General features: G+C 67.6%; 58 protein-coding genes and 3 pseudogenes (1 of these 61 cut by a window edge). 26 read left to right on the top strand and 35 right to left on the bottom strand.

From position 1 onward, the window contains the following. Positions 1–192, bottom strand: the start of a protein-coding gene (locus tag ACFXGJ_RS05845; protein ID WP_378617394.1) for a DUF1707 domain-containing protein. It extends 672 nt beyond the left edge of the window; only the first 192 of its 864 coding nucleotides appear in the window; its start codon is at positions 190–192; its stop codon lies beyond the left edge, outside the window. Between the two features lie 148 nt (positions 193–340). On the opposite strand from ACFXGJ_RS05845, the gene ACFXGJ_RS05840 reads away from it, so the two are divergent. From ACFXGJ_RS05840 to ACFXGJ_RS05830, 3 genes are all read left to right on the top strand, one after another. Further along, a complete protein-coding gene (locus ACFXGJ_RS05840) occupies positions 341–766 on the top strand; it encodes a DUF5318 domain-containing protein (protein WP_378617392.1) in 426 nt (141 codons plus the stop codon). Positions 767–1,329: 563 nt separating this feature from the next. Then, on the top strand, positions 1,330–3,486 hold the full coding sequence (locus ACFXGJ_RS05835) for a transglycosylase domain-containing protein (protein WP_378617390.1): 2,157 nt from the start codon (positions 1,330–1,332) through the stop codon (positions 3,484–3,486). A gap of 33 nt (positions 3,487–3,519) precedes the next feature. Beyond that, a complete protein-coding gene (locus ACFXGJ_RS05830) occupies positions 3,520–5,148 on the top strand; it encodes a glycosyltransferase family 87 protein (RefSeq protein WP_378617388.1) in 1,629 nt (542 codons plus the stop codon). Positions 5,149–5,207: 59 nt separating this feature from the next. Here ACFXGJ_RS05830 and ACFXGJ_RS05825 read toward each other — a convergent pair whose 3' ends face one another. After that, positions 5,208–6,575 carry a hypothetical protein gene (locus tag ACFXGJ_RS05825; RefSeq protein ID WP_378617386.1) on the bottom strand — a complete coding sequence of 456 codons (1,368 nt, stop codon included), beginning with the start codon at positions 6,573–6,575 and terminating at the stop codon, positions 5,208–5,210. A gap of 187 nt (positions 6,576–6,762) precedes the next feature. On the opposite strand from ACFXGJ_RS05825, the gene rpsF reads away from it, so the two are divergent. The 6 genes from rpsF to ACFXGJ_RS05795 all read left to right on the top strand — a co-directional run bounded on the left by rpsF (position 6,763) and on the right by ACFXGJ_RS05795 (position 11,420). After that, on the top strand, positions 6,763–7,050 hold the full coding sequence (gene rpsF / locus ACFXGJ_RS05820) for a 30S ribosomal protein S6 (protein ID WP_378425905.1): 288 nt from the start codon (positions 6,763–6,765) through the stop codon (positions 7,048–7,050). Positions 7,051–7,115: 65 nt separating this feature from the next. After that, positions 7,116–7,643 (top strand): single-stranded DNA-binding protein, encoded by a 528-nt coding sequence (locus ACFXGJ_RS05815; protein WP_378617384.1) that lies wholly within the window; start codon positions 7,116–7,118, stop codon positions 7,641–7,643. 60 nt (positions 7,644–7,703) lie between these two features. Continuing rightward, complete coding sequence (gene rpsR / locus ACFXGJ_RS05810; protein WP_114720111.1) at positions 7,704–7,946, top strand: 30S ribosomal protein S18; 243 nt, start codon at positions 7,704–7,706, stop codon at positions 7,944–7,946. Positions 7,947–7,959: 13 nt separating this feature from the next. After that, positions 7,960–8,415 (top strand): 50S ribosomal protein L9, encoded by a 456-nt coding sequence (gene rplI / locus ACFXGJ_RS05805; RefSeq protein ID WP_378617382.1) that lies wholly within the window; start codon positions 7,960–7,962, stop codon positions 8,413–8,415. 559 nt (positions 8,416–8,974) lie between these two features. Continuing rightward, entirely contained in the window at positions 8,975–10,363 is a 1,389-nt protein-coding gene (dnaB, locus tag ACFXGJ_RS05800) for a replicative DNA helicase (RefSeq protein WP_378617380.1), read from the top strand. A 301-nt stretch (positions 10,364–10,664) separates the two neighbouring features. Further along, positions 10,665–11,420, top strand: a complete 756-nt coding sequence (locus ACFXGJ_RS05795) for a hypothetical protein (RefSeq protein ID WP_378617378.1) — start codon at positions 10,665–10,667, stop codon at positions 11,418–11,420. A gap of 7 nt (positions 11,421–11,427) precedes the next feature. On the opposite strand, the gene ACFXGJ_RS05790 is transcribed toward ACFXGJ_RS05795, so the two are convergent. After that, complete coding sequence (locus ACFXGJ_RS05790; RefSeq protein WP_378617376.1) at positions 11,428–11,577, bottom strand: hypothetical protein; 150 nt, start codon at positions 11,575–11,577, stop codon at positions 11,428–11,430. 52 nt (positions 11,578–11,629) lie between these two features. Between ACFXGJ_RS05790 and ACFXGJ_RS05785 the strand changes: the two genes are divergently transcribed. Together ACFXGJ_RS05785 and ACFXGJ_RS05780 are read left to right on the top strand one after the other, a co-directional pair. Next, complete coding sequence (locus ACFXGJ_RS05785; RefSeq protein ID WP_378617374.1) at positions 11,630–12,088, top strand: alpha/beta fold hydrolase; 459 nt, start codon at positions 11,630–11,632, stop codon at positions 12,086–12,088. Between the two features lie 390 nt (positions 12,089–12,478). Continuing rightward, on the top strand, positions 12,479–12,796 hold the full coding sequence (locus tag ACFXGJ_RS05780; RefSeq protein ID WP_378617372.1) for a hypothetical protein: 318 nt from the start codon (positions 12,479–12,481) through the stop codon (positions 12,794–12,796). Positions 12,797–13,036: 240 nt separating this feature from the next. On the opposite strand, the gene ACFXGJ_RS05775 is transcribed toward ACFXGJ_RS05780, so the two are convergent. Both ACFXGJ_RS05775 and ACFXGJ_RS05770 read right to left on the bottom strand, forming a co-directional pair. Then, a complete protein-coding gene (locus tag ACFXGJ_RS05775; RefSeq protein WP_378617370.1) occupies positions 13,037–13,783 on the bottom strand; it encodes a pentapeptide repeat-containing protein in 747 nt (248 codons plus the stop codon). Positions 13,784–14,294: 511 nt separating this feature from the next. After that, complete coding sequence (locus ACFXGJ_RS05770) at positions 14,295–14,528, bottom strand: PLD nuclease N-terminal domain-containing protein (RefSeq protein WP_378617368.1); 234 nt, start codon at positions 14,526–14,528, stop codon at positions 14,295–14,297. A gap of 538 nt (positions 14,529–15,066) precedes the next feature. On the opposite strand from ACFXGJ_RS05770, the gene ACFXGJ_RS05765 reads away from it, so the two are divergent. After that, positions 15,067–15,576, top strand: a complete 510-nt coding sequence (locus ACFXGJ_RS05765) for a hypothetical protein (RefSeq protein ID WP_378617366.1) — start codon at positions 15,067–15,069, stop codon at positions 15,574–15,576. A 184-nt stretch (positions 15,577–15,760) separates the two neighbouring features. Here the strand turns inward: ACFXGJ_RS05765 and ACFXGJ_RS05760 are convergent, their stop codons facing one another. The 10 genes from ACFXGJ_RS05760 to ACFXGJ_RS05715 form a co-directional block, all read right to left on the bottom strand. Beyond that, a complete protein-coding gene (locus ACFXGJ_RS05760) occupies positions 15,761–15,922 on the bottom strand; it encodes a zinc finger domain-containing protein (protein WP_378617406.1) in 162 nt (53 codons plus the stop codon). A gap of 203 nt (positions 15,923–16,125) precedes the next feature. Further along, the gene (locus ACFXGJ_RS05755; RefSeq protein ID WP_378617364.1) at positions 16,126–16,707 is read right to left on the bottom strand and encodes an ATP/GTP-binding protein; all 582 of its coding nucleotides are present in this window, start codon (positions 16,705–16,707) and stop codon (positions 16,126–16,128) included. Between the two features lie 6 nt (positions 16,708–16,713). Further along, positions 16,714–17,103, bottom strand: a complete 390-nt coding sequence (locus ACFXGJ_RS05750) for a DUF742 domain-containing protein (protein ID WP_378617362.1) — start codon at positions 17,101–17,103, stop codon at positions 16,714–16,716. A gap of 6 nt (positions 17,104–17,109) precedes the next feature. After that, positions 17,110–17,523: a roadblock/LC7 domain-containing protein gene (locus tag ACFXGJ_RS05745; protein WP_378617405.1), complete on the bottom strand. Its 414-nt coding sequence runs from the start codon at positions 17,521–17,523 to the stop codon at positions 17,110–17,112. A 2-nt stretch (positions 17,524–17,525) separates the two neighbouring features. Beyond that, positions 17,526–19,985: a nitrate- and nitrite sensing domain-containing protein gene (locus ACFXGJ_RS05740; protein WP_378617360.1), complete on the bottom strand. Its 2,460-nt coding sequence runs from the start codon at positions 19,983–19,985 to the stop codon at positions 17,526–17,528. Positions 19,986–20,721: 736 nt separating this feature from the next. Continuing rightward, positions 20,722–21,597 carry a hypothetical protein gene (locus ACFXGJ_RS05735; RefSeq protein WP_378617358.1) on the bottom strand — a complete coding sequence of 292 codons (876 nt, stop codon included), beginning with the start codon at positions 21,595–21,597 and terminating at the stop codon, positions 20,722–20,724. Beyond that, entirely contained in the window at positions 21,590–22,786 is a 1,197-nt protein-coding gene (locus ACFXGJ_RS05730) for a hypothetical protein (protein WP_378617356.1), read from the bottom strand. Before ACFXGJ_RS05730 ends, ACFXGJ_RS05735 begins: the two co-directional genes overlap by 8 nt. Beyond that, positions 22,783–23,298, bottom strand: coding sequence for a YcxB family protein (locus ACFXGJ_RS05725; RefSeq protein ID WP_378617354.1), 516 nt, complete (start codon positions 23,296–23,298; stop codon positions 22,783–22,785). Before ACFXGJ_RS05725 ends, ACFXGJ_RS05730 begins: the two co-directional genes overlap by 4 nt. A 6-nt stretch (positions 23,299–23,304) precedes the next feature. After that, on the bottom strand, positions 23,305–23,796 hold the full coding sequence (locus ACFXGJ_RS05720) for a hypothetical protein (RefSeq protein WP_378617352.1): 492 nt from the start codon (positions 23,794–23,796) through the stop codon (positions 23,305–23,307). A gap of 55 nt (positions 23,797–23,851) precedes the next feature. Then, entirely contained in the window at positions 23,852–24,421 is a 570-nt protein-coding gene (locus ACFXGJ_RS05715) for a DUF4274 domain-containing protein (RefSeq protein ID WP_378617350.1), read from the bottom strand. Positions 24,422–25,074: 653 nt separating this feature from the next. Here ACFXGJ_RS05715 and ACFXGJ_RS05710 point away from each other — a divergent pair. From ACFXGJ_RS05710 to ACFXGJ_RS05700, 3 genes are all read left to right on the top strand, one after another. Further along, entirely contained in the window at positions 25,075–25,653 is a 579-nt protein-coding gene (locus ACFXGJ_RS05710; protein WP_378617348.1) for a TetR/AcrR family transcriptional regulator, read from the top strand. Further along, on the top strand, positions 25,650–27,050 hold the full coding sequence (locus ACFXGJ_RS05705) for an MFS transporter (RefSeq protein ID WP_378617346.1): 1,401 nt from the start codon (positions 25,650–25,652) through the stop codon (positions 27,048–27,050). The genes ACFXGJ_RS05710 and ACFXGJ_RS05705 overlap by 4 nt, the downstream gene beginning before the upstream one ends. Before the next feature lie 310 nt (positions 27,051–27,360). Continuing rightward, on the top strand, positions 27,361–27,615 hold the full coding sequence (locus ACFXGJ_RS05700) for a hypothetical protein (protein ID WP_378617344.1): 255 nt from the start codon (positions 27,361–27,363) through the stop codon (positions 27,613–27,615). A 275-nt stretch (positions 27,616–27,890) separates the two neighbouring features. Here ACFXGJ_RS05700 and ACFXGJ_RS05695 read toward each other — a convergent pair whose 3' ends face one another. The 3 genes from ACFXGJ_RS05695 to ACFXGJ_RS05685 all read right to left on the bottom strand — a co-directional run bounded on the left by ACFXGJ_RS05695 (position 27,891) and on the right by ACFXGJ_RS05685 (position 28,903). Further along, complete coding sequence (locus tag ACFXGJ_RS05695) at positions 27,891–28,031, bottom strand: hypothetical protein (protein WP_378617342.1); 141 nt, start codon at positions 28,029–28,031, stop codon at positions 27,891–27,893. Positions 28,032–28,405: 374 nt separating this feature from the next. Beyond that, on the bottom strand, positions 28,406–28,699 hold the full coding sequence (locus tag ACFXGJ_RS05690; RefSeq protein WP_378617340.1) for a hypothetical protein: 294 nt from the start codon (positions 28,697–28,699) through the stop codon (positions 28,406–28,408). 51 nt (positions 28,700–28,750) lie between these two features. Continuing rightward, a complete protein-coding gene (locus tag ACFXGJ_RS05685; protein ID WP_378617338.1) occupies positions 28,751–28,903 on the bottom strand; it encodes a hypothetical protein in 153 nt (50 codons plus the stop codon). 807 nt (positions 28,904–29,710) lie between these two features. Here ACFXGJ_RS05685 and ACFXGJ_RS05680 point away from each other — a divergent pair. After that, on the top strand, positions 29,711–30,682 hold the full coding sequence (locus ACFXGJ_RS05680; RefSeq protein ID WP_378617404.1) for a ScbA/BarX family gamma-butyrolactone biosynthesis protein: 972 nt from the start codon (positions 29,711–29,713) through the stop codon (positions 30,680–30,682). Here ACFXGJ_RS05680 and ACFXGJ_RS05675 read toward each other — a convergent pair. Then, complete coding sequence (locus ACFXGJ_RS05675; protein WP_378617336.1) at positions 30,652–31,293, bottom strand: ScbR family autoregulator-binding transcription factor; 642 nt, start codon at positions 31,291–31,293, stop codon at positions 30,652–30,654. The genes ACFXGJ_RS05680 and ACFXGJ_RS05675 overlap by 31 nt on opposite strands. 83 nt (positions 31,294–31,376) lie before the next feature. Here ACFXGJ_RS05675 and ACFXGJ_RS05670 point away from each other — a divergent pair, with 83 nt between their 5' ends. Both ACFXGJ_RS05670 and ACFXGJ_RS05665 read left to right on the top strand, forming a co-directional pair. Continuing rightward, the gene (locus ACFXGJ_RS05670) at positions 31,377–32,321 is read left to right on the top strand and encodes an NAD-dependent epimerase/dehydratase family protein (RefSeq protein WP_378617333.1); all 945 of its coding nucleotides are present in this window, start codon (positions 31,377–31,379) and stop codon (positions 32,319–32,321) included. 343 nt (positions 32,322–32,664) lie between these two features. Next, on the top strand, positions 32,665–34,143 hold the full coding sequence (locus ACFXGJ_RS05665; protein WP_378617331.1) for a glyceraldehyde-3-phosphate dehydrogenase: 1,479 nt from the start codon (positions 32,665–32,667) through the stop codon (positions 34,141–34,143). A gap of 223 nt (positions 34,144–34,366) precedes the next feature. Here the strand turns inward: ACFXGJ_RS05665 and ACFXGJ_RS05660 are convergent, their stop codons facing one another. Further along, positions 34,367–34,825, bottom strand: coding sequence for an ACT domain-containing protein (locus tag ACFXGJ_RS05660; protein ID WP_378617329.1), 459 nt, complete (start codon positions 34,823–34,825; stop codon positions 34,367–34,369). A 311-nt stretch (positions 34,826–35,136) separates the two neighbouring features. Between ACFXGJ_RS05660 and ACFXGJ_RS05655 the strand changes: the two genes are divergently transcribed. Both ACFXGJ_RS05655 and ACFXGJ_RS05650 read left to right on the top strand, forming a co-directional pair. Beyond that, positions 35,137–35,640, top strand: a complete 504-nt coding sequence (locus tag ACFXGJ_RS05655) for a hypothetical protein (protein ID WP_378617327.1) — start codon at positions 35,137–35,139, stop codon at positions 35,638–35,640. Then, positions 35,624–35,774, top strand: a pseudogene (locus ACFXGJ_RS05650) (SAM-dependent methyltransferase); the annotation flags it as partial. The gene ACFXGJ_RS05655 and the pseudogene ACFXGJ_RS05650, both read left to right, overlap by 17 nt. A 126-nt stretch (positions 35,775–35,900) precedes the next feature. On the opposite strand, the gene ACFXGJ_RS05645 reads toward ACFXGJ_RS05650, so the two are convergent. From ACFXGJ_RS05645 to ACFXGJ_RS05615, 7 genes and pseudogenes are all read right to left on the bottom strand, one after another. Further along, positions 35,901–36,854 carry a DUF808 domain-containing protein gene (locus ACFXGJ_RS05645; RefSeq protein ID WP_378617326.1) on the bottom strand — a complete coding sequence of 318 codons (954 nt, stop codon included), beginning with the start codon at positions 36,852–36,854 and terminating at the stop codon, positions 35,901–35,903. Positions 36,855–36,987: 133 nt separating this feature from the next. After that, positions 36,988–37,863, bottom strand: a complete 876-nt coding sequence (locus tag ACFXGJ_RS05640) for an STM4011 family radical SAM protein (protein ID WP_378617325.1) — start codon at positions 37,861–37,863, stop codon at positions 36,988–36,990. Positions 37,864–37,865: 2 nt separating this feature from the next. Then, on the bottom strand, positions 37,866–39,230 hold the full coding sequence (locus tag ACFXGJ_RS05635) for an STM4012 family radical SAM protein (protein ID WP_378617324.1): 1,365 nt from the start codon (positions 39,228–39,230) through the stop codon (positions 37,866–37,868). After that, entirely contained in the window at positions 39,227–40,033 is an 807-nt protein-coding gene (locus tag ACFXGJ_RS05630) for an STM4013/SEN3800 family hydrolase (RefSeq protein WP_378617323.1), read from the bottom strand. Before ACFXGJ_RS05630 ends, ACFXGJ_RS05635 begins: the two co-directional genes overlap by 4 nt. Before the next feature lie 46 nt (positions 40,034–40,079). After that, a complete protein-coding gene (locus tag ACFXGJ_RS05625) occupies positions 40,080–41,174 on the bottom strand; it encodes an STM4014 family protein (RefSeq protein ID WP_378617322.1) in 1,095 nt (364 codons plus the stop codon). Continuing rightward, positions 41,171–42,118, bottom strand: coding sequence for an STM4015 family protein (locus tag ACFXGJ_RS05620; RefSeq protein ID WP_378617321.1), 948 nt, complete (start codon positions 42,116–42,118; stop codon positions 41,171–41,173). Before ACFXGJ_RS05620 ends, ACFXGJ_RS05625 begins: the two co-directional genes overlap by 4 nt. 328 nt (positions 42,119–42,446) lie before the next feature. Further along, positions 42,447–42,737: pseudogene (locus ACFXGJ_RS05615) on the bottom strand (DUF6924 domain-containing protein); the annotation flags it as partial. A gap of 69 nt (positions 42,738–42,806) precedes the next feature. Between ACFXGJ_RS05615 and ACFXGJ_RS05610 the strand changes: the two are divergent. After that, a complete protein-coding gene (locus ACFXGJ_RS05610; RefSeq protein WP_378617320.1) occupies positions 42,807–43,481 on the top strand; it encodes a hypothetical protein in 675 nt (224 codons plus the stop codon). Positions 43,482–43,883: 402 nt separating this feature from the next. Here ACFXGJ_RS05610 and ACFXGJ_RS05605 read toward each other — a convergent pair whose 3' ends face one another. The 4 genes from ACFXGJ_RS05605 to ACFXGJ_RS05590 are packed head-to-tail and all read right to left on the bottom strand — an operon-like array spanning position 43,884 to position 47,247. Further along, positions 43,884–44,801, bottom strand: coding sequence for an alpha/beta hydrolase (locus tag ACFXGJ_RS05605; protein WP_378617319.1), 918 nt, complete (start codon positions 44,799–44,801; stop codon positions 43,884–43,886). 41 nt (positions 44,802–44,842) lie between these two features. Further along, positions 44,843–45,850: a MerR family transcriptional regulator gene (locus tag ACFXGJ_RS05600; RefSeq protein ID WP_378617317.1), complete on the bottom strand. Its 1,008-nt coding sequence runs from the start codon at positions 45,848–45,850 to the stop codon at positions 44,843–44,845. A gap of 14 nt (positions 45,851–45,864) precedes the next feature. Further along, the gene (locus tag ACFXGJ_RS05595) at positions 45,865–46,530 is read right to left on the bottom strand and encodes a HEAT repeat domain-containing protein (protein WP_378617315.1); all 666 of its coding nucleotides are present in this window, start codon (positions 46,528–46,530) and stop codon (positions 45,865–45,867) included. 54 nt (positions 46,531–46,584) lie between these two features. Then, complete coding sequence (locus ACFXGJ_RS05590; protein ID WP_378617313.1) at positions 46,585–47,247, bottom strand: TetR/AcrR family transcriptional regulator; 663 nt, start codon at positions 47,245–47,247, stop codon at positions 46,585–46,587. 146 nt (positions 47,248–47,393) lie between these two features. On the opposite strand from ACFXGJ_RS05590, the gene ACFXGJ_RS05585 reads away from it, so the two are divergent. From ACFXGJ_RS05585 to ACFXGJ_RS05575, 3 genes are all read left to right on the top strand, one after another. Next, positions 47,394–47,768 carry a nitroreductase family deazaflavin-dependent oxidoreductase gene (locus tag ACFXGJ_RS05585; protein ID WP_378617311.1) on the top strand — a complete coding sequence of 125 codons (375 nt, stop codon included), beginning with the start codon at positions 47,394–47,396 and terminating at the stop codon, positions 47,766–47,768. Positions 47,769–47,901: 133 nt separating this feature from the next. Then, the gene (locus ACFXGJ_RS05580) at positions 47,902–48,540 is read left to right on the top strand and encodes a hypothetical protein (protein WP_378617309.1); all 639 of its coding nucleotides are present in this window, start codon (positions 47,902–47,904) and stop codon (positions 48,538–48,540) included. A gap of 276 nt (positions 48,541–48,816) precedes the next feature. After that, entirely contained in the window at positions 48,817–51,141 is a 2,325-nt protein-coding gene (locus ACFXGJ_RS05575) for an ATP-binding protein (RefSeq protein ID WP_378617307.1), read from the top strand. Here the strand turns inward: ACFXGJ_RS05575 and ACFXGJ_RS05570 are convergent. After that, positions 51,138–51,812 carry a hypothetical protein gene (locus ACFXGJ_RS05570; protein WP_378617305.1) on the bottom strand — a complete coding sequence of 225 codons (675 nt, stop codon included), beginning with the start codon at positions 51,810–51,812 and terminating at the stop codon, positions 51,138–51,140. The genes ACFXGJ_RS05575 and ACFXGJ_RS05570 overlap by 4 nt on opposite strands. Here ACFXGJ_RS05570 and ACFXGJ_RS05565 point away from each other — a divergent pair. After that, positions 51,778–51,870, top strand: a pseudogene (locus ACFXGJ_RS05565) (hypothetical protein); the annotation flags it as partial. The gene ACFXGJ_RS05570 and the pseudogene ACFXGJ_RS05565 overlap by 35 nt on opposite strands. Positions 51,871–52,131: 261 nt before the next feature. Here the strand turns inward: ACFXGJ_RS05565 and ACFXGJ_RS05560 are convergent. The 3 genes from ACFXGJ_RS05560 to ACFXGJ_RS05550 are packed head-to-tail and all read right to left on the bottom strand — an operon-like array spanning position 52,132 to position 53,252. Then, a complete protein-coding gene (locus ACFXGJ_RS05560; RefSeq protein WP_378617303.1) occupies positions 52,132–52,596 on the bottom strand; it encodes an iron chaperone in 465 nt (154 codons plus the stop codon). A 46-nt stretch (positions 52,597–52,642) separates the two neighbouring features. Beyond that, entirely contained in the window at positions 52,643–52,861 is a 219-nt protein-coding gene (locus tag ACFXGJ_RS05555) for a hypothetical protein (RefSeq protein ID WP_378617301.1), read from the bottom strand. Between the two features lie 34 nt (positions 52,862–52,895). Continuing rightward, positions 52,896–53,252, bottom strand: a complete 357-nt coding sequence (locus ACFXGJ_RS05550; RefSeq protein ID WP_378617299.1) for a VOC family protein — start codon at positions 53,250–53,252, stop codon at positions 52,896–52,898. Between the two features lie 195 nt (positions 53,253–53,447). Here ACFXGJ_RS05550 and ACFXGJ_RS05545 point away from each other — a divergent pair. Further along, positions 53,448–55,516, top strand: a 2,069-nt coding sequence (locus ACFXGJ_RS05545; RefSeq protein ID WP_378617297.1) for an ATP-binding protein, incomplete at its 3' end; no start/stop codon positions are given.

Raw genomic sequence — 55,516 nt, 5'->3', positions numbered from 1 at the left:
ATCGGGCAGCTGCAGATCCGAGGTCAGGTCGCGCAGTTCGCCCAGGGTCGTCGCGGCCGTCGCCCGGGCCGTCCTGTCGTGGTACTCGTCGGCGCCGAGCTGGCCCTCCGCGTACGCCGCGTCGAGTTGCCCGCACGCGCGCATCCGATCGAGGTCGCGCGCGCGGGTCCGGGGCGAGTTCCGGGTCGGCACGTCGTGATCTTAGGAGTCGTGCGGGCTCCCACGTTGTGGGCATAGTCACGCTCCCGTTCGGCAAACCCGCAGGTTCGGGTGCGGCGCGTCGGGGTGAAAGGTCCGTCCGACCCGAGACTGCTCGGATTTGCCCACGTACTCTGGTCACGTGCGATTGCAGCGGCAGGTGGTGGACTACGCGCTTCAGCGGCGATCCCTGCTGGCCGAGGTGTTCTCGGGACGGACGGGTGTCACGCAGGTGTGCGACGCCGGTCCGTACCTGCTGCGCGCCGCGAAGTTCCACGGCAGGCCGTCCGAGGTGACCTGCCCGATATGCAGGAAGGAACAGCTCACCCTCGTCTCGTGGGTGTTCGGCGACAAGCTCGGGGCGATCTCGGGCTCGGCGCGGACCTCCGAGGAACTGGTCCGGCTCGCGACCACCCAGGAAGAGTTCTCGGTGCACGTGGTCGAGGTCTGCCGGACCTGCAGTTGGAACCATCTGGTGCAGTCGTACGTGCTCGGATCGATACCGGCCCCGAAGCCGGCCCGGACGCGGTCCCCGCGCTCCCCGAGCAGACGCACCGCGAGCGAGTGAGCACGACCGACAGCCTCGAGCCTGCCTGAACCAAGTGGCACAGCCGTGTCTACGCGAACACTGGAGATTCGTACGTGAGTTCCCCTTACAACAACCAGCCGGGCGGACGACCCACCGGACCAGCCCGGCCGAGCGGTCCCCCGCCGTCCGGACGTCCCGGCGGGTACCCGCAGCAGCCCGGTCGGCCCGTAGGGGGGCAGCCGCCCCGCCCGCAGGGACCTCCGCCCGGCGCCCGGCCCGGCATGCCGCCGCAGGGTCCCCGGCCCGGAGCAGGCGGACCGCCGCCCGGCCAGTACGGTCAGGCGCCGCGCCCGCCGCAGGGCGGGCAGCCGCCGCGGCCGGCGCAGGGCGGCCAGCCGCCCCGGCAGCCGCAGGGTGGCGCCCAGGCATCCCGGCAGCCGCAGGGCGGGGCACAGGCATCCCGTCAGACGCAGGGCGGCAGCCGCGGCCCGGGCGGCCGACCGCCTGCCGGCCCGCCCCCGTCGGCGCCCCGGTCGGGTGGATCGTCCGGTGGGCAGCCGCCCAAGCGGCCGAAGAAGACCAAGTCGAGCAGGTGGAAGATCGTGCGCCGGACCCTGTACAGCCTCGTGGCGCTCGGCCTGGTGCTCCCGCTGCTGGCGTTCATGGTCGCCTACGTCGCGGAGGACGTGCCGAAGCCGGGTGACATGAAGACGAACCAGGTCGCGACGATCTACGCGAGCGATGGCAACAGCGTGCTGAGCACGATCGTGCCGCCGGAGGGCAACCGCACCGACGTCACGGTCGACCAGATCCCGCTGCACGTGCGCAATGCGGTGCTCTCGGCCGAGGACCGCGACTTCTACACCAACCCCGGCTTCTCGGTGTCCGGCTTCGCCCGCGCCGCGCGCGACCAGGTGCTCGGCAAGGACAGCGCGGGCGGTGGCTCGACCATCACCCAGCAGTACGTGAAGAACGCAATGGTCGGTAACGAGCACTCGATCACCCGCAAGATGCGCGAGCTGGTGATCTCCTCGAAGATGGCGCGGCAGTGGTCCAAGGACGACATCCTCGCCGCGTACCTCAACACGATCCCCTTCGGGCGCGGCGTGTTCGGTATCTCGGCGGCGTCGAAGGCCTACTTCGACAAGCCGGTCGAGCAGCTGTCGGTGGCCGAGGGCGCGGTCCTCGCGGCCACCATCCAGCAGCCGTACGGCCTCGACCCGTCGACCAACCCGACCGGCGCCGAGTCGCGCTGGAACTACGTCCTCGACGGCATGGTCAGCGCCAAGACGCTCAATGCGAACGAGCGTGCGGCGCAGAAGTACCCGCACGTCGTGCCGCTCTCGGAGGTCGACAACGGCAGCCAGGGCAGCGGGACCAACGGCCTCATCCGGGCGCAGGTGGTCAAGGAGCTCGAGGCCAACGGCATCAAGGAGCAGGTGCTCAACACCGAGGGCCTGCAGATCACCACGACGATCGACCCGCAGGCCCAGCAGGCGGCGGTCGACGCGGTGTCCAAGAACATGGAGGGCGAGAAGCCCGAGCTGCGCACCGCGGTGGTCTCGGTCGACCCGAAGAGCGGCGGCGTGAAGGCGTACTACGGCGGAACCGACGGTGCCGGATACGACTTCGCGCAGGCCGGCCTGCAGACCGGTTCCTCGTTCAAGGTGTTCGGCCTGGCGACGGCCCTCAACGAGGGCATCCCGCTGTCGAAGATGTACGACAGCGGTCCGCTGACCCTCGGCGGCGTCACCATCAACAACGCCGAGGGCGAGTCCTGCGGCACCTGCACCATCGCCGAGGCGCTCAAGAGGTCGCTGAACACCAGCTTCTACCGGCAGATGCTCTCCATCGAGAACGGTCCGGACAAGATCGCGGACATGGCCCACAAGGCCGGCATCCCCGAGCAGATCCCGGGCGTCGCCGGCACCAGCCTCCAGGAGCCGAGCGGTCGTTCCGAGAACGGAATCGTGCTGGGCCAGTACCAGTCCCGCGTGCTCGACATGGCCTCCGCCTACGCGACCCTGGCCGACTCGGGTGTCTACCGCGCGCCGCACTTCATTCAGAAGGTCGTCACCGGCGACGGCACCGTTCTGCTCGACCGCGGCGCCACCACGGCACCCGGCGAGGCCAGGATCAAGCCGGCCGTCGCGGACAACGTCACCGCGGCGATGCAGCCGATCGCCGCGTACTCGCGCGGTCACGGACTGGCGGGCGGCCGTCCGTCCGCGGCGAAGACCGGCACCGCACAGCTCGGCGACACCGGCCAGAACAAGGACGCCTGGATGGTGGGTTACACCCCGTCGCTCGCGACCGCGGTGTGGGTCGGCACCGAGCAGGGCGTGCCGCTGCAGAACAGCTGGGGCGGTCTGATGTACGGCTCCGGGCTGCCGTCCGACATCTGGAAGGCGACGATGGACGGGGCCCTCAAGGGCTCCCCCGTCGAGAGCTTCCCGACCCCGGAGGCGATCGGCGGCCAGGCGGGCGTGCCGGCGTACACCGCGCCGTACACCCCGCCGAAGACCACCGCACCGCCGACGACCACCAGCGGCCCGCGGCTGACGATCCCGCCGATGGAGGTCACGCAGACCCCGGTCGAGATCCTGCCCGGCGTCACGATTCCGATCCCGGGGATCAAGCCGGCACCGACCACCGCGCCGGCACCGACCACCCAGGGACCGGTGCCCGGGCAGCCGTACGCGGGTCAGGACGACGGCGCCGTCTCGGTGCCCGGCAACAGGCAGGGTGCGCCACGCTGACGCCGCCGGGGGCGGGTCGGTAACGTCGCCGGGGTGGCCGATGACGACGAGGACAGCACGCGGGACGACGCGCGCCCCGGTGAGCTGATCGTGGCGTCACCCGCCCCGCTGGCGGCGGACCGGCGCTCGGACACCGAGCGGGATCTGCCCGGCCGAACGGATCCGCTCACCGCCCAGCTCAGCGAGGTGGTCGGCGGGCCGGTCGCGCGGCACGCCCTGGTCGGCCGGACCCGGTTCCTCACGCCGCTGCGGGTGGTCCTGCTGCTGGCCGTGGTGTTCCTGGGGCTCGGCTGGTCGACGAAGGCCGCGTGCATCCAGCAGGCGCCGAACGGGCCGGGCGGCGCGCTCGGTCTCGACTGGAGCGGGAGCAGGCAGTACACCGCGCTGTGCTACTCCGACACGGTGCCGCTGTACGGCGCCGAGCGACTCGACGAGGGCGCCTTCCCCTACAAGAAGTCGTGGGAGGAGACCGCACCCGACGGCACGGTGCAGCAGCGGTACATGGAGTACCCCGTGCTCGCCGGGCTGTACCAGTACGGAGCGATGACCGTCGCGAAGGCCTGGCACGGTGTCACCTGGTTGCCGGGGGCGTTGCAGGTGGTCCTCTACTTCAACGTCGTCGCCCTCGGGCTCGCGCTCGCCTGGCTGGTGACCGTGTGGTCGACCGCGGTGCTGGCGGGCAGACGGATCTGGGACGCCGCGCTGGTCGCCGCGTCGCCGCTGGTGGTCGTGCACGCGTTCACCAATTTCGACCCGCTGGCAACGGCTTTCGCGGGTGCGGGACTGCTGGCGTGGGCGCGGAAGCGACCGGTGCTCGCGGGCGTGCTGCTCGGGTTGGGCGGCGCCACCAAGCTGTACCCGCTGCTGCTGCTCGGACCGCTGCTGGTGCTGTGCCTGCGCGCGGGTCGGATGCGCGACTGGTTCCGGCTCACCGCGGCCGCCGCCGCGGCCTGGCTGGCCGTGAATCTTCCTCTGGCGCTGGCGTTCCCGTCGGGTTGGCGCGAGTTCTTCCGGCTCAACTCCGTGCGGGGGGCGGACCCGGACTCGATCTACAACGTGATCAGCTCCTTCACCGGATGGCACGGGTTCGACGGACTGTTGGCGCACGGCGAGAGTCCGGTGATCCTGAATACGGTGTCGCTGTTGCTGTTCGCGGCGGTGTGCGTCGGGGTCGGGTACGTCGCGCTGACCGCGGCGCGACGACCGCGGGTGGCCCAGCTGTGCTTCCTGCTGGTCGCCGGCTTCCTGCTGACCAACAAGGTGTGGAGCCCGCAGTACTCGCTGTGGCTGGTGCCGTTGGCGGTGCTGGCGTTGCCGCACCGGCGACTGCTGCTGGCGTGGATGACGATCGACGCGCTCGTCTGGGTGCCCCGGATGTACTACTACCTCGGGGTCGGCAACAAGGGCCTGCCCGAGCAGTGGTTCACCGCGACTGTCGTGGTGCGCGACCTCGCCGTCCTGGTGCTCTGCGTGCTGGTGATTCGGCAGATCTACCGTCCCGATCTGGACCTGGTGCGGGCGCGCGGGGTGGACGACCCGGTCGGTGGGGTCCTGGACGGCGCCGCCGACGCGCCACCGAGTTGGTTCCCGAGGTGGCTGCGGCCCGCCCACCGGCCGATCGCGTGGTCCGAGGCGGCGGTCCCGGTCTCCCCGCGCGGCTGAGCTGCACCCCCGTCCCGCTGCCGTGCCGGACGGCGGTCGCTACCGAATCCGGTTCGCGCTCACGGCGTTCCGACCGGGGAGAGTCCGCTCACCGGCGCGGGTGCGCGAGCGGGCGCCGGCTCCCACCGTGGTCGGGACCGCAGGAACACGAAGAACAGGACGACCAGCAACGCCGCGCGTCCCCACACCCCGAACTGGACGACGAGTTCCCAGGTGCTCGCGTTCGAGCCGGTGGACAGGGCGTGGAAGTACCGGAACACGCCGATCCCGATCGCCAGGTCGGCGACCAGGTATCCGGCGATCGCCGCGCGCGGGACCCGGACCAGCACCAGGAACGGCAGCAGCCACAGGGTGTACTGCGGCGAGTGCACCTTGTGCAGCAACATGAATCCGCACAGCATCGCCGCGCTGACCACGACCCACGGATAGCTGCCCTCGCGTTGGAAGCGCCGGTAGCCGAGCCACAGGGCCAGCGCGAAGGAGGCGGCGATCAGCAGCGGGGACGCGATCGAGACGAACTGGGCGTACGCGCTGGTGGGTCCCTCGACCGAGCCGAACAGCGGCCGGATGCCCCAGTACCAGACGGAGTTGGTGGTGATGTCGGCCTCGCGGGCGCTCTGGAAGGTGAACGACGCCCGCCATCCGTCGTAGCCGAGGACGGCGAACGGGAGGTTGATCGCGACGGTGGTGGCCACCGCGGCGCCCGCCACGATCAGCGCGCCCCTCGGGTCGAAGCGGCCGGTGGCGGACGGGGGTAGTTCGCGACCGTCGAGGCCCCCGGTGAACACGTAGGCGAGCAGCGGGAGCAGGAAGATGCCCGGATAGATCTTCAGGCAAAGCCCGACCGCCAGCAGCACCGCGGCCCCGGTTGCCCGCGTGCGCAGGGGTATCCGCTGGTAGTAGACGACCACGAAGGTGGCGGCGGTGGCGGCGGCCACCACCGGCAGCTCCCAGTTGTGGAAGCCGTAGAGGACCAGTGGCGGTCCGAGCGACCACAGCAGGGCGGGCGGTCCGGCCAGTCGGCCCAGCATCCAGGCGGTCGCCAGGCCGAACGGCATCAGGATCAGCGCCGAGTGCAGCAGGAACTGGGCGTCGTTGTGTGCGCCGATGGCCCCCAGCCACATCAGCAGGCCGCTGAGCACGGGGTACTCGACGGTCCCGCCGCTCAGGTTCCCGGCGCTGTCGATCGCCCCGTGGAGGTACGGGAAGACGTGGTTGTCGATGTCGCGGCCGATCCACAGGTACTGGATGTCGGAGTAGCAGACGCTGCTGTCCTTGATCCGGTCGAAGATCAGGCTGCGCCCGAGCCCGTCGTACGGTGCGCCCGCGCATCGGGCCTTGTTCAGGTACGCCAGCGCCAGCACGAACCCGCAGACGACGGTCGTCGCGACCACCGTGGGCGTGCTCGCCCAGCCCCTCGTCCGCATGGTTCCAGCCTAGGGGTCGGGACGGATCGCGGGGCTGCGCCGGGGTGCCGGCCGTCCTCGGGAAACGAGGCGATTTCGCAGGTCAGGGGCAGCTCGTGTAACCTGCAAAGGTTGCTGACGCAACGACCCTCCTGTCACGGATCGTCCGTGGCCGTTTTCACTAGTCCATAGGAGGTGATGAGGTCTTATGCGTCGTTACGAATTGATGATCATCCTGGACCCCAGCCTGGACGAGCGCACCGTCGCTCCCTCGCTGGATACGTTCCTCAACGTCGTTCGCCAGGACGGCGGCACCGTCGACAAGGTCGACGTCTGGGGTAAGCGTCGTCTCGCCTACGAGATCGCCAAGCACAGCGAAGGCATCTACGCGGTGATCGACATCAACGCGACCCCTGCCACCGTGAACGAGCTGGATCGCCAGCTCGGCCTGAACGAGTCGGTGCTGCGCACCAAGGTTCTGCGCCACGTCAAGTGATTTCTGTCTGTACCGGGCCTTAGGCTCGGCGCAACAGGATTCCACACACTGCAGGAGGAACCCACATGGCAGGCGACACCGTGATCACCGTCATCGGAAACTTGACGGCTGATCCCGAGCTTCGATTCACCCCCGCGGGGGCAGCGGTTGCGAACTTCACGGTCGCGTCCACGCCCCGCACCTTCGACCGGAATTCCAATGAATGGAAGGACGGCGAGGCGCTGTTCCTGCGCTGCAACATCTGGCGCGAGGCGGCGGAGAACGTGGCCGAGTCGTTGACTCGCGGTTCTCGGGTGATCGTCAGCGGACGGCTCAAGCAGCGGTCCTACGAGACTCGCGAAGGCGAGAAGCGCACTGTCGTGGAGCTCGAGGTCGACGAGATCGGCCCCTCGCTCAAGTACGCCACGGCCAAGGTCAACAAGGCCAACCGCGGTGGCGGTGGCGGTGGCGGTGGCGGGTTCGGTTCCTCGGGTGGTTCGGGCGGCGGACGCCCGGCTGCCAACGCCGGTGGCGGCGACGACCCGTGGGGCAGCGCCCCGCAGGCGGCCGGTTCCTTCGGCGGCGGTGGTGGAAACGACGAACCCCCGTTCTGATCCCAGCTCTCTGCGCCGGGATCGAGCGCGAACGAACATTGAGAAGTACGGAGAAGGACAATGCCGAAGCCGCCGCTGCGCGACAAGGTGATGAAGAAGAAGGTCTGCACCTTCTGCAAAGAGAAGAACACGCAGATCAACTACAAGGACACGACGCTGCTGCGTAAGTACGTCAGCGACCGCGGCAAGATCCGCGCGCGCCGTGTCACCGGCAACTGCGTCCAGCACCAGCGGGACGTGGCCGTTGCCGTGAAGAACTCGCGTGAGGTCGCTCTGCTTCCTTACGTCTCGACGGCTCGCTAAGGAAAGGGAAGACATGAAGCTGATCCTCACTGCAGACGTGGACAACCTCGGTGCGCCCGGCGACACCGTTGAGGTCAAGGACGGTTACGGCCGCAACTACCTGCTGCCCCGCGGTCTCGCGATCGTCGCCACCCGTGGCGCCGAGAAGCAGGTCGACGGCATCCGCCGTGCCCAGGAGGCCCGCGCGGTGCGCGGCCTGGACCACGCCAAGGAGCTCAAGGCCGCGATCGAGGGCCTCGAGGGTGTGTCGCTGACGGTCAAGACCGCCGGTGACTCGGGCAAGCTGTTCGGCTCGGTCACCGCGGCGGACGTCGCCGGTGCCGTCAAGGCCGCGGGTGGTCCGGTGCTCGACAAGCGCAGCCTCGAGCTGCCGAAGGCGCACATCAAGGCCACCGGCAAGCACCAGGTGATCGTGAACCTGCACCCCGACGTGGTTGCCAAGTTCCACCTGAACGTCGTCGCCGGCTAGTCCGACCGACCCGTTCACGGTTGGGCCCCCAGACTCCGGTCTGGGGGCCCAACTGCGTTCGGGGCAGGGGTGCGGATCCGCACTTCGGGTGGTGACCTGCGCATTGTGACCGGGAACTAAACGAGCGTCCATCTGGTGTCCTTTGTCACTGTGTGCCATTTCACATTGCGGAGAGACGTGAAATGCGCAACACGCCCGGCGGGGTGGCCGTGGGGACACGCCGAGCGACTTTTCATCCACAGGTGTGTGAACAGAAAAAGGCGGTCCTACCTGCGAATTGTGCAGATGTGATCCCGGTTATCCTCAGCTTGTCCCCAGGTGGTGAACAACCGCCTACTGGGGATTCCACAATCCATCCACAACTGTGTACACAAGCCGTGTTGTCCCGGGCGGCGCCTGTGCATAACCTCGTCGCGGGCGCGCCCACCGGCGGCCGCGCGGGGTCTCGATCGGACCCGGCGCGATGTTGTCGGTACGGGCGCGTATCTAGTGTGTACGGGGCGCACGACCGGGATCCCGGTCGGTGCGTCCGGGACTTGGCGGAGAGGACGGTTATCGCGTGGCGGTTGTCGACGATCGTGGGCACTCGGACTACCCGGAGCCGGACGAGCCCCCCCGGGAGGACTTCGGGCGCCAGCCCCCGCAGGACATGGCCGCCGAACAGTCGGTGCTCGGCGGCATGCTGCTGAGCAAGGACGCGATCGCCGACGTGCTCGAGCGGCTGCGTCCCGGCGACTTCTACCGCCCCGCCCACCAGAACGTCTACGACTCGATCCTGGACCTGTACGCCCGCGGTGAGCCCGCCGACCCGGTGACCGTGGCCGCGGAGCTCGAGCGCCGCGGCGAGCTGCGCCGCGTGGGCGGTGCGCCGTACCTGGTGACGCTCACGCAGACGGTGCCGACCGCCGCGAACGCCGGCTACTACGCCGAGATCGTCGCGGAGAAGTCGATCCTGCGCCGACTCGTCGAGGCCGGCACGCGGATCGTGCAGTACGGCTACGCCGGCTCCGAGGGCCAGGACGTGGCCGAGGTGGTCGACCGCGCGCAGGCCGAGGTGTACGACGTCACCGAGCGGCGCACCAACGACGACTTCGTCCCGCTCGAGGAGCTGCTGCAGCCCACGATGGACGAGATCGACTCCATCGCCAGCCGGGGCGGCCTCTCGCTCGGCGTGCCCACCGGGTTCACCGAGCTCGACGAGGTGACCAACGGCCTGCACCCCGGGCAGATGATCATCGTGGCGGCTCGGCCTGGCGTCGGTAAGTCGACCATCGGAATGGACTTCATGCGGTCGTGCTCGATCAAGCACGGCATGGCCAGCGTCATCTTCTCCCTGGAAATGGGAAAGACCGAGATCGTCATGCGCCTGCTGTCGGCGGAGGCGAAGATCAAGTTGTCCGACATGAAGTCCGGCAAGATGAACGACGAGGACTGGACCCGGCTGGCGCGGCGGATGAGCGAGATCAGCGAGGCGCCCCTGTTCATCGACGACTCCCCCAACCTCACCATGATGGAGATCCGGGCGAAGGCACGCCGGCTCAAGCAGAAGCACGACATCAAGCTGATCGTGCTCGACTACCTGCAGCTGATGAGCTCCGGCAAGAAGGTCGAGTCGCGTCAGCAGGAGGTCTCCGAGTTCTCCCGAAGCCTCAAGCTACTGGCCAAGGAACTCGAGGTCCCGGTGGTCGCGATCTGTCAGCTCAACCGTGGTCCCGAGCAGCGAACCGACAAGCGCCCCATGGTTTCCGACCTCCGCGAGTCCGGCTCGCTCGAGCAGGACGCCGACATGGTCATGCTGCTGCACCGGCCCGATGCCTTCGAGCGGGACGACCCGCGCGGCGGCGAGGCGGACATCATCCTCGGTAAGCACCGCGGTGGTCCGACGGCCACGATCACCGTTGCCCACCAGCTTCACTACTCGCGCTTCGTGGACATGGCGCGGGGGTAGCAGCTGCCGCGTCGAAAGAAAAACGCTGAATGAATGAATGCTGCAATGCTGCTGCTGCGGCGGCCTGCCGGGGCCGCCGCCGGACCCCCGGGCGGCGCGTGGTCGGGGTTGGGTCCGGCCCTCGGTCGCCTGGTCCGCGGGTGTGTCGGGTAACCGTTTCGGGAAGCGATTAACGCTTTGGGCTGCAGAAATAGGATTGTGGGGGTTTTGCGGTGGTGGACCGTTTTGCCCTTTATCGTCGCCGGGTAGTGCGGGTCGGGCAACGGGCCGGTCCCGTCGACTGGTAGAGGAGACAATGTTGATGGGTGGACTGGTGCGTGCGAGTGGGGCGATGCTCGCGGCGCTGACGATCGCTACGGGTGGTTTGGTGCTCGGTGCTGGGACTGCGGCAGCCGAGGCGAGCAGCGACTACCTCGCTCCTACCTGTACGGCGGACCATACCGCGTGGAACCAGATATACGGTATCGACCTCCTTACCGGCTCTCTCGGTGGCGACTGCAAGGGCGCCTGGTTTGAATCCCAAGTGCCAGTCGGCAACGCCGAGCTGTATTACCGCGGAACCGACCGCGCCGAGGTCGGCCAGGTAATTAATTTCAACGTCAGAATCCAGTTGGTGGATCCGAGCCTCTCCGACGTGGTCGTCACGAGTATCACCCACCACGCTCCGACCGGTTACGAGTTCCTGAGCGTCTACGGCGGGACGAACTCCTTCGAGCCGCCAACTTCCGAACTCCTGCGCCCGGTCGTCGCGGTGGATCCTGTCGCTGGGGACGTCACCCTGACGGCGCCCGATGGGGGCTGGCCGATTCGGAAGTCCACCGGCAAGAGCGGATACATTCAGCTCAGCCTGACTTACAAGGTGATCTCGGTTGATGGTGACAGCACCAGCGGGATCAAGTTCACCGGCACCGACGCCCCGGCATCGGGGGATTGGATGGCGACGGGGGACACGCGGGGGCTCCAGAACTCCGTGGGGTCGCTCGGCAGTCTCTACGAGCCTCTACCGTCGCCGATCTGGACGGTGTTGCCCGGCTCCTCCGACGGTTCCTCTTCCTAACCGCTGACTACCGGTCGAGGGGCTCGTGGGTCTCCTCGGCCGGTTCGGAGCGGGTGTCCCGGGACCGCGCTCGGTGCACGACTCCCGCGACCGCGGTGACCGCGAGTATCGACGAGGCGGCGACCATGCTGATCGTCGAGCCGGTCCACACGCCCACCCAGTCGTAGTCCGCCGACCTTTCCGGCGAGGAGAGTAGCCAACTCGCTGTGATGCAGGCTGATGCTGCCTCCGAGCGCGGGTACCTCGAGATGCAGAACCACAAGCCGGACACGATCGGGGTGGCTCTCACCGATTCGCCGGTCGCCTTGCTCGCGTGGATCACTGAGAAGTTCAAGGCTAGGGACAGCAGCTATCCCACTCCGGACGAGTCGGTCGACCGCGACCAACTCCTGGCGAACGTCACCTTGTACTGGTTCACGCGCAGCGGTGAGTCAAGCGCCCAGTTCTACTACGAGGCGCAGCATTCCACGGTCGAACCCGCTGTGTTCGCGCCCGTCCCGACCGGGTGGGCGGTCTTCGACACCCACCCACTCATGCGCCGCGTCATGAACCCCACCGGAGCAATCGCCCACTGGAGCGAGTACGCCGAAGGTGGCCACTTCCCCGCCATGGAACAACCGACCTTGCTCGCAGACGACATCCGCACCTTCTTCCGCAGCATCCGCTGACCAGAACTGCAGGCAGCGACGTGGCCGACGCTTCTCTCGTTCGGGAACGGCGGCCACGCCAAGAGCCTTGCCTGTGGACCAATGCCCACAGGCAACAACGTTGATCATGGGCGGTGCACCAGTCGTCGAACAGCATCCAGGTAGGCCGATCTACTGCTTCATCAACACCCACACGCCGGACCACCGCCGGACAGTGCGCGGCTCTTCTGACACGCAAATGCCAGAAGGCGACAGCATACGCCCGCAAAACGCCAGGTGGCAGTGCACGCGACTTCTGAAACTGACACGCTATTCGTCGGCCCCTCCACTCGGCCGTCCTGTTTGACGGTCGCCAAACAGGACGCCTGTGGTTCGGTTCGCGACCTTCCGGAGCTCTGGTAAGGAGGAGTCATGAGCTTTCTGTTGGGCATTGCCGGCATGATCGGGTTCTTCGTGGTGCTCGATCAGGTGGCGGTGTGGGCGGAGAAGCGGGGTTGGATCCACTGGCGCCGGATGGGCGGAGGAAACGGCGGGGCAGGATTGTTCAACGCCGCACAAGAACTGATCACGCCGTCCACCAGGCATGCGGTCGAAGAGCAGCATCGACTGCAGACGACGCGACTCACCCACAGCGCCGACGGGTCACCGTTCACCCTCGACGCCGACCGCAGTGTCATTTACCTGCACCGCAGCGCGACCCCTACCTTGCGTGAGACCGATTCGTCCTGACACTTCATCGGTTACGGCCCGGTCCTCCACCCGCAGGGGTGCAAGACCGGGCCGGTTCCGTTGGCGCAGAGCACTATCCGTTGCCGGCCATGCTCGGTTTGCGCCAGCGGTCCGGGACCAATGGCGCAAACGGATCCGCATGCGGCGAGATCAATCGGCCGCGGTGCTCCAGCGGGCGGTCGATGTCCCTGCGCTCTGCGAAGTCCCTCTCCCCGGATTCGATGCGGTCAGCTCGTCCGGCTACTGACTGCGCCAATGCGGAGGAGCGGAAACGCCGGTGGGAAGACGTGTGTCGCCACTACCTCGGGCGGCGTTGACCTGAGGTTGAGTGACGTACAACGCTGCCGAGAGATCGGCGCCCTCCAGCCTGGCATCGCGCAGATCCGCTCCGAGCAGGTCCACCCCGGTGAGGTCGCTTCCCCTCAGATCCGTGGCAATCAGACAGGCTCCGCGCAGGTCCGCACCGCACAGTCTGCGTGCTCGCAGATTCGCTCCGGCAAGGTCCGCCCCGGCGGCGAGGCGCGGGTCCTGATGGCCGACCTCGGCGAAGTAGGAAGCCCGAACTTCCTCACTGATCTCCACGAGAACCGCCCTGACCGCGGAGTGCAGGACATCCATCTCGACGGAGAACAGTTCGACCAGGCCGCCGCGAGTCAGCGCGGCAATGGTGGAGGCGAATTCACGGGCTTCGCGGGCAGCGTCCGGGTCGTAGGTGCGTTCCCGTGCCTCGGACAGATACCACAGCATCTCGTGCAGCTGTTTCACGATCTTGAAGGCGGAGAACATGCGCTGCTGCGTATCAGGACGCTCACGCCAGCTGACCCCGGAGAACAAGCGCTGCGATACGGCCTGTCCCGCACCGAAGCAGTCGAAGACCGTGCAGCCACGGAAACCCTGGGACCGGAGTCCCTCATGGACAGTGCATGAGAAATCCGACTCGAGGTGCCGACATGGCGAGCCGGCAGGCTTGTCCTCGGCGAAGTCCACTGATCGTGAGAATCCGAAGGCAGTGCAGCACAGAGCGAAACAGTTTCCGCAGTCGGCGCGCAGATCCTGGCGTCGCGGAGGCGCCGTCACTGTGGTCATCGCAGGACCGCCGGTTCATCGAGGCGGAGGACGAACGGGCACCGCGGATGCGGCATTGATGGGTGTGTCGATGACATGGTGAAGTGAGCTCCAAGTGGGGATTCCAGTGCAGGACAGGAGGCGGGAACCCGACATCGGGTTCCCTCTCGGGGCACACGGAATCACCACCGCGCGTAGGCGCGGCGCACGATCATCGCGAGGGGGCTGGGTCACAGACAAGTTTTGTCGATGCACGCAAAGTACCAACTCGTGCACGACGATCTGTTGCCGGTCGCCTCTCTCAGTGACGCCTCTCGAACACGTGTCCTGTTTGGCGGTCCTTGGGTTCATACGGTGATCGCAAAACAGGACACGAGTGTTGGGCGCCTTCGGGCGTGATCGTGAGGTGAAGTTGGCGCGGTCCAGGTGGCGTCTATTGCAGCTTCGCTCGTCGCCTTAATGGCGGTGCGCCGAGCAAGAACCATGCCGCTGGTCCGATCAGTGGCAGCACGATGACGAGCGCGGACCACCAGAACTTCGATCCGGCGCCGTCGTGGCGGGTGCGAAAGATCGAGACCAGTGCCGCGACGGTGAGTAGGGCGTACGCGAGCATGATCAGCGTCGCTTGGATATCGAAGCTCAACGGCACCGTCGGGTTGTGGTCCACGTAGAAGCCCCTTCGGACGGATGTCTACTGGACGCTATCGGATGGTCTTGTGGCGAGTGGCCTTGTGAGGTGCGCACAGATTCATCCGGTCGTGGCTTAGGCCCGCAGGCCAATCGTCATACAGGACACCAGATTCACGACTGTTCGTTGCGATGACGGATCAGCCCGCAACAAACGGTAAGGGAAGGCCTGCAAACCCTGGTTCGTCTCAAAATGTAGGGCGATTGCTGTCTCATTCGCGTTGTTTTCCGAGGCACTCGTCTCAGATCTCCACGTCAGCGGCACAGCTGCCGTGTCGACTTGCAGCGAAGATTAGCGAAACGCGACGCTAGTTCAACTAGCGCGGTTCGATGCGATCCTGGGCTCTACCTGCGATGTCTACGGTCAACTCGCGTCCGATGTCGGGCGAGGAGTACTGCCGGATCCCTGCAGTGTCCGGACACGAACGCGTCGTGTTCCTGGTGTGGGACTGACGGTCGCCGCCTTCACTCCATCTGACTCCAGGGGCGTGGCCCAGCAACCCGACCATAATCGTGTCATGAGTGTCCCCGCGCCTGAATCCCCCTCGTTCGAGCATGTCGACTTCGAGGCACTCGCTTCGTTCCGTTTCCCGGACGGCGGCGGGTACCCCCGGAGCTACCGCGAGTTTGTTCGCTCCTGTGGGTGGGCCCGCACGTTCGGCCTGTGGCTCATCTACCCGCCAGTGCAACCCGGTTTCGCAGACGGGCGGGCCCGTGCAGCGAACCTCACCGAGCACTTCCACACGGTCTTCCGCGACGGCGAAGAGGAGGAATTCGACTGGATGATCGAGCCCGACGGTAGCTGGCACCTCGCCGAACGACTCGAAGTCTTCGGCTGGAGCGAGAACGGCGACCTTCTCCTCTGGGACGTCGCAAGCCGCAATGCCGACGAGGAGTTTCCGGTGTGGGAATCGCGCGGCATGAACACCCTCCACCTGCTCGGCTCGAGCCTTGACGAGGCGCTTCTCGAGCTGCGCGAGCGCTCCGAGGCCCAAGTCGTTGAGCCACTGAGACCTGCCCGTCTCTGACCCACAGCTCATCCGGATCCGCTCGAGGCTGAGATCCGCCGGGACGCCACCGCGACCCGAGGCGCTCCGGCGTCAAGCAGCAGCGCCTGCAAGCCGCGGACACGTCCACGTCGCGCTGCACCCCGAGCGCTCGCTCACCCCGCGTTGACGTAGACCTGAGCCACAGAGCCAGAAGCGACTGCGCTCACGCGCCAGGTCTCGACATCCTTCCCGGCATCGAACACGAGCGTCGGCGCCGTCGCTGGCACCTCGGGCAGAGGTGCGAACCGCGGTTCATGAAGGCCTCCCGCACCCTCGGCGGGCCGCAACGCGGGCACGGCTTGCCGGCGCGCCGGTAGGCGCTCAGGGAGTGCTCGAAGTACCCGGATGCCCCGTTGACGTATGACCGCAGGGTCTGCCCATCGCCCCCCCCGACTGAACACAGCCTTCTCAGCGGTGGTCACACATGGCGAAGATCGATGTCCGAAAGCGACTTGGGTAGTACGGGATTGGACGAGATGCACTTTCTACGTTCGGTTCGCCAGGTTTGCACGTGTATGCCAGCGTTGCTCAGGCCACTGAGCTGCTGGCCTGGGCGATGAGGTGTTCGACGAGCGTTATCAGTACAGACTTGCACGACTCGCGATCACGAGCGTCGCAAAGTACGACCGGGGTATTGGTGTCGAGGTCGAGTGCCTCGCGAACCTCATCGGTTGTGTAGGCATAGGCGCTGTCGAAGCAGTTCACCGCGATCGTGAACGAGACACCGCGCCGTTCGAAGAAGTCGATGGCGGCGAACGAGTTCTCCAACCGACGGGTGTCTGCGAGAACGACGGCGCCGAGAGCCCCGCGCGCCAGTTCGTCCCACAGGAACCAGAACCGGTCCTGTCCAGGCGTGCCGAACAGGTACAGAACTAGGCTTTCATCGAGGGTGATACGACCGAAGTCCAGGGCCACGGTGGTCGTGGTCTTACTCTCCACGCCCGACAAATCGTCGATGCCGGTGGACAATTCGGTAATCGTTTCTTCGGTACGCAGTGGTGTGATCTCGCTGACGGAGGACACCATAGTGGTCTTGCCGACTCCGAAGCCGCCGGCTATGAGGATTTTGACCGAAGCAGCCAGGTCGGCTGAGGACGCATTGTCATGCATTGTGGTCTACAGCTTTCGGATTCCGTCGAGTACTGCTTGCAGGATGTTCAGCTCGCCGATCCCGGCAATGTCGTTGTAGGAGTCGCTGCTGGCGGGAGCCCGGAAGTTCAGCATTCCCTCGGCGATGAGATCACCGACCAGGATTTTGGTCACCGCCAGAGGCAGATTCAGGTGCGCCGAGACCTCCGCCACCGACTGCGCAGTACGGCACAACTGAACGATCTCCGCGTACTCCGTTTCGATGTGCTGCAGCCGCGGAGCGGGGGACACGGTCGCTACGAGCGTGAGCATGTCGAGATCGTGTCCCGCGCCCATCGTGCGGCCCCGCGTGACGGCGTACGGGCGGACCAGGGGACCGGCCGCATTGTCGAACCACGATTGGCCTATACGTGTCACCGCAATCTACGCTCCCTGCTCGGCCGCACCGACACGAGCATCGGTGGACAGGTAGCTACCGACACGCTGCACAGTCAGATTCATCTCGTACGCGACCATACCCAGATTCGCGGTGTCGACGGCTTGCAATGCGATACATGCGTTGCTTCCGGCCGCCGTCACGAACAGCACCGCATTCTCGAGTTCGATGACGGCCTGGCGCACGGCGCCGCCATGAAAACGATTCCCCGCGCTGCGTGCGAGCCCGTACAGGGTGGCGGACATGGCGCCGAAGTGCTCGGCGTCCTCACGGCTCATGGACGTGGATCGGCCCAGCAGCAGCCCATCGGTGGAAAGCACGACTGCGTAGCGCACCCCGGCAAGACGATTGACCAGATCGTCGAGAAGCCAGTTCAGATCACCTGAGTTAGAAGTCGTCACCTTCACCTTCCATCACCTTCCATTTCGTCCCTGGTTGCAGACCAGGGCGGCGGTTCCGAATGCCGAGCCTGCTGGGTACCGTATGCGATGGCGGACATGAGATCTCGCGCTTGCTCCGCCGATCGTTGCGGCTCCTGAGCGTCCGCCTCGAGTTGATTGTCGTGCGCCAGTTCTGGTGCCAGACTGGCCTGCCGACGACGGCGAGGCAGGTGTGGGCGACCGTCACCGCCGTTGTCGGGCAACGGTGGTGGGGTGAGCGACTCCGGTTCGACAGCGGGGGTCGGCGGCTCGTGCCACGGGGTTGCCACAGGAGGCTCCGTGTACTCGGTGTGTGGCGCGCTGTCGATGTGCTCGAGGTGTGCCCACGCCCGCGGCGGGGCCACCGACTGCGCTGGCTGTTCGGTGGGAGGCGCTGGAGTCGGAGGTGCCAGCGTCGCGACACCCACTGCGGCCGAGACTGATTCGCTTGATTCGGATTCCGGCATCGCGCTGGCAAACTGCAGCTCGGGTCGAGGTCCGGCGATCCGATCCGGCACATGGCCGGCCATAGGTGTCGCATCGGCGGCGACCACCGAGTTCGGCACCAGCACGATGGCGCGAATGCCGCCGTACTCGGATTCGGTTAGCTGCACACTGATTCCGTGCCGTGCACCCAGCTGCGAAACGATGAACAAGCCAAGGCGCGAAGTCGCCGAGAGCGTATCGACGCCGAAATCCGGTGGATTGCGGAGCATCTCGTTGACGCGTTCGAGTTCTTCGACGGACATTCCCATGCCCTGGTCGGTAATCTCGATCGCGACCCCCTTGCCGACCACGTTGCCGCTCACTTCGACGCGCGACTGCGGCGGGGAGAATGCCGTCGCGTTGTCGACCAGTTCGGCGAGCAGGTGGATGAGGTCGGCGACCACGTTGCCGACGATGAACACCTGAGGCATGCGGCGGGTGTGTACCCGCGTGTAGTCGAGGCTCTCGCCGACCGCGCTACGCGCTAGATCGACCAGTGGCACCGGACTCCGCCACTGGCGGCCGGGCTCGCCGCCACCGAGGATGATGAGGTTCTCGGCGTTGCGGCGTTCGCGGGTCGCCAGGTGGTCGAGACGGAAGAATGTCTCCAGCATGGCGGGATCCTCTTGGCTCTGTTCGGCCTCGTCCAGGACCTCGAGTTGCCGGTGCACCACCATCTGGCTTCGGTGGGCGATGTTGAGGAACACCGCGCGCACGCCCTCGCGAGTGCGGGCCTCGGCGACCGCGGCGGAAACAGCCGCCGTGTGTGCACGGTTGAAGGCCTTTGCCACCGCACCGATTTCGTCGTCACCGAAGTCCAGGTGCGCAGCTTTGGGATCGATGTGCTCGCCCGCGCCCAGCTTGCGCATGGTTTCGGGCAGTTCGACCTCTGCCAGGTCCAGTGTTTCCTTGCGTAGGCGCGTGAGTCGCCCGATCAGTCGGTTGGCCAGCCATAGCGACAGCAGGAACGCGACGAGCGCAAGCGCGAGCACAGCGGCACCCGCCCACAGTGAGTTCGCCGCGGTGCGCTTGCCCTCGTCGGCAGCGATCTGGTTCGCATGGTCGTTCAGGCCTTTCCATGCGCCGATCACGCCTTCAGACAGCCGGTCCTGCGCGGTATTCCACTCGTCGAAGGTCACTGGCGGTGGCGGGACGTCACCGCTTTTGTCCGCCTTCGGCGGATTGATGAGGTAGTCCTCCATCGCGGCCACCTGCTGCCAGTCGGGGGACGCCAGTGCCGCCCGGATCTTCTCGGCTGCTGGATCGGCGCCCAGGTCGGCGGCGAGCTGCGGAAGTGCGGTCCGGTAGGACCCGACCAGATTTCGATAGTCGTTGCGCAGTGGACCTCTGCCGAGCTGTCCCTGTAGTTCGGCAGCGGTGAGCGCGGCGGAACGTGACATTCCCTCCATCGCGTGCAGGATGCGCACGCCATTGATGAGTGCGACGCCGACCTCGGCACTGGGCGCGTTGGAGGTGATGAGGTTGGTGCCGAGCGCGACTGCATCGAGAATGGTGTTGTAGAGGGCGTATGTGTCCTCGATCGGCATTCTTCCTGCATCGATCTGACCGCGAATCTGGGGCAGGCGAGCAATCAAGGTGTCGAATCCACCCGTGTCGGCACCCATGGTGCCCTGCGACGCGCTCTGCAGCCTTGATGAGTAGGGGGCCAGCTCTGCGAACGCGGTGTCGAGCTTGTTCCGTGCTGCGGCGAGCGCGGCCGGATCGCCTTGTTCACCGGACAGATGCCACAGCGACAGCATCCGTTCCTGCTCTACCCCGGCAACCACGTCGGTAGCGTGGCTCACGGCATCCCGGTTCGCTGCCGCCCATTGTTCGGACTGCCGGCCCTCACGTATCAGGTATCCCGCTGTGCCTACGCCGATTCCGAGCAACGCCAGGCTTGGAACCAATGCGATGGCCAGGATCCGGGCTCGGATCCCGAGGCGCACTTTCAACATCGGGGGAATATAACTGTTCGAATTTCTGACGTTTACTTCGGCCTCGCTACCCCGATCCTTCTCGATTGGGCGGGGCCGCTTGGTGTTTAACGCTATTCTCGGGCGGGTCGAGGGGATTGCACGGCCAACGAATTCTGCTAGTGGTAGTGCTTCCAGAAACGGCATAGAGCGGGTTGCCGGCGACAGCGGCACCAGTTGTCGACTTGCAGCGATGATTGGCGAAACGTGCCGCCAGATCAACGAGGCGGCGCGAGTTCCCGTCCCCGGGTGATGGCAGGATCGGATGAATCAACTGACCAGCCGGTTCGCGGGGCAGCTCGACTTCGGCGACGACTCGGCGGCCGGTGCCGTGCTGCCTGCTGGGATAGACGGATTCGGAGCGGGTGCCTGGTATTGGATTCACGGTGAAGAGACGCTGAACCAGAGCGAACTCGACAAGGCAGAAGTCGCCCTGGGCGATGTGAGATCGTCACCGACGAGATCTTCCTCGACCATCTACACCTCGTCGGCATCGCGGTCAGCCGCGCGGCGACGGAGCGTGTCCTCACACTCGACTTCGCGATCGGCGCTGGCAAGCCCACCGACCAGCTGCTCGTCGCCGTGTGGGATCGGAACGACACCGTCACCGTCCACCACGAAAGCTGAGCCCGGCGTCCGGGACCCGGCCCGACCGAAATTGGCGATGTCTCTCGACGCCCCGAGACTCGTCGGCGCTTGTGACGCTGCTCGAGCAGCGTCACGTCGGGAGCTCTCCTCGTTCTTCCACGAGCCCGCGGAGGTACTCGGCGGTGTCCGGGCGAGCGGCGTCGACGGCCACGACGAGGCGTTCGCGGCGATCGTCAGCGAGCGCGGCGAGCGCGCCGATGAACTTCGGGAGCTCGTCCCTCCGACGCATGAGCAGCGCGTTGAGGAAGTTGGGCACCTCCCGCCAGCGCGCGCCGTGGCCGAGTTCCATGATCGCGAGTACTCGGTCGAAGTTGCTCGCGAAGTCCTTCTCGTTCGCCCATGCGCGGTCGACCCGACCGCTCTCGCGGAACGCCTCGGCTGCGGATCTCCAGTCCTCGGGCCAGTCGTCCGGGATCGGATCGAGCACCGGCGTCCTGTTCGTGCCGCCGAGTGCCTCGTGGATCGGTTCCCACTCATCGTCTTCACGGACCCAGCGGCCGAGCGTTCGGCGCACGAGCGCGCGCTGCGCATCGCCCCAGGTATCGGTCTCCGTGAGGAACGCGCGGCTCGCGTCCTCGCTGCCCGTGACGAACATCGAGCCGGTGCAGATGCTGTCGTGATCCCCGCGCGACTCCAGCCAGTTCGGCAGCACCCGGGCGGTGGCGGCTCCACACGTTGCCGGATCGGCTCGCGAGAGGACGCCGTAGGCGGCCTCGTAGATGCCGTAGTCGTCGAGCGGGTGCAACGACCAGAGGATCGCCTCGATGGTTTCCGCATCGACGGCCTGTCCGTCGAGGGCATCGAGCATCGCGAGGTACCGATTGATGCCTGCCTGCTGGACGGCGTCCTCCTCATCGCTGAGCGGCCCCGCCTCGTCCTGATGGATGCTGCCGCCCAGGCGGATAAGCTCGTCCCGCCACGCCTGATCGCGGCACTCGTCAGTCATCTCCGGTTCCGTCCTTCAGCAGCACCGCGATCGCCTGTCGGTCATACGGCAGGCCGACGCGCATGAGCGCCAGCCCCGCGTTGCCGACGTTCGTTCCCCACAACCGCTCGTTCGCCACCAAAGCCGCGAGGAACTGGCGCTGAGGCGCGCCGATGTTCTCGGGTACAGGTGGGTACTCACCAGGAACGAACTCGACCTCGGGGAACGCGGCACGAAGCAACGGTCCCCAGTCGTTGTCGGCTGTGTACGGGCTCGAAAGCTGCACTATCGCAACGGCCGCCGGCAAGATCGCGGCGAATGACGTTTCCCGTTGCAGGAGCGAATTCAGCAGCGTGAACCGGACGTGCATGGGAAAACTGCTCGGTCGCCGTTCGAACCACTGGTCGACCTCTTCCGGTTGAGTCAGCGCACGGACGAGTTCTTTCGCCGCTTCCCCAGAACGCGGCAGGCACAGGGCGGCACACGCGCGGATCGCGGGATCGGCGTCGGCGAGCCACCCGCTGACGTCGGCCCCGACGGTGCCGAGGGCGAGAACAGCCGCGGCTCGGTCATCACGCACCGTGGCGCTGTTCGCGAAGGAACGCAGCGCTGCGGCGGCTCGGTGCTGATACGGCGCAGTGGAATTGCAGTTCCAGTGCGCCAGTGCGCTCACCGCCCCGGCCTTGTGGGCGATGGCATCCGATCCCATCACCTGGAGCAGCCCCTCCATGACCGGGTCTGCCTGCTGCCGGAGCGCCGGGATGGCGTGAGTCATGAGCACACCCGCCACAGGCGACTCCCACGCCTCTTCCGATTCCTCTTCGTCGTCGGATGCAAGGGTCTCGAAGAACTTGCGTTCCTCCTCGGCGGAAGGCGGCACGGCCTCACCTTCGGACGCAAGCAGCTGCCCGGCCAGGGTCAGACTGTCGCCCGCCGCATCGAGGAAGTCCACCAGCGCGGGCAGGCGCGCTGACGCGGTCTTCCGGTCCGCGGCGCCGATCCAGAACGAGACGGCTTGTGCAACAGCGGCAACCGCGGGTGTCGCTGCCGGATAGATGGTTCCCTGATGCAGCACCGCGCTGTACAGATGCTCCATCGCCGTCGAGAACGCCGTCTCGTCGGCAGCCACCAACGCCTCCAAATGAGTCGGCGTGTCCGTCGCCACCGCATAGGCGTGGAACAGCCGGTCCCAGTCGTAGGTCTCGCTCATGCGACGTACTCCTGTTCATCACGCCGCGCCCGATCGATGTACTCCTCGGCCAGTGCAAGTGCACTGTCGTCGAGCGCGCGACCTGGCACGAAGAACGCCGCCTTCCCCGCCATGTTCCGAAACACGATGCCGTCCTTGACGCGCACCGCGCCGGAGACCGAATTCCACGGCGCGCGCGATGAACCGAAACTGCCATCCAACCCCAGCCCGTCCGCATCGATCCGCACCGTGAGTCGCGATCCGACACCCATGGCGTCATCGACCGCCTTCACGGCAACACGGCGAAGGATGCCCACGAAGACGACGAGCAGCAGCGCGAGGGCTGCGATCACCCCGAATGCGAACACCCCGATGGGGCGACCCGACACCGCCAACACGACGCCGACGGCCAGCACGATCGGGTACGTGATCATGCTCGCGATCCTCAGGCGACGCGACACCGCCGCATCGACGAACGCCCGCCGGACGGCCGCCCTGTCCGCGGCATCGATCGTGATGCTGTTCTCGAACACGGCGGCTTACTCGCTTCCCTGTATCCCCGGCCTGATGAGCGCCGCGCGAATCCGGTCGAACGCCTGCCGAGTCTCCGGCGACGCGAGGAAGTCGTCCAGCGGCGCCCCGCTCGCCCGGAAGTCCGCCTCCTCGAGCAGCGCGATACCGAGTGCAGCGATCCGCTCCGACGACCGTCCCTCCAGATAGCCGGCCCACGCCTCCAGCGCGGTGATCGCGCGCAGGAGATCCGGATCCATGTCGCCATCCGACAGGTCGCCCTCGTCGATCTCGACGATCCATGCCCGAAGCTGCTCGGCAGACGCTGTACCCGCTCCGTCGGCTGCAGAGCTGACGGCGCGTGCTCCGTCCTCCGTCAGCTCTGCTGCGGCCGCCGCTGCCACGCCGTCCGCTGTGAGGAGCTCCCGCGTGACCGCGATCCCGAACTCGACCTGCGCCTCGGCCGTGGCGTGGGTTGCACGCTCACGAACGAGGTTCTCGACTTCCTCGTAGCTGCTCACGCCGCGTCGCCTTCCAGGATGGGCGAGGTGGGCGCAGTCACCGGATTGCGGGCCATCATTCGTCGTCCTCACCTTCGGCCTGCCATGCAGCTTCAAGTTCTTCGAGCACAGCGGGTGGTATCCCCTCGACCCATCCGTTGGACTCCACGTATCCGCGGATGTCGACGTCATTCCCGGTGACGGACTCGAACATCACCTGAGGGATCAGCCATCCCGGATCGTCGTGTGCGCCGTGCGCTTCAGCCGTCCAGTCCTGGCCGGGGTGTTTCGGATTCCCGGTCGGCGTCGAGAGGTCGTTCGCCGGGTCGAACGACGCACCGGCCACCGCCAGGGTGCCGGAGGCGACCCGGGCCTGCAGTGCATGCAGGTTCGTCCATCCCACGCGATTGACCGGCGGGACATCGGCCTCGGTGCGGAACTTCTGGTAGTAGCCGGGCTGGGAGTACCAGTACAAGGCCGCGGCGGTGGCCCTGTCGAGCCGCGGATGTGCGGCCATCCACGCGATCAGTCCGGACTTGCCCTCGTAGTTCATCGCGCATGCCGTCACCAGCCACTCGGTCGCGGGCGCGCTCTCGAGGAACTCGCGCAACAGGCGCAGCTCCAGCTCGTCGTAGTCAACGCTCATAGCTCGGCTGCCCGATCGACCAGGGTGCCGTCCAGATCGAAGATGATCACATCTGCCACGGGATGATCATCTCGTGGTGCCTGGCCATGACAACCGGAGGGCCGGCATTCTCCCCCGGAAGTCTCGCTCGCGGATCGTCGTACAGGACAACAGATTCACGAACTGCTCGTTGCGATTACGGGTCAGCCCACACCAAACAGCACCTCGCGGGCGCTGCCTTGGGCCACTACCTGCTGCGCCGTCGCTACGGCCTGCTCGGGTTCCACCATGTGTGTGACACCGCAATGGGGGTCGGGACGTCCGCAGTGATCGCCGGCACGGCCTGCTTTGCCGTTGTCCGGATCACCGAGTCGTGCTTCCAGATCTCCGAAGCGGTGCGGCGGTCTCCCTGCTGGCTGGCGCACTCACTGCGCTGATCATGTTCGCGGTTGCTGTGAAGGCCATCGGGATCCCGGAAATTCGTCCTCCAGGAGGGTCGCCAAACAGGACAGCAAATTCTGGACAGTGGGATCCGGCTCGGCAGCTCCGGACGCCGGAACTTCTGCTCACCAGCGTTCAGAATGTGCACCCTCAGCCCAGGTCTCGGCGTTGCACAGCTCACAGTGCCCGGCCAGCCCTTTAAGTATGTAGTTAGTTACTAGTAACTTAGGGTTATGACTCGACGCCAACGGATGAGCGGACCGGACCGCAGGCAACAAGTCCTGCAGATCGCCGCAACAGAGTTCGCAGGCGGAGGCCTGCACGGCGCGTCGGTAGAGAACATCGCCCGGCAAGCCGAGATCACCCAGGCCTACGTCTTCCGAATCTTCGGGACCAAGAAGGCCTTGTTCGAAGAAGTGATGGTCACAGCATTCGACAGACTGACAGACGGAATGCGGGAAGCCGCCGGAGAAGCAACCGGACGCGAGGCACTCGCCCGCATGGGCGCCCGTTACAACGACATGCTCACCGACCGAACATCCCTGCTACTCCAACTGCAGGGCTTCGCCGCGTGCGGCGACCCGGACGTCCGAGACGCTGTCCGTGCCAGCGTCGCCCGGATGTGGACGGTCGTCGCCGACACCACCGGCCTCGACCCGGTGACGGTCAAGTCGTTCCTCGCATTCGGCATGCTCCTCAACACCGGAGCCGCCCTACAAGTCCACGACGTCGACGCGCCCTGGGCCGCCGGGATCACGACCCGTATCCAAGCCGGACTCTTCGACCACATCACCGACGAGACCAACAAATGAACACGCCAGCGAGCACGGCCGAGACACAAGAGCCGCGACTGCTGGTCCCCTCTTTGGTGTTCATCGCGCTCGTCGTCGCCGCGGTCGGCAGCCTCGGCGCACCCCTGATCACCAGCGTCGCAACCACACTGGATGTCTCCCTCGCCAGCGCGCAGTGGACCCTGACGATCACCCTGCTGGCCGGCGCCGTCGCCACACCGGTCCTCGGTCGTCTCGGCGCCGGCCCCCGCCGCCGCGTCACCATCCTCGCCACACTCGCGGTCGTCGTCGTCGGCAGCCTGCTCACCGCCGCACCACTGCCGTTCGCCTGGCTCCTCGTCGGCCGCGCCGCCCAAGGCGTCGGCCTGGGCCTGACCGCACTGATGATGGGCGTCGCCCGCGACCACCTGCACGAAGACCGCGCGGCAGCCACCATCGCACTGCTGTCCGTCGCATCCACCATCGGCATCGGCATCGGCTACCCACTGGCCGGGCTGCTCACCGAACTCGGAGGCATCCGCGCGGCCTACGGTCTCGGCGCTGCCGTGACCGCGATCGCGCTGCTGACGGCCTGGCGCAGCATCCCCACCCCACCCGCAGGCCGATCAGCCCGAGTCGACCTACCCGGCGCATTCCTACTGGCCGGAGGAATTCTCCTGGTCCTGCTCCTCGTCAGCGAAACCGGACTGTGGACCGGGCATCTCGGCCGGGCCGTCACCCTCGCCGTCCTCGCGATGCTCCTCCTCGCAGTCTGGATCCTCGCCGAACGGCGCGCCCCGGCGCCGCTGGTCGATGTCCGACTCCTCCGACATGGTGCGGTCGCTGGCGCCAACGCCGCCATGCTCGTCGGCGGTATCGGGATGTACCTGCTGCTCACCCTCATCACCCGCTACGCCCAAACACCCGGCGACGCCGGATACGGCTTCGGTCTGACCACCTTCGTCGCCGGACTCGTCCTGGTTCCGTTCTCCCTGCTCGGCTTCGTCGCCGGAAGGGTCACCCCCCGCATGCGTCAACGGCTCGGTGCGCCCACTCTCCTCGCGGCGGGCGCCCTCGTCGTTCTCGCCGCGTTCGCCGTCTTCGCCGGGGCCCGCTCGAACCTCGTCGACCTACTCGTGGCGATGGCAATCCTCGGCTTCGGTGTCGGTGTCTTCTCGGCCGCCATGCCCTCTGTCATCCTCGCCGTCACTCCGCAGAGCGAGACCTCGAGCTCCATGAGCGTCAACCAGGTCGTCCGCAGCGTCGGCTTCTCCCTCGGCAGCGCGGTCGGTGGCCTGGTGCTCGCCGCCGGTACCCCTGCCGGTGACCTGTTCCCCACGAGTGACGCCTACACCGCCGCGGCATGGATCGGCATCGCGGCGATGACAGCCACGGCACTGATGTGCACGGTGCTCGGCAGCCGATCCACATCCCGATAGCCGACATCTCGCTCGATGCAGCCCAGTTCGCGTGGTTTTCGCAGTCCACAGTACCGAGGTGAACTCCTGCGACTGGTTGCACGCGAGGCGCCGGGACGCACAGTTCGCGAGGTCGATGATTTGATGAAAAGTCACTGTGCCGCAGACGAAGTAAGGCTTCTGGATTTCATCTCCTGTGGCAGCATCTCTACGAGTCGGCACTAGATGAGCCGCTATCGGCGGATGGTCCTTCGGAAGGACTGCCGTGCCCCTGAATGCCACGTCGCTCCACATCGGCAGTCTGATTCGGCGCGATGGACGGGTGTCGGCCATGTCGGAATTTCACGCCGATCGAGTGCTGTTGCGCTCGAGTACAACGGGATCGGTTGTCTCGATCGACGAACCCGTCGACGAACCGCACACCAGCTTCGCTGACGAGCAACCTGCCGCGGGTGTGGAGTGCGCGGTAGTGATCGACAGAGGGGTCGGCGTACACGCGGCCCAGCAGGTCGGGATAGTCCGGATACCGCTCGGCGTGCAGCTCCGCCAGAACTCCTCCGGCCACGGCGGGCCGTCCGGCGGCTGATCGACTATGAATCCTTCTGATGTGGACGTCACCTGAAATGGAGTCGGATCACCGCTGCAACAGGAATGCCCATCGCCAGCGCAGGCCGACGTAGATGATGCCGGCGGGGCGTAGCAAGAAACCTTCGGAGGATGCCAGGAGGGAGGAGCGCAGAAGCTTTTCTCCTCGAAAGGGAACACAGCTATCCCTTCCTGACACCTCCGAAGGTACTTGCGAGCATCTAACTCAACTCGTATCAGCTGCTCTACGGGCGAGAGCTTGATCCGCGTCGCTCGTCAGCCCTTGCTGGCTGACTCGAGACTCGACCAGCCGGCGCCCTGACTGGATGCAGTATCCAGTCCGGTCACGGTCAGCGAGGTGAGGCCCGCCATGAGATTGACCAGTCCATTCCAGTAGGTCGCAAACACAGTTGTCATCCTCCTTTCTCAGGACAGGGAGTGCAGGAACGTGGTGAGGGGGCCGTTGATCCCCGTCCAGGTCTGCGCGATATTCGACATCAGATCTGCAGAGAATGCTTGGATTGGCATGTCGCTTCCTTCCTGTCAGAATCCGACAGACAATTGCAGGCCCACGAACCCGGCGCCCAGCAGCATGGGCAGCGCTTGCGTCACCGTCTGTCCCAGCGAGCCGGTTGACTCAGCTATCGATCCCATCGTTTCGTTCACCTCCCATCCGAGTAGCTATTGGTGGACATCGTGTTCAGGCTGTCGAGCGACCCGCCCACGGCGGGTATCACTCCAAGGCCCAAATTCAGTAACGCGTTGGCGAGGGCGCCGAGCATCGATTCTCCTTAGGGTGCGGTGAAGTAGAAGCCGTACGCCGAGTTCTTACTCGGGTGCTTGTGAGCGTTGAATACTGCAGAGTCGATGTGCGTCGACCCGCCGGTGGTCGCCGTCGCCCATGGGTTCGGACTGGTGATCGAAGCGGTGGGCGTGGCGTTCAGGACCACGTACGAACTGGAGAACTGCACAGCGAATGCCATGGCGGCGCTGCCGTTGATGCAGTAGCTGCCGTCGGCGCCGGTCGTGGCAGAGCCGACGCCGCTGGAGGTCGTGCCCGTGCTGTTCCAGAGCGTGCCCGTCACCGTGACACCCGAGACGCCCGTCGCCCCTGCCGGCAGTGTGGGGAGGGCCTTTCACGGAGCGCCGGTGTAGACGGTTCCACACATCTGGTAGTCCGTGGTGGGTGTTCCCTCGACTGCGGTTGCCGCCTGGGCGGTGCCGGCGAAGGCGAGGGCGGCCGCGGATGCGAGTGCTGCGCCGATGATTCCAGTCTTCTTGATCCCCATCGTGTGGGTACCTTTCATTGAAGCTATCGAATCTCGTGTTGGTAGTGCACCGTGCGGCTCGAGTGTGTGACCTCGGTTTGCACGCCCACCGGTCCGATGCCTCGGACCGGTACACCCCCTGTCGTCGAGCAGGGTGATTCGTGAGGTGCCCTTCTGTCCTGGCTGGCTGTCACGCCAAGAGCCGAAAGAGCTCCGGTTAGTGGATCATTCAGCGCTTCGGCTGTCCGACCGGCACGCGGGTCCGGACGGAGCCGCGGCACTCGATCGGTATCGAGATTCGCCGATTCCCTTTCCTTGCAAGTGAATTCACGGCCAGGGCCGTGGTGACCTGCGTCTCATGGGACTCCTCGATCTCGTGTGACGGTGCACGCGCGAAACGATCGCTTTCAGGTATGTGGTGGATCACTCGATCTCTGGGTGGGGAGGTTACTCACGGCTGGAGCGGCCTGTCCGCGGAATCGAATAAATAACCGGTCAACCGGTATTGAAAAGTTTGTCTACCCCCTCTGGCGCCTCCGGTGAACAGGGGATTCGTCCACCAGATCGATCGACGGGCGACCGGCCATCAATTCCCTGCTTTGGCCGCGATAATCAGAAAAAGGGGACAAAGGAGACACATCTGTCGTCGATGTGATGGGAAATGGAGCTATGCACCTGGTCGTGATTCACGCGGTTTGTTCGTAAGTCCCGGTCGAGTTGGGGGTGGTCGATCGGCCTTCAGATATCCATCCTCGGACGGACGGGGTCGGTCTTGCGCCGGACGGTGCACGTCATGTCGTAACTCAAGTCAAAACCCGGACGGTTGGCATGTTCGGGTCTACCCTCCGTAAAATGTTGCAGGCGTTGAGTTTTGAATCGACAGTTCCGAGAAGGTTCGTGCACCGGCAGTCCGTGTCCGAGGTCTACCTCACGGACAGTGTTCCTTCGGGCGGGGTCGGCCGATTTCGTCTCGGTGCCCAGTGGCCGCGTCAGCACGCCTTCTATCGAACGTGCACGGACCGCTACGACACGATGCTTCTGGCGGAAACGGCTCGGCAGTGCGCCATCTACCTAGCGCACATGCACTACTCCGTACCTCTCGCTCACCGGTTCACGATGCAGACGATGCGCGTCGAGTCGAATCTGGACAGGTTGACGGTCGGACCCCGCCCCGCCGACGTTGTCATCGACGCACGGGTGACCGAGCAGGCGCGGCGGCGAGGTCGACTGTCAGCCTTCAGTGTTGATGTCGACTTCCACATCGACGGTGAGGTGGCGGGGCGTGCGCTGGCGGCGGCGAACGTTCTCACGGTGGACGAGTACGAGCGAGTGCGGTGGAGCGGGGACCGTGCACCGTCGGTCGGTCTTGTCCCGCAACCGGATCCGGTCTCGCCGGCCGCGGTGTGTGCCCCGGACACTCTGGCAGTCGTCTTGGGTGTGCACCCCTCGGGCCCGGGCCGGGGGCGATGGCCGCTTCGGGTCGATCTGACACACCCCGTGTTGTTCGACCATCCGTCCGATCACGTGCCCGGCGCCGTTGTTCTCGAGGCGGCTCGCCAGAGCGCTCGGCTGCGTCTCGGGCGACCCTGCGCCGATGTCGAGTCCCTCGTGATGAGGTTCCGCCGGTTTCTCGAATTGGACGAGCCAACCATCGTGGCTACCACCCTCCGGCGCGACGAGGAGGACTGCGTCGGGGTCGAGTTCTCTCAGTGGGGCCAGACGAAGGTATCGGGCACCGTGCTCTTGTCTCCATCGACAGCCGGCCACGGTCACCCGGACGTCGGATCCCACCGCGCATGACGGTATCGATCGATCTTGTGCCGACGTCGGGGCGTGACGATCGCCGACAGAATGAACGTCAGCATCTGGTCGAGTCGAGCCTCGAGGTCGTCGCGCTGGGTGAGCACGTTCGACACGAGCTGGACTCCGGTGAAGGCCGAGACGAAGTAGCGCGCGAGTTCCGCGGGATCGACCGTATCGAGAACATCACCTTCTTCGATCGCGGAACGGAACACGGAGTCGACACCGTCGATCCAGTCGACATACGGCTGCGGTGGTCCGACGTCGGCGCTCATCTCGATGGTGAGGCGGATACCCGCGCGGACGATGGGATCCTCGACGATCTCGCGACCCATCTCGTAGCACAGCATCACCAGCTGTTCGAGGGCCGGTGCCTCCGTCTGCCGGATCCGACCGACCGCTGTCATCGAGATCGCATGCTGCTCCTCGATGACAACAGCAGCGAGATCGTCCTTCGACTTGAAGTGAAAGTACAGCGCGCCCTTGGTGACTCTGGACAGATCGACGATCTCGGCCAGGCTGGCGCGCTCGTACCCGGTTTCGTCGAACCGCTCGGCGGCGGCCTTGATGATCTGTTGCCGAGTCGCGATCGCTCGCTCCTGCTTGACCACTACGTCAACGCCCTCTCTTGTCGACTCCAGATCGGATATACCACGACCGCAGTCTCGGTCGCCGACCGTCCGGGCCACATCCGATGACGCCGGAATCCAGCGGGCGGAACAGCCACCTCGTTCATGTCGCAGTAATCGGGGCGTCCGGTTTCATCGGCGCAGCCACTCTACGGGCCTTGGTTGCAGCCGGCGGCGAGGTGACCGCTGTGGTGAGGCGCCCTCCGGCGGCCCCGCTAGCCGAGGTCCGCTACCAACAGGCCGATCTCGGTGACCTACGAACGCTGGTGCGAGCGTTCGAGGGTGTCGACGTGATCGTCCACGCCGCCGGATACACGGGCGCGGACGGGGACCTGTGCGAGCAGGTCAACTACGTCGGGACCCAGAACGTGCTCGCGGCGGCAGACGTCCACGGTGTCGAAGCCGTCATCAATCTCAGCAGCATCGGTGTCTACGGCCCGGGTCCGTTCACCGACGTTGTCGAAGACACCCGAGAACCGAATCCAGTCACAGCCGTCAGTGCCACCCGCGCGGCAGCCGACCGGATCGTCCGCGCCCACGGTGGCATCACCGTCAGGCCCGGCTTCATCCACGGACGCCGCGATCGCTGGTTCCTGCCTGGCCTCCGTCACATCCTCGGCAAGACACGTGCCTGGGTCGACGGCGGTGCCGCACTGCTGTCGACCATCTCCGTCGACGAGCTCGGCTCCCTGATCGCCGACGTGGCGCTGACCTGCTCCGTCGACGACAGAGGCGCCCTGTTTCACGCGGCCCATCCTGAACCGCACTCGGTGTTCGACATCGCGACGGAATTGGCCGGCAACGATCTAGTTGCCCCCGATGCCCGCTGCACATATGCGGAGGCGCTGGCCCACGCGGCTACGGCCGGCCTCACCGCCCGGCACATCGACCTCGTAGGCCGAGACCACACCATCAACCCGACCAGATTGTGGCACCGAACCGGACGAACACCAATGCCTGGCGCCGGCGCTGGTATTCGCCTGACTGATTCCAACTGGATCCGCCAGTGAGGATAGGACATCTCGGCCTGGCTTGAGACCTGGGTCACTGCACTCAGGTCGAGCGTGAAGCCATCCTTGAGGCTCCGATCACCACAGACGGATACGTCGGAAGGTTCGCCGGGGCACCCTTCGTGTGAGGCGGCAGGTCCACGCCCGCGGGACGGTTTCGGCGACCGGCTTGTTGATGCGAGGGAGCGCTTCAATATGCTGGGTGATGCGCACGTCGTAATCGACGTCGGTCGTGAACTGATCCACCGATCCAGAAGGCTGACCGGCGAGTGACCTGCGTCTCGTCCGGGCCGGCATCCAACCACCGGACGTGCCACACGAGCCGACAAGGCAGAGGAGCGCAGTGAGCACAGCGGAATTGGCACAGTGGAACTCCGAAGAGGCACTTGCGGAGGCGATGATCCCCATCATCGGCGGCCTGCACCGCAGGCATTCGGTGACCATTCTGCTGCACAGCCGCTCGCTGGTGAATAAGTCGGTCATCAAGATCCTGCGGACCCATCGCTTCGCCCGACAGATCCGTGGTGACGAGCTGTCCGTCGAGGAGACGTTCCCCTTCCTCGAGGCGCTGACCGACCTCGATCTGCGGCCCTCGAAGATCGACCTCGGCCTGTTGGTGACCGCCTACCACGCCCACGGTGGTGGAGCGCCGATCCCCGAGTTCGTCGCGGAGAGCCTCGCCGACCTTGTCGGTGGTGCCCAGACGAGCCCCGCGCAGCCCCAGGATGTCGTCCTCTACGGATTCGGGCGTATCGGTCGACTCGTGGCGCGACTCCTCATCGAGAAGGCCGGTTCGGGCAACGGCTTGAACCTGCGTGCCGTCGTCGTCCGGAAGGGCGGTGAGGACGACCTGGTCAAGCGTGCGTCACTGCTGCGCCGCGACTCCGTCCACGGTCAGTTCGAAGGCACAATCAAGGTCGACGACGAGAACAACACGCTCATCGCCAATGGCAACGTCATCAAGTTCATCTACAGCAACGATCCGACGAGTGTCGACTACACCGAGTACGGCATCGACAATGCGATCCTGATCGACAACACCGGGATCTGGCGTGACCGCGACGGGCTGTCGCAGCACCTCCGCCCTGGTGTGGCGAAGGTGGTGTTGACCGCGCCCGGCAAGGGTGACGTCCCCAACATCGTGCACGGCGTCAATCACCGCGACATCGATCCGACCGAGAACATCGTGTCGTGCGCGTCCTGCACCACGAACGCCATCGTCCCGCCGCTGAAGGCCATGGACGACGAGTTCGGCGTCGTGCGGGGCCACGTCGAGACTGTCCACTCGTTCACCAATGACCAGAACCTGCTGGACAACTTCCACAAGGCCGACCGGCGTGGCCGATCGGCGCCGTTCAACCTCGTTCTCACCGAGACGGGTGCGGCCTCCGCGATTGCGAAGGCGCTTCCCGACCTGAAGGCCAAGATCACCGGCAATTCGATCCGCGTGCCCACGCCGGACGTGTCAGTCGCGATCCTCAACCTTCAGCTCGGTCGCGACGCCACCAAAGATGAAGTGTTGGAGCACCTTCGCCAGGAATCGCTCACCGGAGCGTTGAGCCGGAACCTCGACTACACCGCGGCAACCGACGCCGTGTCGAGTGACTTCATCGGCTCGCGTGCGGCGTGCATCGTCGACGCGAACGCCGCGATCGTCGACGGCGACACCGCCATCCTGTACGTCTGGTACGACAACGAGTTCGGCTACTCATGCCAGGTCGTGCGTACCGTCCAGTACCTCTCGGGCGTGGAGTACCCGGTCTATCCCGCGACGGACAGCGCTGCCGTGGAGCCGAGCGGTTCGCCTGTCACTGCTCGGTGACATCGCCCCTGCGAGGGGTCGCCTGTCGGGGTGGATGCCGTTGCAGCAGAGGTGCGTTCGCCATCTGAACCCTCCTTGCGGTTCCGCGTCCCGTGAGGCCACTGAATCGGCGGGGCACCTGACCTGGTCCGGGAGCCCTTGCCGGCGTGTGCCTCGGCATCGAGTGCCGGCGCCGCTCAGGTTCCCGACAGGGTGATCCTTGGATTCCCGGTATGACTCCGGGCTATTTGTCCGTAGCGGCGACGCCTTGACGAAGGTCTCGTAGGGCGCGAACGGCGTCGTCGCGCCGGTCGAAGGGCACCAGGATGTGGTCGTGGTGGAAGCCCGCGAGCACGTTGCAGCTGATCCCCGCCCGTCCGAGTGCGGACGAGAAGGCCGCGGTCAGCCCGACTGCCTCGAGCGACGAATGGACGGTGAGAGTGAGCCAGGCAGAGACGAACTCGCCCGAGAGACCGTGGGCATCCGCGTCGCTGCGGCGGAGCACGAGCGTGACGCCCTCACGCTCGGCCACTGTCGCCTGAGCATCGGCAACGGCCGGATGGCTCGGATCGACGGTGGCGTAGACGTACGGTTCAGGTCGCACATCGACGTCGAGGGTGCGCAGTATCTGCGCGAGGTCGGTGAGCCCGCTGACCACGCCGGGTTCTCGGGAGTTGTTCGACGAGCGCGGTGGCGTTGGCATGGATCGGGCACTCCCCGTCTGTGAGGTAGTCGGGCACGCCGGGCAGCCTGTTCAGGCCGGTTGTCGGCGCTGCCGATCATCGCACGGAAGGGATATTCGGCGCCGCGTCGAGCGGAGACAATGGGGAAGGACGTCTTTGCGCGGCATCGCCGGGGGCGAATGTCGTGGAATACCTCGATAGTTGCAGGCCGGTCGGGCAAGTAATTTCGGAACCCACAGCTGTCGACTCGCGGCAACGATTGACGAAACGTGCCGCTGGGATCGACTGGGCGGCGTGAGTTCCCGTCCCTGATGGACGGCACGATCGGACCATGAATCAATTGGCCAGCCGGTTCGCGGGGCACCTCGATTTCGGCGACGATTCGGTGGCCGGTGCCGTGCTACCTGCCGGAGTAGCCGGATTCGGAGCGGGTGCCTGGTATTGGATTCAGGGTGGTGAGACTCTGACCCAAAGCGAACTCGACAGGGCAGAAGCCGGTCTCAGCGATATGCAGACTCTGGTCGCTGCGGCTTTCGCCGCTTTCACCGCGGAACTGACCGATCCCCGGTCGACGACTTCGTTGTTCAGCGAGTTTCATCGCGAGGATATCCCCGCAGAGATGGTGTGCGAGTTGTTCGACGTGGACACCCGTGAGGTGGTCACCGACGAGGTCTTCCTCGACCACCTAGTCCTTGTCGGCATCACGGTCAGCCCCGCGGCGACGGAGCGTGTCCTCGCACTCGACTTCGCAGTCGGCGCTGACAAGCCCACCGACCAGCTGCTTGTCGCCGTGTGGGATCGGAACGACACCGTTACCGTCCACCACGAGAGTTGAGCCCGGCGACCGGGATCGGGCACCGGTGATCAGCTGGGCCGCAACCCTGACAGGTCCCGTGCTCGATGCTGGGTGTGGTCCGGGGCAGGTGGGCGGACTTCTTTGGCGGGTGCGGACCAGCCTGCCTGTCGGTGGCCAGTGGCTGAAGTCAGCGTGGAGTTGATAACGGCCGGTTTCGAGGTGATCGACACAGTACCCGAACGGACGACAGGCCTCGCGGCGCTGTTACCGGCGCCGGCAAAGCACCCGAGTGGGAACGGTCAGTGCGCCGCGCTTTCCTTCTTCCGCTTGGGAATCAGGTGCATGACCAGCACGGCGATCGCGCCGACGACCAGTCCGACGAGAGCGGACGTCACGGTCCCGGCGGTCCAGGACAGCACCCCGCCGAGGCCGCCGTGCACGAGCTCGCCGAACCAGTGCTCGAGGTCGTGGAGGCGATCGGCCGGCCAGTGGAATCCGGCCTCGCCGACGTTGACGATGAGGATGTGGCCGCCGACCCACAGCATCGCGGCGATCCCGACCACGGTGAGCACCGACATCACCTTCGGCATCGCGGCCACGAGTCCGCGGCCGATCCGCTGACTGAACGACGACTTACGCCCCGCGAGAGCGAGGCCCACGTCGTCCATCTTCACGATGAGGGCGACTACGCCGTACACGAGGATGGTGATGAGGATCGCGACGACGATGAGAACTATCAGCCGGGTGAAGAACGGTTCGTCCTCGACCGACGACAGCGAGATGACCATGATCTCGGCGGACAGGATCAGGTCGGTGCGGATCGCGCCGCTGACCATCGCCTTCTCGTGTTCGGGCGAGCCCTGCGCCTCGGCCGCGCTCTCGTCCTCGTGGTGACCGCCGGTCAACGCCTCGTAGACCTTCTCGGCGCCCTCGTAGCAGAGGAACATGCCGCCGGCGATCAGCAGGTACGGCAGGGCCTGCGGCAGGAACTGGCTCAGGATCATCGCCACCGGCAGGATGATCAGGAGCTTGTTGCGGATCGACCCGATCGCGATCTTGCGGATGATGGGCAGCTCGCGCTTGGGGGAGAAGCCGTGCACGTAGCGGGGCGTGACGGCGGTGTCGTCGACCACCACACCCGCCGCCTTGATGCTGGCCTTGCCTGCCGCCGCGCCGATGTCGTCGATGGACGCCGCGGCCACTTTCGCGATCGCTGCGACGTCGTCCAACAGGGCGACGAGACCACCAGCCACGGGAACCTCCCAGTTCGGATGCGCCGATCCGTTCGAACGACGCGCGGTCGCGCGTCAACACGGAACGGTACCGAACCGGTGGTGACGGCTGCCCAGTCGACTGTGGGCGGATCGCCCGGTTCTGCGCGCCGACTCAGCGGGATGCGATCACGGCGGGAAGCGGCAGCCACACCGGCTCCGCCGGGATCCGTTCCAGCACACCACCCGCGAAGACGTCGTACAGCGGAACCTGCTCGGCGTGGACGTAGCCGATGTGGCAGTCGCACACCTCCAGCGGGCAGGGCCGCGGGCGCAGCGCGTCCCGGAAGGAACCGTCGTACAGGTTGCCCAGTAGCTCGGGGACGAAATGGCACCGCCGGACGGTGCCGTCACCGTCGACGGACACCACCGAGTCCCCCGTGCGGCACGCGCGCCCCCGCGTCCGGTGCGGATGCCGGCTGAACTCGAAGAGCGGGTCGATGCCCGTCCAGTCGTCGGCATCGGCGTCGGTGTACTCGTGCCCCTCGGCGGCGTTGACCCACAGGTACACCGAACCGGGGAGCTCGGCGCGCAGCCGACGGGCGGCGGTCAGATGCTCCGGCAGCCCGACGACACCGACGCTGAAGCGCACGCCGAGCGCGGCCAGCTCGGCGGTCTTGGTCAGGAAGCGGTCGTGGGGCGTCTGACCGGGGTGGTACGTGCACCACAGGGCGACCACGTCGCGGTCGGCGTCGGCGAGCCAGCCGGTGCGACAGCTCAGGTTCGTCTGGATCGCCACCCGGCGTACCCGCGGCAGCCGGGACAGCTCCACCAGGGCCCGGCGGTACCAGGACCGGACCAGGCCCTCCCCCCACGGCGTGAACAGGATCGACAGCTCCTGGTCCTGTCCCTTCGCCCACGCGCAGAAGCGGTCCAGCGCGGCCCGGTCGGCGCGGAGCTGCTCGGGGGTGTCCCGGCGTTTCGCGAACGGGCAGTACGGGCAGTCGTAGTCGCACGACGCGAGCGGACCGCGGTACAGGACGGTCAACATCGTCAGCGGCCCTCGTACTCGGCCATCGCGGCCCGCACCCGCGGGGAGAACAGCTCCGGCCCGAGGGCGTCCGAGTACGCCAGACCCAGCTCGGTCAGCTGGAGCCGGCCACCGTCGGAGTGCAGCCAGCCGCGTTCGGACCACCGGTGCAGCTCGGCGCCGAAATGCTCGTGCGGATCGGCGCCGAACCGGGAACTGTAGTCCGCCAACGGCATTCCGGTCGCCTGCAACACCGACTGCAGCAGGTGCCGGCGCCGGGCCTCGTCCTCGGTCATCGCGTGCCCCACCGCGGCGCGGCGGAAGTCGTCGACGGTGCCCGCCACGTAGTCGTCGATGATGGCACGCACCTCGTGCGCTCCGACCGCGTAGTCGAACGAGTAGTGCAAGTTCCGGGTGTACGACCGTGCGCCACAACCGAGTCCGATCATGCCGTCGGTCTGGCAGGCGTAGTCGTCCGGGCCGTGGGCGGGCGCGTCGGCGCGGCGGAACATGCGCATCGACTCCTGGACGTAGCCCGACGCGACCAGGTGATCGCGCCCGCGGACGTACAGGTCGAGTCGGTGCGCGTCCCAGTCCGGATCGGGGCCGGCGGCTCGTCGGGCCAGGCCGGTCAGCGGCCGGACGTACAGCGGGTACAGGTACAGCTCCTCGGGACGCCAGGCCAGCGCGGCGTCCAGCGAGGCGACCCAGGAATCCGGTGTCTGGCCGTCGATCCCGTAGATCAGGTCGATGTTCAGGACCGCGATCGCGGCGTCCCGGACGCGCTGCAGGGCGGCCTCGACGTCCGCGCGGCGCTGCGGGCGGACCGCGGCCCGGGCCTCGGCGTCGTCGAAGCTCTGCACCCCGAGGCTGAGGCGGGTGACGCCGCGCTCGGCCAGCACCGCGAGCCGGTCGGCGGTGGCCGTCGCCGGCGACGCCTCCACCGACAGCGGGACAGCCCTCAGGTCGGCGCCCATGTCCTCGGCGATGTCGCAGAGCCGCTCCAACTCCCCCGCGCTCAGGTAGGTGGGTGTCCCGCCGCCGAACGCGGCCGTCGCGAATCGGGCCGACGGCGCCAGGGCCTCGCGCACCGCCTCCGCCTGGCGCTCGAGGGCGTCGAGGTATCGGGTGGTCAGCTCGCCCGGCGCGCCGACCCGGGTGAAGAGGTTGCAGAAGCCGCAGCGCACCTCGCAGAACGGCACGTGCAGATACAGCGACAGTGCGTCCTGCGGTTCGTCCGCCCACAGCTCGGTCAGGGCGGGAGGCGGGAGCAGCGGCCGGTAGGCCGTCTTGTGCGGGTATGCGTACACGTAATTCTGATAGGGCGGGACGTACCCCGGGGGCACCTCGCCCGCCGGGACCGGCATGGGTAGATCGGTGGTGGTCATCGCGGCCCCTCCAGGAAGAAATGGGCGTACGGCACCGTCCAGACCGCGGGGTGCCCGAGTCGGTGCCCGGTGTAGCCGTCCTCGCCGTACGCGGTGCCGTGGTCGGAGCACACGATCGCGAAACACCGGCGCCGGCCGGACATGGCGGCGAACAGCCGCCCGATGTGCCGGTCCACGTACTCCAGCGCCGCCGCGTGCGTCGCCCGGGTGTCGCCGTGATCCGCGGCGGCGCGCTCGGCGAAGAACCAGTTCGGCTGGTGCAGCGCAGACACATTGACGAACAGGAAAAGCCGACGCTCGGCGGGGAGCCCGACCACCACCCGCGCCGCCAGGTCCACCTGCGCCTCGAACGAGGTCGGTGAGGTCACCCCGAGCTCGGGAGACCAGTGCGCCTCGTCGAACAGATCGGGCAGCACCGAGCCCAGCGCGCCCCGGCGGTTGAAGAAGCCGACCCCGCCGATGCACGCCGTGTGGTAGCCGGCGGCGGCCAGGCCTGCGACGACATTCGACTCCGCGAACACGAACGTCCCGTCCGCGATCGACTCGCTCCCGCCGAACTCGGCCGCGAACAGCCGCGGGTGCGGCCCCTGCCCCACCGGGGTCGGCAGGAACCCGGCGAATATCGCCTGGTGCGAGGCGTAGGTGAAGCTGCCCGGGGCGTGGCGCTGCTCCCACCGGCCACCGGGCAGGTGCCGCGCCAGGTTCGGGATCCGCCCGGCGGCCGCCAGCTCGCAGGCCACGTCGTAGCGCAGGGTGTCGAGCGTGACCAGCAGGATGTCGTCGGACCCGACGACGGTCTTCATGTCAGGTTGCGCCGCAGCCGCTTTCGGCGGTCCCGCGACCGAATCGTCAGGCTGCTGCATCATCGACCCATTCCGGGAGCGCGGCCAGTTGTGCCGCATACGTGTCGAGCCCGTCGGCGCGCCCCGGCAGCCCGCTCAGGCCCGGGAGCAGATCGCCGAAGGCATTCACTTCGCCGACCGCGGCACCGCGCCAGTGCGCGGCGGGCAGCAGGTCCACCCCGACGCACAGCGTGCGGGGGAACCGGGCCGCGGCCCGTTCCGCGACCTCGAGGGCGCTCTCCCAGCCGTATCCCGCGGCGTCGAAGCCATCCCGCGCGGCGGCCAGGTCGCCGCGTCGCCCGCCCAGGTGCAGGTTGGTCATGGGGTGGGCGCTGGTGCGGAGCACCGCGTGGGTTGCCCGTCCGGCGACCACCACCACCCGCAGGTCGGCGGTGCGGCCGCGCCACGACGGCTTCGGCAGCCACGCCTCGAGATGCAGGTGTTCGCCGGCCAGCGCGTCGACCAGTGCGCCGACCTCGATTTCGCCCACCAGCCGACGTACGCGCAGGGTGTTGTAGACACCGTCCGTCGCAACCTCCGCGCTGCTGCGTGCCTGCACGCGGCCGCCGGACGCGGTCTCCACCGCGATCACCCCGGCCGCCGACGATCCGTGCGCGGGCTTGAGGAAGAACCGTCGCAGTCCGGCCGCCGCGGCCAACGCGCGCACCTCCGGCCAGTCCCGCGGCACCGGCGCGTCGGTGCCCGAGGTGGGCGAAACCGGTACCGGAACTCCCCCGTCCGCGAGCACCGCGTGGCACCGTCGCTTGTCGAACAGCACCGCGAGATCGCTCGGGTCGGTCAGCGGCCGCCCGCCGCGCAGCGTGCCGACCGCATCGAGCAACGATGCGTACCAACGTGTTCCGCCGGCTATGCGGGTCGGATCCCCGGGTCCGCGCAGCAGCGCGTCCACGTCGGGGTCCTCGCCGGGCGAGTCCAGTCGGACCACCTCGTCGGGGTCGAACCGGACCCCGCGCGCAGTGAGCACTTCGCGCCAGGACACCACCCGCGGTCGGGGCAGGCCGTGGCGGGCCGCGGCGTCCAGCAGCATCGTGACGCGGCGGTTTGCCGGGTTGCCCACGACCGCCAGGCGGGGACGTGTCATTCGCCGACCGCGACCGACCGGTAGATGGTTCCGTCGTAGGCGTCCTCGTCGGCGTCCGCGCTGTCGAGGTCCAGTTCCACCCCGGCCGGCTCGAGCGTCATCCGAATGCGCTCCAGCACAGCGTCGCTGAGGTAGTTGTGGTGCAGGTCCAGCGATTCGAGATGGGTGAGCGGCTGGCCGGCGAGCAGCGCCTCGCCGCCCCCGTCCAGCAGCACGCCCTTCGACAGATCCAGGGCGCGCAGTTGCGGGAGGATCGGCGCCGTGGCGACGGCGGCCGCGATCGCGTCCTGCTGGTCACTGTTGGAGAGCGCGAGGCGGGTCAACCGCGGGAGCTTCTCGCCGGAGAGGATCGGGGCGAGGTCCTCGACGGACGAATCGGCACCGTAGTCCTCTGTGCCCAACCACAATTCCAGTTCGGTCAGGGAAGGCAGGTCCGAGGCGGCCACGGCACGGACCACGTCGGCGGGCAGGCCACCGGTCTCGATCACCAGGCTGCGGAGGTTCTCGTGCCGGACCGGGGTCAGCGACAGCTGGCTGCCGCCGCGTACCCCCAGGTGCTCCAGTCGAGGAAACGCCGTCAGCAGGGCGGTGACGTCGGACTGCACGATCCACGAGATCTCGCAGTCCTCGGAGGTCATGTCCCCGAGGAACAGGGACCGCAACGCGGGGAGTTCGCCGGCGGCCGCGGCGAGGGCCTCCACCACGGGAGCGGAGCTCTCCTCGTACGGATCGGACCAGCCGCCGACGACGATCGCCTGCACACCCGCGGGATCGACCGCGGCCCGGAACTTCGCGAACGCCTCCGGCCAGTCGAAGGGCGGTTCGTACGTGGGCACCGAGATTCGCCAGGCCACCGGGCCCTGCGCGGGCATGGTGGGGGCGGTGTCGATGGGGAAGTCCACGACGGGAAGGCCGTGGAATTCGGTCTGCAGCTCGCTGATCACCGGGGTGCTCCTGATCTCGGGTGGGTTCGATGGGCAGTATGCCCGACTTGGGAAGATCGAGGTGAACCCGCCGGGTCAGCCCAGCGACGGGCTTCGGACAGGGCCGGGAGGGAACTTCGCAGTCGAACGATGGTGGGGGACCCTGTCGTCTCGGCCGTACGGCTCGTGGTTGCTCGAAGCGACGAAAGAGGTTGGTGCCAAAGTCTGTCCGGACACCAGGTCGACTCCCCCGACGTCGACCCGCAGCCGGCGAGTGTTCAGTCGAACCCCCGAGATACACGCCGTCGGGTCCGGCAGCGGAGATGAAATCCTCGAAGTCCATGTTTGCGAGGGACAGGTTGTTCTCGATCGACCACATCTGTGACGGGATCACCCGGACCGTTTGCCCTCGTGCGTGGCCGGTGTCCTCGGGCCCGGTGTCCACGGCGAGGATCGGATGCTCGAGGTCGGCGATGGTGGTGGTATCGGCGAGGAAGACGTAGTACGGCGGCCTGTCACCGATTCTCTCGAGGAGGTCGGCGATCGACAGGCCGTCGTTGTCGGGATTGTCTATGCAGAGCAGGTCGGCGGCGAAATCGGGCTCGTCGTCGACCCCGGGTGCCATGGCTGCGGCGGCCACGGCACGCCACCGCGCGTCGTCGCTGAAGTCGGTCCGGACAAGAAGTGACACCCCGAAGTCGTTTCCGAGGTGGTCGTCGAGTTGCTGTCCGGTACCGAGGGATTCGCACAGCTCGGCGTCGGCCTTCGCGGCAGCGTCCCGGTCGAGCGCGTCGCGGATCTGGGCGGCGGAGGCCGCCGGCGGCGCGGCGGGTTCGATCGACGCGACGATGCGTGCGCAATCGGCCTGGTCGAGCGGGGTGTGACTGCGGATCTCGAATGTCCAGGGACCCAAGGCTTCCCGGTATGTCACCGGAACGTGCTGCGTTGTCCATCCGGCGTCGGGTTCGCCGACCTCGGTGACCCATTGGCGAAGCGTGAAGTAGGCGTACTGGGCTGTCACGTGGAAGTCCAGGGCGCCGGTTCGGGGGTCGCCCTCGACGGGTTGGGCGGTGATGGACCCCGGCAGCCACGTGACCCGTGGCCGTGGCATCTGCGCGAGCGCCTGCATCTTCTCCTCGTACTCGCGCTGGGCGGTGGTGACGAACCGATCCTGTTCCTCACGGACCGGGCCGGTCCACTGGAACAGCGACGGCTCGAATTCCTCGTCGAGCACGGGGTCGGCCAGTTCCAGCACCTGAGACCCCGCCGTTCTCGACAGCGCAAGACCGAGCTCCGCGTCGATCGCGTAGGTCACCTCGCCGCTGGATGCCGCATCGACAAACGTGACCTGCCAGCCGGCGCGACCGCGGACGTCGGTCGGTAGCGGCCGGCTCGGCTGGACCAGTCGCGGTTGAGTCCCCAGCTCCTCCGGCGGCCACATCGCGTATGCCCGCAGCAGCGTCGTCGCATCGTCTCCGACGGTCATGACCATGCGATTCGGGGACTTGGCCGCGTGCACCAGCACTGCGTCGTCCGCCCTGCGGTACTCGTCGGTGTCGTTCTCGATGAACGACAGCTCGCCGGAGGCGTCTTCGATCCGCCACGACGTGGGCGGCACGTGCCAGACGCGGCCGGCATACGAGCCATCCGCCCAGAACTCGGCACGTACGGAACGTCCCATCGTGCTGTAGTTCAGTCCCCGAACCTGCGCCCACGTCATCCCCATGCCCTCAACGTAGGGCAAGGCACCGACACCGCTGCCGGACGAACCTGCGGGTCCACCCTCCTATGGTCGGGCGACCCGCTCGCGCAGCCACGAATGGACGCCGTCGAGCGCCGTCCTGGCCAGTGCCGTTGGGTGGCCCGTGAACCCGTGCGGGGACTCGGGGTAGATCCGGAGCTCGACGTCGTTGCCCACGGCGGCAAGCCGTCCCGCCATCGCGAGGTTGTCCTCCAGCAACACGTCGTCGCGCCCGACGACCAGCAGCGTCGAGGGAAGCCCGTGGAGGTTGCCGTAGACGGGTGAGATGTCCGGAGCGGTGCGGTCTTTCACGTGGCCGGCGTAGGCCTGGATGAAGTACTCGTCGGCGATCCGACGCCCGGCCGGAGTCTGCGCACTCAGGTCGTATGTGCCGAATTGGAGTGCGGCGCAGGTGAACCCGTCGACAGTTCCGCGATCCCTCAGCCGGAGCAGGGTCGTCATGGCGAGGGTTGCCCCCGCCGACCTCCCACCGATCGCCAGTCGGGATGTTCCGAAGCGGGCGCCGGCGTGCTCGACGAGCCAGAGCGCCGCCGTCTCGCAGTCGGCGGGCGCGGCCGGCCACGGGTGTTCGGGGGCCAGCCGGTAGTCGACGCTGACGACGGCGAACTGGAGTGCGTCCGCGAGCGCACGGTTGCGCACGTCTTCGCCTGCTGCAGAGCCCATGTAGAAGCCGCCGCCGTGGATGTCAAGGTAGACGCCCCGCACCCGGCCGTCGGTGGGAGTGAAGATCCGCACCGGGACACACGACCCCGCAGCCTGGACCACCTCTTCGATCGCCGGCGGGTCGACGGGAGCAGGGGCGGAACTCCTCCCCCGTACCTCCCTCAACTCCTCGGGACTGCTCGGGCCACGTCCTGCCACCCTCGAGGCGTAGAAGCGCCGAGCTTCGTCGACCTGCTCCGTGGGCACCTCAGCCACCACATCGTCCAACGCGAACCGCACACGCTCTCCTCACACTCGGTTTCTCAACACGATTGTCGGTGCTACCTTCCTCGTTCGCGGTCCTGCGTGGAAACGATCGCCGCCGCCGTGGCCGCGATCGTCCGGTCGCCGTCGTGGGTCAGCCTGGCGAGTGTCTGTCGTGCCGCCGTGCCGGGAATCTCGGCGAGGGCCTGCGTGATCCGCAACCGCGTGGGCGCGTCGTCGGTCGCGTGGAGCCTGTCCTGCATGACCTCGACGAGGTCGTCGGCAGGCGAGTGTGCCGCCAGAAGGCCCAGTGCCTCGGCGGCCTCGACATCGCGCCGCCCCTCGACGACCATCTCGAGCAGGGCGGGCATCGAGTCGCTACTCCCCCGCGTGCCGAGAGCGAGGGCGGCGTGTCCGCGGACCGTGGCGTCCGGATCGTCGAGGGCTCGTCGCAGGTGTGCCGTCGCCTCCGCGGCGTCGATCGCCGCTATCGCGGCGGTGGCGCGCCGCCGGACCTCGACCTCCTCCGAGTCGAGACCGTCGGCCAGATCCGCGAGTCCCCGACCGCCGGCCCGCCGCAACGACCAGTGCAACACCCCGGCCACATTGGGGTCGTTCTCGGACAGGACGGCCTCGACCAGTGCCTCGACGGGTAACGCCGCAGTCCCGTTGTGAGACAAGACCGCTTGTTGACGGCGGGCAGCGGACTCCGATTCGAGCGCTCGCAACAGGGTGACGATGGCCAGGACGTCGTCCCACTCGGCTGGGGCGGCGGCGTCGACGCGTTCGAGCTTGACGAGCAGTTCCTCCTCGGCCGCGATCCGCCGGCGCGTGTGCCGGACGAGGTCTCCCACCAGGTCGGCCGGCGCGAAATCCGGTTCGTCCAGCGCCCGCCCCACCTCGTTCAACGAGAGCCCCAGGGTCCTCAGGCTCTCGACGTGGAAGAGTCGACGGATGTCGTCGGCGGAGTACTCGCGGTAGCCGCCGGATGTGCGTCCCGTGGGCTTGACCAGTCCCCGCGTGTCGTAGTGGCGCAGCATCCGCGTGCTGACACCGCACCGCCGCGAGACCTCACCGATCAACATCTCGTCTCCTCCCGCTACGTGTCCGAGCCGGTGACCGCGACGCGCTTCGCCGCCTCGAGCGAGGGGGCGAACCCGCTGTCGGGGTCGAGGTAGAGCTGCTTCGTCACCTCCGCGTGCGCGCGAACGCGCGGATCGGGACTCGTCCCGGCCGCGTCGAGCACGGGGAGGACGGCCTCCCCCAGTCCTACCAGCGCACGGCTCAGACTCAACTGCATCTGATGGTCGCCCCGGCCGAGTTCGGTCGCCAGGTCGTCCGCGAGCGCCGTCTCGTCGCCGGGCGGGACGAGCACCACGGCCGCCCGCCACGCGCTGCGCGCGACTTCGTCGTGCTCGTCGTGCAGCAGCGCCGGCACCGCCGGCCAGGCGAGCGGATCCCCGATCTTGGAGAGGGTGTGCAGCGACTGACTGCGGGCCTGCGCGGTGTCGGACCCGAGCTCGTCGATCAGTCTCGGAACCGTGATCTCGGTCGGCATGCGGCACAACGCCCAGGTCAGCATGTCGCGGACGAAGAAGTCCGGTTCGACGGCACACCGGTCGACGAGAGTGTCCGTGAGACGGGGATCGGGGTGCGTGCCTGCAGCGAGCGCCGCCCGCAGCCGGCCCGACGGGTCGGCTGCGACCAGAGCGTCGACGAGGTGAGCATTCGGCCCACCGTGGTTGGTTGTGTTCACGACAACCACCTCCTTCGCCGACCATTCGAGACCTTGTCACTGTGTCAGGGTCAAGCCTCGGTACTACCCGCGGCGGGCTTCCAGCGCATCGAGGATCAGGTCCAGGCCGAAGCCGAACTCGCTCGTGTGGTCGTAGCCCGGCTGCAAGGCGTGGTCGACGATCATCTCCGTGAGGTACGGCAACTCGTCCGTCGGCAGGTGCTCGAGGATGGTGCCGGCGACTTCCCCGACGTCGCCCGGTGTCGTCACCGGAAGGTTCGACTCCTGGAGGACGTACCCGCCGATGTAGCTGTCGACGAGCGAGACCGCGTGTGCGGCCATCGGCAGCGTGAACCCGGCCTCGCGGAGGATGCCGAGGACGGCGTCGTGGTGGCGCAGCGTGGCCGGCCCCGGGTTGCGTCGGGAGTCCATGAGGCCGAGGGCCCAACTGTGTTGCGACAGAACCGTTCGTGCCGAGCAGGCGCGTGCGCGGATCGCGTCACGCCAGTCGTGGCACCCGGCGTCGGGTAGCTCGATCGCCGTGAACACCGCGTCGACCACGCCGTCGAGGATTGCGTCCTTGTTCGGGACGTGGTGGTAGAGCGACATCGCCTCCACGCCGAGTTCCTGCGCCACCCGGCGCATCGTGATCGCCTCCGCGCCGCCGCGATCCGCGACCCGGATCGCGGCCTCCAGTACGCGATCTCTGTTGAGTGGTGGCCGGGACGGCGGCGGTGCTGGTGGCAAGGGGGCTCCTGGGGCCGGAAGTGTTGACAACCTTACAGGCGTAAGCCAGCCTTACACGTGTAAGACAATTCGGGGTGTGGATCGGCCGCGAGGTCGGCGAACGCCCGGCCCTGACGCGCCCCGCGGGGCGAGAGACGGAGAACCCGATGCCGATGCCGCTGTGGTGGGGGCAGATAAACAAGCGGGTGTTCAATCCTCGCGCGATCGCGGGCGGGAAGTGGCCGGTGCTCACTCACGTCGGCCGCACCTCCGGCGCCACGTACCGCACGCCGCTCGATGCGTATCCCGTCGACGACGGCTACCTGTTCGTTCTGGTGTACGGATCGCGCTCGGACTGGGTGCAGAACGTCCTGGCGGCCGGCGCTGCGCAGCTCCGGGTCGATGGGCGGGACGTGGAACTCGCGGCGCCGCGCCTGGTCGGGGAGACCGAGGCCTTCCAGGCCCTCTCCGCCGAGGTGGCACGCCCGCCGAGGCTGCTCCGCATCAGCGAATTCCTCCGAATGGACCTGGTCGCGGGCTGACGATCGGCGTCGTGAGGGGCGGGAACTGGGTACGGCGAGACCGGCAAACTCAGGTAGTTCTCACCTGGCCGGGTGTGACGCGCGACACGGACGCTGGTACCTGCCCCAGAAGCCCGCGACACCGAGGTGACCGATGTTCGAATCCGTGACCGAGCTCTACCGCGCCTACAACAGCACGCTGGTGGACCCCGCCGGCGCCGGACGACCCGGCCTGCACGCGCCGGAGTGGGAGGAGCGGCTGCTGAGGGAGCAGCCGACCGTTCGCGAGACGCGGGAGTGGTGCCCCACCGAGCCCGGGGAGGTGGAGGCGTCCCTGTGGATGACCAGCGCCGTGTTCCTGTCCAGGATCGTGCGTGAGCTCGGCCATGCCCGCGCCGACCACGGCGGGTCGGCGGTCGCCGACCGGGTGACGGCGCTGTGCATCGACAGCGTGCTGGCGGGATACGACGGCGACCTCTCGGCCGCCGAAACGCTGGTGGACCGCGCCGGGCACGCGGCGGCGCGCAACGGTGACCTCTCGCTGGCCGCGCTGGTGGCCGAGGCCGCCGCGTACATGGCCGTGTTCGACGACGATCTGCGCGGCGCGGTGTACTGCTTCGAGGATTCGCTCGCCTCGTGCCGGGCCGGCGGAGGCGAGGAGCAGATCTCGACCCTGCTGGGTCTGGCTGCGGCATACGCCCTGATCGGTGACGAGCGTAGGTGCAGCGACTGCCGCGCCGAGGCCCTCGCAATCGCGGGGACACGCGGTGACACCGTTCGCCGAGCGGGATAGACGCCGGCACCGACCGGTCCGCGACGAGCCCCCGCTGCATCACCACGTCCTGGCGGTGGTCGGCCCCGCCGACGAGCCCTGCACGATCGCGATCGTCGCCCTCGACGACGAGCCCTGGGGCTGTGCCTGGATCGAGGGCGCGGGATCGGACCGCCGCGCCGATCCGATCAGGGTGCGATTCGCCCACTCGGATCCTCGGGAGCGATACCCTTACTTCGTCAGGTGCGCCGCGTAACCGCAGCGTAGCGGCGCCGCGATCACGAAGGGACGTCTCCGATGCGGTCCGCGGCGCGCGAGCGGGTGGGTAACCTCCCGCACGAGCTCACCAACTTCGTCGGCCGCCGCCGCGAACTGGCGGAGGTCCGTCGGCTGCTGTCCGAATCGCGCCTGGTGACCCTGACCGGCATGGGCGGTGTCGGCAAGACCCGCCTCGCGCTGCGGGCCGCCGCGAATCTGCAGTCGACCTTCGAGGACGGGGTCTGGCTGGTCGAACTCGGCGGGCTGCACGACCCCGCGTTCGTGGCGGACACGGTCGCGGCCGCACTCGGCCTGCGCGAGCGGATCGGCCGCCCGGCGCAGGTACTGCTCGCCGACTTCCTGGCCGATCGACACCTGCTGCTGGTCCTCGACAACTGCGAACACCTGGTGCACGAGGTCGCGGCGCTGGCCGAGTCGCTGCTGCGTGCCGCAGCCGGACTGCGGATCCTGGCGACCAGCCGGGAGGCACTGGCCGCCGGCGGGGAGGCGGTACTGCGGGTGCCTCCGCTGACGGTGCCCGATACCGATCGCGACTCGACGCTGCGCGGGCTGCCGCGCTACGACGCGGTGAAGCTGTTCACGCAGCGTGCCTGCGCGGTGGTTCCCGGGTTCGGTCTCACCGAGGACAACAAGGTGGCGGTGACCCGGATCTGCCAGCGGCTCGAGGGGCTGCCGCTGCCGATCGAGCTGGCCGCGGCCCGGCTGCGGGCACTGTCGGCCGAGCAGCTGTTGCAGCGGCTCACCGACCGATACCAACTGCTGACCACCGGTAACCGCGTCGCCCCGTCACGGCAGCAGACGCTGCGGCTGTGCATCGACTGGAGTCACGACCTCCTGGGCGAGCGGGAGCGGACGCTGTGGCGGCGGCTGGCGGTGTTCACCGGCGGCGTCGAACTCGATGCCGCCGAGACGGTCTGCGGCACCGATTTCGCCGACGACGAGCTGATCGACGTGTTGGCCTCGCTGGTGGACAAGTCGATCCTCATCCGGGAGGAGACGGGCGAGGTTGTCCGGTACCGGCTCCTCGAGACGCTGCGCGAGTACGGGCGCGAGAAGCTGCAGGAGGCCGGGGAGTTCCACGACACGCGACGTCGACATCGGGACTGGTTCGAGGAACTGGCCCGGCGGGCGCGGGCGGAATGGATCGGCCCACGCCAACTGGAGTGGGCCGACCGGCTCGCTCGCGAGCAGCCGAACCTGCGCGACGCGCTGGAGTTCTGCGTGAGCGAGCCCGGGCAGTCGGGGACCGGGCTGGTGATGGCCGTCGCGCTGTACCAGTACTGGATCTCGCGCGGCCTGTACGGCGAGGCGAAGAGCTGGCTGGACCGAGCCCTCGCCGGCACCGACGGGCACGGGCCCGCCGAACGGATCCCCGGGCTGTGCGCCAACAGCGTGCTCTCCGAGATGCAGGGCGACATCGAGTCCGCCCGGGCGCAGATCGCGGAGATGCGCGGGCTGGTCGACCGGGTGGACGACCCGGCGACGAAGACGCTGCTCGACCTGGGCACCGGTTTCCTGTCCATGTTCTCCGGCGATCTGCCACGCGCGGTGGACTGCTTCGAGTCGGCCCTCGAGGGATTCCGTGCCGAGGGCGACCTGCTCCAGCAGGTCGAGGCGCTGTTCGGGCTCGCCCTGGCGCGGGGGGTGTGGGGCGACCCCGACCGCGCGATCGCCTGCCAGGAGGAGGCGCTGGCCATCACCGCATCCCACGGGGAGTCGATGTACCGGTCGTACGTGATGTGGACGCTCGGCATGGCACTCTTCCAGCGCCGAGAGCTGGCCCGCAGCAGCGAGCTGATCGAATCGGGACTGAGGCTGACCCGCGAGGTGGGCGATCCGCTCGCGACGTCCACCTGCCTCGAGACCCTCGCCTGGATCGCGTCGGACGACGGCGGGGCCGAGCGGGCCGCCGTCCTGATGGGCGCCGCGGTCTCGGTCGGCGAGGCCGCGGGCAACCCGACGATCGTCATCCGAGACCTGCACGGTCACCACGACCGAGTGTGGGCGGACGCCGGCCGCGTCCTGGGACCGCGCGCCTTCGAGGATGCCTACCGCCGCGGTCGTGACCTCGACATCGACGCGGCGGTCGCCTACGCGCTCAACGACAAGGCGCTCGCCACGCCCAGGGCCCGTGAACCGGGCGTCCGGCTCACCCGACGGGAGCGAGAGGTCGCCGAACTCGTCGCGCAGGGGCTGACCAACAAGGCCATCGCGCAGCGGTTGGTGATCGCGCAGCGCACTGCCGAGGGGCACGTGGAAAATGTCCTCGCGAAACTCGGATTCACGACCCGCACGCAGGTCGCCGCCTGGATCGTCGCGGACGACGCAGACCCGGACGGCTAGGCCCCGGGGTTCCTGAAGCCGGCCCCCGGCGCGGCGTCCGACGGGTCTGGTCGACCCCTGGTTCGGTCGCAGTGACGTCTGCCGGTTGTTTCGTTGTGTAACAGAATCACTTTCGCGACCGACACGTCGGTTGTATCGCAATCGAATGGGGAGGAAGACACATGGGTTCTGCTGTTGATGCCTTGGAATGGATCCGCGAGGGGTACCTGGCCGGTGATCCGCTGCGATCTGCGCTGTTCGTCGGGGCGTCGTTCGTCACGATGCCGCTGCAGCTGATCGCGACGATGCTGGGCCAGCCCTTCTAGGCTGTCGTCGGCATCGAATCGGAAAGCCGCCCTCCCCGCTGCGGGACGGGCGGCTTTCGCATTTCTCGGTGCCATGCTGTACGGCCTGATCACCGCCCCCCGCTGCTCCCCGACGACGAGGCGGTTGCCGTCGCAGTCGCGATCGACCTTGCCGCGGACGGGCTCCACCGGCATTGCAGACATCACCGAGAACGTCTCGCGCGCCTTGGCAAAGCTCGAGCAGATCCTGCCGAAACGGTTGCAGCGCAAGGTAACGGCGCTGCGTAGTGCCACTGTGATCGAACCGGCGACCACCGGCTCGCGCGAACCGGACGCCCCTGTTCCCGCCGCGGTGCTCACCGCGCTGGCCGGCGCGATCAGAGACACGACCGCAGTGTCCGTCGCGGGAGAGAACGGCACGACAGAAGTCGAGCCGCACCGCCTGATCAACTGGAAGCGGCGCTGGTATCTGGTCGCCTACGAACTCGAAACTCGTTCTTGGTGTGCGATTCCCGTCGCACCGGTGCACCAGGCGATCGCGGCAGCCGCCGGTTCGGGCCGCGCGCTGGAGACCATCGCCATCTACCTCAGCATGCTGATGATGGACTTCCGCGTCGACGGCCCGCCGGAACTGGTGGCACCTTCGGCTGCCGACCATCAGCCCGGCAGACCGCGGCTCGCCGCGGCCCCCCAGCCGGCCCGGTTCTCAGCCCACCGCCTTCTTCACGAGCTCGCCGACCTTCTTCTCGGCGGCGGAGGTCCACTCCGTCAGGGCGAACGAGGTCGGCCACATGGTCCCGTCGTCGAGGATGGCCTTGTCCTCGAAACCGAATGTCGCGTAACGCGACTTGAACTTCTCCGCACTTCGGAAGAAGCAGACCACCTTGCCGTCGCTGGCGTAGGCGGGCATGCCGTACCAGAGCTTCGGCGTCAGGCTCGGCGCGCTCGCCTTGACGGCGGCATGGATCCCCTCGGCCAGGACGCGATCGGACTCCCCCATCTCGGCGATCTTCATGAGCACGTCCTGCTCCCCGTCCGCCCTGGTCGCACGCGAGCCGCGGCGGGCGGCCGTCTTCAACTCCTGGGCGTGCTCCTTCATCGCGGCACGTTCTTCGGTCGAGAATCCCACTGCGGACTTGGTCTTCGCGGTGATGGTCTGCTGAGCAGTCATCGGTCTTTCCCTTCGGGGTGGTCGTGACGGGGACGATCGGGGCGGGTCACCGGGCGTCGACGGTCTGTCGCGCGCCGCGTCGCCGGTACGGCAGCGCGAACAGGTACAGGCCGCTGAACAGGAGCAGGGCGAGCGGGAGAAGCGGCAGGTAGGAAAACCAGATGGCGGCTTCGAACGAGACCGCGACCGTGGCGACGAGGACGGTGACCGTGAAGGCGATGGCCGTCCAGCGGTGAATCCGCCGAACATCGGTAATCGAGCTCATGGGGATCTCCTGTGCGGATGAGAAGGGTTGGTAGTCAGTGGTCCTGAATCAGCCCGAGGACATTGCCGTCGGTGTCGGTGACCGTCGCCACCAGGCGGCCTGCGCCGACGTCGTGCGCGGACTCCTTCACCGCGGCTCCCGCGGCCGTCAGCTCGGCCAGCTTGGCCTCGATGTCCGAGACGTGCCAGTAGGCCACCGGCGAGGTCATGGCCTGCGGCCCACCGTTCGGCACCAGCCCGATGTGCTGGCCCTCGGCCTCGAAGCCGACGTAGTACTCCGAGTCGGTTTGCGGTGCCACGCCGAGCAGGGCCGAGTACACCGCCTTGGCCGCCGCCAGGTCGGACACGGGATGCAGCACGGTCTTGATTCCCTGGTTGGAAGGGCTGGTCATGATCACTCCTGACGTCGTGGGCCGCGTCGGCCCGGTGGGCTGCCCGATGGTGTGAACCGGACGTGTTCACAGCTTCTCGCCCGGCCCGGCCCCTCCACATCCGTGGCGACCACGGAACCGTCCACTGAGTGGCGGGCACGGATCGCCCACGCAGGTGCCGAGGGGTGCCGAGCCGGGTGCGGCAGAATGCGGGCTATGACGGCGCCAGTGGAGATCTCGGCTCGGGAAGCTGACGTGCTGGTGCTCGTGGGCGAGCACCTCAGCAACGCCGAGATCGGAGCGCGGCTGTTCATCTCGGTGCGCACCGTGGAGAGCCACGTCTCCTCCCTGCTGCGCAAGTTGGAGGTCCCGGATCGGCGGGCGCTCGCCCGGCGTGCGCCCGCGCCCGCTCGCGCCGACCGGTCACACCTTGCGCCGGTCCTGCCGACACCGCTGACCTCGTTCGTCGGCCGGACGCGGGAGCGGGCCGAGCTCACCGAGATGCTCGTGGAGCACCGGCAGGTGACCGCGGTGGGTCCCGGCGGAGTGGGTAAGACCCGTCTCGCGTTGGCGGTCGCCGCGGAGGGGGCCGGCGAGTTCCCCGACGGGGCGTGGTTCGTCGATCTGGTCCCGATCACCAACCCGGACATCAACGCGATCGCCGCCACGGTCGCCCTCGCACTCGGGCTCGGCGAGCAGCCGGGCCACGGCATCGACGAGTCGGTGCTGGCCGCGCTGGCCGACCGTCACACCCTGCTGGTGCTGGACAACTGCGAGCACGTGCGCGAGGGCGTGGCGCCGTTCATCGAAAGGCTGCTCGCGGCGTGCCCCGGGGTGACGGTCCTGGCCACCAGCCGGGCCAGGCTGATGGTGCCGTTCGAACGGGTCTACCCGGTCCCACCGATGTCGTTGGCCGGTGACGGCGGATCGGATGCGGTCGCGCTGTTCATGGATCGCGCGGCGGCGAGTGGCTGGCCGCCGAATCATGCGTTGCGTGACGATGTTGCGGCGTTCTGCGAGCGACTGGACGGAGTGGCGCTGGCGATCGAGCTGGCCGCCGCCCGGTGGACCACGCTCGGACTCGACGGCCTCAACGCCGGACTGTCCGATCAGCTCCGGATGCTCGCCGGCGGCGCCCGTGCCGAGGACCGGCACCGCTCGGTGCGGGCGGCGTTGGATTGGAGTCACGCACTGCTGGACCTGGACGATCGGGTGCTTCTGCGCCGGGTGTCGGTGTTCAGCAAGTCCTTCACCATCGATGCGGCGGCGGACGTGGCCGCGTCCGAGAAGAGCGTTGTCGCTGACGGATTGGCGCGGCTCGTCGAGCAGAGCCTGCTGGTGGCTACGGCGACCCCGACGGGGACCGAGTACCGGGCACTGGAATCCATCCGCCAGTACGGGACCGAGCAGCTCGGCGAGGCCGGTGAGCTGGTCGACACGAGGGCCAGGCACGTGCGCTGGTGCCTGGCCGAGGCCGCCGATCTGGCGGTGGTGCGAGCGGACTGGCGGCCGCGGTTCGATGCGGTGGCCGACGATTTCCGTGCTGCGACGGCGTGGGCGGCGGACCGGCCGGAGCAGCGCGGGGACGCGTACCTCCTCTCCCGGCACCTGGCGGACCTGCTCTTCACCCGCAACCTGATCGGCGAGTCCGAGTGGCGCTACGAGCAGGCCGCCGCGCTCGCGGACGACCCGGCCGCCGCCGCCGTGATGCTGAGACAGGCTGCGGCCGTTGCCGGATGCCGCATGCGCGGCGACGACATGTACCGCTTCCGGCGCGGGGCCGCGGACGCCGCCCACCGCGCGGGGGACACCGCCGCCGCCGCCCGCGACCTGGCGACCGCCGCCGCCAACACGTACCGGTTCTCGAGCAAGTTCGTCCGGGTCCTGCCGCCGGAGGAGGCGATAGCACTCGTCGCGGAGGCGCGGGAGCTGGCCGGCGACGACCCGGACGCGCAGGCCGCGGTGGCTCTCGCCGAGGCCGGGCGGGTGCTCACCGACGCCTTCGCCGACCGGTACCCGTCCGGCGACGCCACGTCGGAGACGATCGCGGTCGCTGTGCGCGCGGTCGACCTCGCGCACCGCACGGGCGATCCACTGGCCGAGTCCGCCGCACTCGACACGCTGGCCGGCGCGCAGAGCTGGGCCGGGGACACCTTCGCCGCCGCGGCGACGGCGCGGCGGCGAATGACGTTGCTGGAGTTCGTGCAGGACACCCCGGCCAGCACCCACGAGCTGATCGAACCGCTGGCCGGGGCCTCCCCGGCCGGGCTCGGCGCGGGGGACCG

Source organism: Rhodococcus sp. NPDC059234, from assembly GCF_042754225.1.
GTDB lineage: Bacteria > Actinomycetota > Actinomycetes > Mycobacteriales > Mycobacteriaceae > Rhodococcus_G.
This window is presented reverse-complemented; position numbering and strand designations above follow the sequence as displayed.

Coding starts and splice junctions, on each gene's coding strand:
- ACFXGJ_RS05670 (WP_378617333.1), top strand. CDS start 31,377: ATGACGCCGGAATCCAGCGGGCGGAACAGCCACCTCGTTCATGTCGCA.
- ACFXGJ_RS05555 (WP_378617301.1), bottom strand. CDS start 52,861: ATGAGCTCGATTACCGATGTTCGGCGGATTCACCGCTGGACGGCCATC.
- ACFXGJ_RS05740 (WP_378617360.1), bottom strand. CDS start 19,985: ATGTTGAAAGTGCGCCTCGGGATCCGAGCCCGGATCCTGGCCATCGCA.
- ACFXGJ_RS05580 (WP_378617309.1), top strand. CDS start 47,902: ATGTTCGAATCCGTGACCGAGCTCTACCGCGCCTACAACAGCACGCTG.
- ACFXGJ_RS05640 (WP_378617325.1), bottom strand. CDS start 37,863: ATGTTGACCGTCCTGTACCGCGGTCCGCTCGCGTCGTGCGACTACGAC.
- rpsR (WP_114720111.1), top strand. CDS start 7,704: ATGCCGAAGCCGCCGCTGCGCGACAAGGTGATGAAGAAGAAGGTCTGC.
- ACFXGJ_RS05765 (WP_378617366.1), top strand. CDS start 15,067: ATGAGTGTCCCCGCGCCTGAATCCCCCTCGTTCGAGCATGTCGACTTC.
- ACFXGJ_RS05825 (WP_378617386.1), bottom strand. CDS start 6,575: ATGCGGACGAGGGGCTGGGCGAGCACGCCCACGGTGGTCGCGACGACC.
- ACFXGJ_RS05660 (WP_378617329.1), bottom strand. CDS start 34,825: ATGCCAACGCCACCGCGCTCGTCGAACAACTCCCGAGAACCCGGCGTG.
- ACFXGJ_RS05685 (WP_378617338.1), bottom strand. CDS start 28,903: ATGGGGATCAAGAAGACTGGAATCATCGGCGCAGCACTCGCATCCGCG.
- ACFXGJ_RS05575 (WP_378617307.1), top strand. CDS start 48,817: ATGCGGTCCGCGGCGCGCGAGCGGGTGGGTAACCTCCCGCACGAGCTC.
- ACFXGJ_RS05655 (WP_378617327.1), top strand. CDS start 35,137: ATGAATCAATTGGCCAGCCGGTTCGCGGGGCACCTCGATTTCGGCGAC.
- ACFXGJ_RS05625 (WP_378617322.1), bottom strand. CDS start 41,174: ATGACACGTCCCCGCCTGGCGGTCGTGGGCAACCCGGCAAACCGCCGC.
- ACFXGJ_RS05730 (WP_378617356.1), bottom strand. CDS start 22,786: ATGAGCGAGACCTACGACTGGGACCGGCTGTTCCACGCCTATGCGGTG.
- ACFXGJ_RS05600 (WP_378617317.1), bottom strand. CDS start 45,850: ATGTTGATCGGTGAGGTCTCGCGGCGGTGCGGTGTCAGCACGCGGATG.
- ACFXGJ_RS05705 (WP_378617346.1), top strand. CDS start 25,650: ATGAACACGCCAGCGAGCACGGCCGAGACACAAGAGCCGCGACTGCTG.
- rplI (WP_378617382.1), top strand. CDS start 7,960: ATGAAGCTGATCCTCACTGCAGACGTGGACAACCTCGGTGCGCCCGGC.
- ACFXGJ_RS05680 (WP_378617404.1), top strand. CDS start 29,711: ATGTTCGGGTCTACCCTCCGTAAAATGTTGCAGGCGTTGAGTTTTGAA.
- ACFXGJ_RS05560 (WP_378617303.1), bottom strand. CDS start 52,596: ATGACTGCTCAGCAGACCATCACCGCGAAGACCAAGTCCGCAGTGGGA.
- ACFXGJ_RS05700 (WP_378617344.1), top strand. CDS start 27,361: ATGTCGGAATTTCACGCCGATCGAGTGCTGTTGCGCTCGAGTACAACG.
- ACFXGJ_RS05755 (WP_378617364.1), bottom strand. CDS start 16,707: ATGCATGACAATGCGTCCTCAGCCGACCTGGCTGCTTCGGTCAAAATC.
- ACFXGJ_RS05635 (WP_378617324.1), bottom strand. CDS start 39,230: ATGACCACCACCGATCTACCCATGCCGGTCCCGGCGGGCGAGGTGCCC.
- ACFXGJ_RS05815 (WP_378617384.1), top strand. CDS start 7,116: ATGGCAGGCGACACCGTGATCACCGTCATCGGAAACTTGACGGCTGAT.
- ACFXGJ_RS05710 (WP_378617348.1), top strand. CDS start 25,075: ATGACTCGACGCCAACGGATGAGCGGACCGGACCGCAGGCAACAAGTC.
- rpsF (WP_378425905.1), top strand. CDS start 6,763: ATGCGTCGTTACGAATTGATGATCATCCTGGACCCCAGCCTGGACGAG.
- ACFXGJ_RS05785 (WP_378617374.1), top strand. CDS start 11,630: ATGCAGGCTGATGCTGCCTCCGAGCGCGGGTACCTCGAGATGCAGAAC.
- ACFXGJ_RS05695 (WP_378617342.1), bottom strand. CDS start 28,031: ATGACAACTGTGTTTGCGACCTACTGGAATGGACTGGTCAATCTCATG.
- ACFXGJ_RS05795 (WP_378617378.1), top strand. CDS start 10,665: ATGGGTGGACTGGTGCGTGCGAGTGGGGCGATGCTCGCGGCGCTGACG.
- ACFXGJ_RS05735 (WP_378617358.1), bottom strand. CDS start 21,597: ATGACTGACGAGTGCCGCGATCAGGCGTGGCGGGACGAGCTTATCCGC.
- ACFXGJ_RS05780 (WP_378617372.1), top strand. CDS start 12,479: ATGAGCTTTCTGTTGGGCATTGCCGGCATGATCGGGTTCTTCGTGGTG.
- ACFXGJ_RS05585 (WP_378617311.1), top strand. CDS start 47,394: ATGCCGATGCCGCTGTGGTGGGGGCAGATAAACAAGCGGGTGTTCAAT.
- ACFXGJ_RS05550 (WP_378617299.1), bottom strand. CDS start 53,252: ATGACCAGCCCTTCCAACCAGGGAATCAAGACCGTGCTGCATCCCGTG.
- ACFXGJ_RS05715 (WP_378617350.1), bottom strand. CDS start 24,421: ATGAGCGTTGACTACGACGAGCTGGAGCTGCGCCTGTTGCGCGAGTTC.
- ACFXGJ_RS05630 (WP_378617323.1), bottom strand. CDS start 40,033: ATGAAGACCGTCGTCGGGTCCGACGACATCCTGCTGGTCACGCTCGAC.